Source organism: Ruegeria sp. YKSF57 (genome assembly GCF_059612585.1).
This window is the reverse complement of the sequence record NZ_JBXWQW010000032.1, coordinates 1-55,424: the sequence shown is the minus strand read 5'-3', so window position 1 is coordinate 55,424 and position 55,424 is coordinate 1. Positions and strand designations below refer to the sequence as shown.

The window sequence follows — 55,424 nt, the reverse complement described above, 5'->3', positions numbered from 1 at the left end:
GTTCAGCCACTTGGCCAGATCCAGATCCGCACAGCGTTTCGAGCAGAAAGGGCGGTAGGTTGTCGTCGTCTCGTCACCACAGATCGGACAGCTCATTTCAGCACCTCCGCCAAGGGAATTCTCCCGCGTTTGCGCTGCAACTCGAAATGGCCCAGCGGGGTCCATCCAGCCAGAATCGTTTCCTCGCTGTCTTGCCTGAAGGCCGCGCGCAAGGCGGCCTCGAACCCGCGCCGGTCCTTCTTCGGCATGGGCGCGAGGTCCAGCGTGATCTGACCGCCCAGGCCGCGCACCCGCAGCGCGCGTGGCAGGATCTTGGCGCATGCGAAATTGGCCTTCTGACCTGCCGCCAGGGACGTGTCAGACCCGGTATTCACATCCACGGCGACCAGCGCGCGGGTTGGCTGGATAAACAGTTGCCCACCACCTGCAAGCGGCTCGGCAATCGCTCGGGCCGTATCCAGCGCATCCAGCACGCCATGAACCTCGAACCCGCCAGGTTGCGTCACCACCTCGGCCGTTTCGGTCCAATCGCGCCAGGCAAGGGTATGCGGGCCGTCGCCTTCGGCAAGGATCTCAGGCGCATCCCCCTGGTCGCTCAATACCTTGTCCGCCAATTCCGCCATGGCGGCGATATCCTCGGCGATTGCTTCCGCTTCGGCTCCGTCGCAGCACGACCGCAGGATCAGCCCGTACGCGCTGTCGCCCATGTGTTCATGGGCAATTTCCAGCAACCTGTCGCGCAGGTCCTCGTCGCGGATGTTGCGCGAGATGTTGAAACCCGGCGCATCCGGCGTGACGATGGCATAGCGGCTCTTGAACAGCAGCCGGGACGTGACCGGGATCGCCTTGCCCGGCTCGGCATAGCCGGTGACCTGCACCAGCAGTTGCGCACCGGGCGCCAGGCCCTTGACCTGCCGCAAAAAGGCCGGGCCGTCTGGGGTCGACAAAAACATGCCGCCCTGCCCTTTCACGGGCCGGTCCGCGCGGGCGCGATAGATAGTTCCGGGCGCAGGCGCGTCGCCTTCGATCAGGAAATCATCCAGCCTGCCATCCACCATCAGCGCCGCCGCCTCGCGGTCGTCTATGTGGTCCAGAATGATTGTGCGGCCTTTCATGACACTTCCTGATACAGCGGCAAACCTGCCGCCTGCAACAAACCCGACGTCTCCGCCAACGGCAGGCCGACGATACCGGTGAACGACCCGCTTATCCACGGGATGAAGGCACCCGCAGGTCCCTGAATGGCATAGGCACCGGCCTTGCCCTCCCAGTCGCCGCAGGCGAGATAGGCATTGATTTCCACATCCGACAGCCGCTTGACCTTGACCTGGCTGACCACCTCCCGCGCCCAAAGGTCATCGCCGCGCCGCACGGCGACGGCGGTGATCACTTGGTGGCGACGGCCCGACAGGGCATAAAGAAACTTGGCGGCCTCGGCCGCATCCAACGGCTTGCCCAGAATGCGGCGCCCCAGCGCTACGGTGGTGTCGGCGCACAAGACAACGTCGCTGTCCCCGGCCTGCACCGCCTGCACCTTTTCCCGGGCGATCCGGGCGCAATAAGGCCGCGGCAACTCGCCTTTATGGGGCGTTTCGTCAATGTCTGGAGGGGATATCTTGTCGGGCCGCACGCCAAGCTGAGCCAGCAGGTCCAGCCGTCGCGGACTGCCCGATCCCAGGATGAACGCCATAAGGCTGGCGTTACTTGAAACGATAGTTGATCCGACCCTTGGTCAGATCGTAAGGGGTCATCTCGACCTGCACCTTGTCGCCGGCCAGAACGCGGATGCGGTTCTTGCGCATCTTGCCTGCCGTATGTGCGATGATCTCATGGCCGTTTTCCAGCTCGACCCGAAACGTCGCATTCGGCAGGAGTTCCTTCACGACACCGGGAAATTCGAGCGTATCTTCCTTGGCCATGTTCTCTCCTTAAATACGTTGCACCCGCAGAATCTACGGGACGTGCGCCTAAATGAGCGCATTTTCCCCTTAATTCAAGGGCCGAATTGCCTAGATGCCACAGTTTGTGACGGATAAGACGCGGGGTTCCTGCTCGGCCCAGTGGGCCCGGTTCAGCACCCGACCATCTGCACGCACATGGGCAATCGCCCCAAGGTCCACCTCGGCATAGGTCCAGCCGGGCTGGTTCAGCCCGCCCTCGGCCAGAACACCCGTTTCGGGGAACCCAATATCCGGCGGACCAAAGATGCCGCCCGTCCCGGTGTTCATATCCACCGCCTCGGACCAGTCGTTGCAGCCGACCAGAGAAGCCATGACCGTAACGCATTGATTTTCCAGTGCCCGGGCCATCGCGCCGATGCGGACACGCCAATAGCCCGACAGCGCCTCGGTGCAGGATGGCACCAGGATCAGATCGGCCTCGGCCAGTGCCCTGCCCAAAAGCGGGAATTCGCTGTCATAACAGATCAGAACACCGATCTTGCCCAGCGCGGTATCGAACAGCTTGAGCGGCCCGCCCGCAACAACATTCCAGTGTTCGCGTTCGAACCGGGTCATGATCTGCTTGTCCTGATGGTCTCGCCCACCCGTCGGGGTGTAGAACTCGGCCCGGTTGACGGGCCTGTCAAATCCCGCATTCACCGGGGCCGAAGTCCCAAGAATATGGACCCCGTACTCCCGCGCGAGATTCTGGTGCAGGACAGCCGCGTCCTCCATCCGATCCGAAACTGCATGGATCGATTTCTCCAGATCTCCGGCAACCTCCGGCCCGTCCAGAGTCGAAAGCTCCATCGCGCCATATTCGGGAAACACCAACAGCTTGGCCCCGTTTCCGGCAGCCTCGGCCACCCAACGGTTCAGCTTGTCCTCGTACTGGGCCCAGCTATCGAGCCAATCGAGCGGATAGGCGGCGGTTGCAAGTTTCATATCGGCGTCCCCGGCTGCGAAGGTCGTGCGACCTTATGCGGGGACGCCGCGCCATGTACAGACCCGATTAGCGGGCGGTTGTCGGGTCGATGATGGTCACGACCTCGGTGATCTTGCTGGCCGGGAAACCGCTGAGTTCCGCGTGCTTGTGAATCGCGTCCTCATTTTCGGCCAGATAGATACAGAATGTCTTGTCGCCCGCGACATACGAGTGCTGCCACTGCACCCCCGGTATCTGGTCCAGCGCCTCGTTCGACTTGGCGGACGCTCCGCCCAGTTCGTCGCCGGACATGCCGCCAACCCCCGGCAAATCGCGCTCAATCACATATCTTTTCATGACTTTCCCCCCTTTGGAAAACTCAAAGGTAACACATTTTTGCATATTTGTATGAGCGAATTTGACGACAGGTTTTCCCCCTGAACACAGCTTTGATCTGTCTCCACTATCACTGCCAAATCTGACTGCGACAGGCTTTAGGCATTTTCTGGCTTGGACGGCCCAAAAGTGACCCTACGATTTTCTGGCCCGGCAAGCGGTCACTGAATGTCAAATCCGGCACCGGTTGTTGAATGGTGCGCCACAAGCGTCCAAAGGCGCGCAGCCGGGATCAGAGATCCCGGATCCAGAATTGCAACGGCTTCGACGTTTCTTCCTCTTCGCCCAGATCCTTCCACTGGAATTGGGCAACGGCCCCCGGCAATGGCTCGTACCCCCGCGCGCGCCAGAATGCGTCAAGCGGGCGATAGCTTTCCGGCCGCATCGGGTGATCGGCAGGGCGCTGCACGCTACAAAAGGCGCATTTGGCATAACCCAATTCGCGGGCGTGGGCTTCGCGCAAGTCAAAGAACCTGTGGCCGATCCCCTGCCCCCGGTAATCCGGGATCAACACGGATTCGGCGCAATAAAAGATCTGCCCCATGTCCAGCCCGGTATCGGCAAAGGCTGCGCCGAAATCATCGGCGTGATCGGCCAACGGCATGCCGGTCGAAGCGCCGACCAGCTTGCCTCCGTCAAAGGCGCCAACCACGATGGCGCCCTCGCTTTCGACATAGACCTTCAGGTAATCGCGCTCATAGGCCAGATCGCCGTCGTAGAGATAGGGCCAAGCCCGGAATACCGCGATGCGCAACCGCGCCACATCGTCCAGCGCCGCTTCCAGCGCTGCGCCGGTCAGCGCCCGGACATCCGTGACCTTACCCATTCGAGACCTGTTTCATCCAATCGGCCAGATTGTAGAAAGTGGTGACGCGGGTGATCTTGCCGTCGCGCAGGTCAAAGAACGACCCGGCGGGCAAGCGATAGCTCTGGCCATGCGCCTCAGGCAACCCGTCATCGGTCTCCAGATAGGTGCCATTGACGATGAATTCCGCCGCCGCACGGGTGCCACCATCGGCCTCGAAAATCACCATGTCGGTCAGGTTTTCTTTATAGCAGCGGTTCATATGGGCGCAGAACGCGGCGAACTTTTCCTTGCCCTCGCGAATCTGTCCTTCGTTCACGTGATGGGCCACGTCATCGGACAGGCAGGCAAGCATCCCGTCGACGTCCCCGGCGTTGAAGGCATCGAAATAGCGTTTGACGGTGTCGTTCATGTAATCTCCGTAGGCTCTCCCCAGCGCTCCTTGAGGTGCTGGATGATTTGATCGCGGGTTTGACGATAATGATGTAACTTCTCTTCCCGCGTCTCGCCGAGCCCAGTAGGGTCCATTATTGGCCAATAATCGACATCGAGGTGATAATATCGGGTGAGTTCCAGCGCCCGTCGCTGACTCGCAGGCGACAGCGCGATGACCAGGTCAAAAGACCCCAGATCATCGCCCCATTCCTGCATCTCGTCAAAGGTGCGCGTACGGTGGCGCGACAGTTCGACGTCGATTTCCTGGCAGACCGCGATGCAGAACCCGTCAACATCCATATCACTTTTGACCCCGGCCGACTGCACATAGGTGCCGGTGCCGTAGAACTTCTTCATGATGCCTTCGGCCATTGGTGACCGCACCGCGTTGTGGTCGCAGCAAAACAGCACCGAGTGCGGCAACGGCTTCACGCGTCAGCCCCCAAAATGCAGAACGCAGATCAGGGTGAACAGGCGGCGCGCGGTGTCGGTGTCGATCTCGGCTTTTCCCTCAAGCCGTTCCTGCAACACGCGGCTGCCTTCGTTGTGGATGCCGCGCCGCGCCATGTCGATGGTTTCGATCTGGCTGGGCGGCATCGTTTTCACTGCGTTGAAATAACTTTCGCAGATCTGGAAATAATCTTTCACGACCTGCCGGAACGGGCCAAGCGACAGATGAAACTCGGCGGCTTTCTGGTTGTCTTCGGTTTCGATGTCAAAGACCAGCCGCTTGTCGCGAATGGACAGTTGCAACCGATAGGGACCATCCGGAATGACCCGGTCATCCCGTTGGGGCAGGTCGAAACTGTTTTCCTCAAGCAGGTCGAAAATCGCCACCTTGCGCTCCTGCTCGATCTCCGGCGTCGGCGCGGGAAGGTTGCGATCGTCCAGTTCGATATGGCTTATGTGACTCATACTTTCGGTGCTCGGAAAAAACTGCGTTCCGGCAGGGGTACAACAACGTGCAATTGGGGGCAACTGTGTGTCGCCCCGTTCCCATGGGCCACAGGATACCGCGCGGATCTGTCCTTCGGTCTCAACTGTTCAGACGATCCAGCCGCGCCCGCACCGACAACCCGTGCGCCTCCAGGCTCTCCGAAATCGCCAGCCGCTCTGCTGCCGGGCCGATGGCGCGCAGGGCCTCGGGGGACATCTTGCTGATGGTGCTGCGCTTGAGAAAGTCGATCACCGACAGGCCCGAGGAAAACCGGGCCGAACGCGCGGTCGGCAGCACATGGTTCGGCCCGCCCACATAATCGCCGATCGCTTCGGGCGTGTACTGGCCCAGGAAAATGGCGCCTGCGTGGATGGTCTTTTGGCTCAGCGCGTCCGGATCGGCCACGCACAGTTCCAGATGCTCGGGCGCGATACGATTGGACAGCGCCGCAGCTTCGTCCATGTCGCGCACCGTGATAACCGCTCCGAAATCCCGCCAGCTTGGCCCGGCAATGGCGCGGCGTTCCAATGTCTCAAGGCGTTTTTCCACCGCTTCCGCCACCGCTTGGCCAAAACCCGCATCATCGGTGATCAGGATCGACTGCGCGCTTTCGTCATGTTCGGCCTGGCTCAGCAGGTCCAGCGCGATCCAGTCGGGGTTATTGTCCTTGTCGGCAATCACCAGAATCTCGGACGGTCCCGCGATCATGTCGATGCCGACCTTGCCAAAGACGCGGCGCTTGGCGGCGGCGACAAAGGCGTTGCCAGGGCCGGTGATCTTGTCAACCGGCCTGACCGCATCAGTCCCATAGGCCAGCGCCGCAATCGCCTGCGCCCCACCTATCCGGTAAATCTCGTCCACCCCGGACAGTTGCGCCGCCAACAGAACCAGCGGATTTACCTGCCCATCCGGCGTCGGCACCGCAATCGCCAGCCGTTCCACCCCCGCCACCTTGGCCGGAATCGCATTCATCAGCACCGATGACGGATAGGAGGCCAAACCGCCCGGCACATATAGCCCCGCCGCCGACACTGCCGACCAGCGCCAGCCCAGCGTCGCGCCTGCCGCATCGGTCCATTCCTCATCCTGCGGCATCTGCCGTTCGTGATAGGCCCGGATGCGCTCGGCGGCCAGTTCCAGCGCCTCGCGCTCTTCCGTCGTAACCTGGCCAGTCGCCTGCACAATCTCTTGCGGGGAAAACCGCAGGCTTTCCGGGGTCAGTGCGATACGGTCGAACCGCTCGGTCAGTTCGATCACCGCTGCATCGCCCCGCTCCCGTACATCTGCAATGATCGCGGCAACCACTTCGTCCACATCCGGGCTGTCTTCGCGCTTGGCGGCCAGCAGCGCCGCAAACGCGGTATCGAAATCGGGCGACGTGGTGTCGAGGAATTGGGGCATGGCTGGACCTCCGGGCGTTTTGCAGGGTGCATATCGCCGGGGCGCGGCGGTCTCAAGCCTCAGCCGCGGGGGTGCAGCGATTTGTGCCAGTGCCGCGTGATCAAAGTTGCTTGGTCATCGCCTGACAAGAGGCCGCCGGGCCACATCGCGCCGCCCCGTCCCCACGCCAGCCCCGTGCCTCGTAAAACGCACGGGCCGTGGTGGTGCCGACCAGAAATCCGGTTTGGTGCCCCGCATCCCGCAAGCGATCCTCAAGCCGGTCCAACAACGCGGCGCCGAGCCCCTGCTCCACCGCCGATGGCGCAACATAAAGCAGCAGCACCTCGCCGCCGGGCGATATCGCGCCAACCCCGCCGGGCTGTCCGTTCCACTCCGCCAGCCAGAATTCGGCATCGCCGTCCAGCCATTTTCGAATGTCCTGCGCGGTCTTGCCCGAGGTCCATTCAGTCAGCGCCCTGGGATCGTCGCGGTGATCGGCGCGGCACAGCGGGGTGATCGATTGCACCAGAATGCGGCTGATATCAAAGACATCAAACACCGTGGCCCGCCGCAAGGCGATCCCCGATGCAGTTGGGGACATCGCCTGCGATATGCCGCGTTTGTTCTGCACTATTCGGGGTGGTGCGGGGCCTGCCCCGAGGGGGCGCGATAGGGCCGGGTCACGTCTTTCAGACGGGCGTCGAGCGCCTCGACATTCAACCGTATCGCCCCGTCTCCGGCCAACGTCAGCAGGATCTGCCCCGCCTCGTCTCCGGACGGCTCGAACTCGACCGACAGCAGCGACAGGATCATGTCCTTGTCCGACCGGTCGATCCCCTGGCTTGCCACCGACAATACCGAATCGAACACCAGCAGCGACTGAACCCGCTCGAACGCGCGCCCGCGCCGTTCGGCGGCCTCGCGATCCTCCCAGCGGAACCGGTTCAGCAGTAGGGCAAAGCGTTGTTCCGACGGGCGCCAGGACAGTTCCGTAACAGGAAACACCGCGTCCTGCGTCAGTGTGGCGATCACCTTCAGATCGTCGACATCCTCGGCTCCGAGGTTCAGCGGGGCTTCGCGCCCCTCTTCGAATTTTGCGTCCGTCATTGGCCCTTGATCCGTTCTATCCGCGCGCCGACGCCTTCCAGCTTGCGCACCACATGCTCATATCCGCGATCCAGATGATAGACCCGGCTGACCACGGTTTCTCCCTCGGCGGCCAGACCGGCCAGAATCAACGAGACCGACGCCCGCAGATCGGTCGCCATCACCGGCGCGCCTTTCAACCGTTCGACCCCGGTCACCGTCGCGGTGCCGCCATGCACGTCGATCTGGGCACCCATGCGCATCAGTTCAGGCGCATGCATGAAGCGATTCTCGAAAATCCGCTCCTCCAGAACCGAGGTCCCCTCGGCGGTGCACATCAGCGCCATCATCTGCGCCTGCAGATCGGTCGGAAACCCGGGGAAAGGTTCCGTCACCACGTCAACGGCGTTGACCCTGCCGTTGCGGCGCGCCACCTTGAGGCCCTTCTCGGTCTCTTCCACCGCGATCCCAGCCGCATCCAGTTTTTCGACGAACGAGCCCACAAGCTCGATCCGTCCGCCCAGAAGCTCGACTTCGCCGCCGCAGATTGCGGGTGCCAGCATATAGGTGCCCAGCTCGATCCGGTCGGTGACAACCTGATGCGTGGCGCCATGCAGCCGCTCCACACCCTGAATTTCGATGGTCGACGTGCCCTCACCCTCGATCTGGGCGCCCATCTTGCGCAGGCAACGCACCAGATCGACGATCTCGGGTTCGCGCGCGGCGTTCTTCAGCACCGTAGTGCCCTTCGCCAGCGTGGCCGCCATCACCATGTTCTCGGTCGCGCCCACCGAAGCGAACCGCATCTCATGCACCGCGCCCTTCAACCCGCCCGGCGCGCTGGCGTGCAGATACCCGTCCTTCAACTCGATCTCGGCTCCCAGCGCCTCCAGCGCCTCGACATGCAAATCCATCGGGCGCGCACCGATGGCGCAGCCGCCGGGCAGCGACACAACGGCCTGGCCAAACCGGGCCAGCAACGGCCCCAGCACAAGGTTCGACGCACGCATCTTGCGCACGATATCGTAATCCGCCGTGTGACTGGTCAGATCATGGCTCGACATCGCCAGAACCTGCCCGTCCTGCAACAGCGACACCTCGGCCCCCAGCGATTGCAGCAGCGTCGTCATCGTCTTGATGTCGCTCAGTCGTGGCGCATTGGTCAACGTCAGCGGTTCATCGCTGAGCAGCGTCGCCGGCATCAGCGTGAGACACGCATTCTTGGCCCCTGCAATGGGTATCTGGCCATTCAGCGGGCCATTGCCGGTAACGAGAATCGAATCCATCTGCTCTTATTCCTTTTCCTCACCGGCCTTGTCATCCGCAGTCGCGCGCGCGCGCGCCTGCGCCTTGCGCCTTGCCAGGTTGGCCTTCAGTGCCGCCTTCAGCCTGTCCTCGCGCGCAGATTCGGATTTGCCGTGTTTTTTTGGTGAATTTTCGTCTGACATGACCTTTCTCTACAGGAGGTAAAAAAAACCGTCCAGACACCCTTGCGCCGCGTTTCGTTTGCGTCTAATCACCCGCTCACCGCGCTGCCGTAGCTCAGGGGTAGAGCACTCCCTTGGTAAGGGAGAGGTCGAGAGTTCAAATCTCTCCGGCAGCACCATCCTAACTTATTGAAAACAAACGCCCGCCTCACGGGATTGAAGATGTGCGCGCCCAACTGCGGGACAGATCTGACAGGATTGGCTGGCGGTGATCCAGCAGTTTTTGTGACCCCGCACGATCCAGATCAAGGACCGGCAAGCTCAAACCAGCTATGGACAAGCATCGGGTTTCGCGCAGGCGGCGACGAAACAACCCGATACTCAGTCTGATACAGGAGCAAGGCCATGGCAAAATCGAAGAATACGGATGCAGACCTGGACGCAACCGCGCCCGCGATGACTCTTGGCTTGATGGGTGTCAATCAGACCGCGGCCAAAGCCTGGATGGACATCATGTCCGAAAGCACGCGGTTCGTGACGGATCGCCTGCAACAGGACTTTGAAACGCAAAAGGCTCTGCTGGCCTGCAAGACCCCGGCGGATCTGGTGAAGGTCCAGTCGGAGTTCTTCAAGACCGCGATGGAGCAATATACCGACGAGGCTGCGCGCCTTTTCACGATGATGTCCAAGGCGACGGAAGAAACGATCAAAGACACGCCGTTCCGCCAGTCCCGCGATTATGACGACGTGCCCCTCTGATAGTGGCGACGCCGGATCTTCAGGCGATATCCATTCTGCCGGTCAAAGGCGGTTTGCCACAGGAACTGGCGCAGGGCTAACCGCCCCGAAGCCGTTGCATCAGGTAAACCTCGGCCCCGTCCGGGATCGGCTCGGTCAGGCCACCGGCAATGATCCGACCGTTGATTGCCACCGACACGCCCGCATCGATGGGGCCTTTCAGCGAAGGATAGGCGCGCACCAGTTCGCGCAGCAACTCGCCGGTGTCCGAGGCCTCGACCTCGACCACCTGCTGGCCCCCGGTCAAAGACCGGAGACCAGACCAGAGGTTGACCTCAACCATCGCCCTTGAGCGCCGCCAGAATCCGCGGCGGCGACATGGGCAGGCGGCGCATGCGAACACCCGCTGCGTTCGATACGGCATTCGCGATCGCAGCCAGCGGCGGCACGATTCCGGTTTCCCCCACGCCCCGCACACCGAACGGGTGACCGGGGTTGGGCACCTCGACGATCACCGTGTCGATCATCGGCAGGTCGCTGGCCACCGGGATACGATAATCAAGGAAGATCGAGTTCTGCAGGCGACCGTCCTGGCCATAGATATACTCTTCGTTCAGCGCCCAGCCGATACCTTGCGCCGCGCCGCCCTGATACTGACCTTCGACATAGGTCGGATGGATCGCCTTGCCCGCATCCTGAATGACCGTATAGCGCGTGACACAGGTCTTGCCGGTCTCGGGATCGACCTCGGCATCGACGATATGGGTGCCGAACGATACCCCCGCACCTTCGGGCGTGGCCTCGAAATGGCCCGAGATCGGGCCGCCTGTCGCGCCCATGTCGGCGGTTATTTCGGCCAGCGGCAGCGGATCGAAATCACCAGCATTCGGCCCCGACGGCACAGCACAGCCGTTCTCCCATTTCACCGCATCGACCGGGATACCCCACTTGGCCGCCGCGCGTTCACACAGTTTCTCGACGGCATTGCGCGCCGCCTTGATGGTTGCCAGACCCGAGGCATAGGTCACGCGGCTGCCGTGACTGATGTCATTGTACCCCAGCGTCGCGGTGTCTGCGACCGTCACGCGAACGTTTTCGTAAGGGATGCCCAGCACCTCGGACGCCATCAGCGCCATCGATGCGCGCGACCCGCCAATATCCGGCGTACCCACCATCACCTGCGCCGATCCATCCTCGCTCAGCGCCAGCGACACGCTGGTCTCGCCCCCGTGGTTGAACCAGAACCCGCAGGCGATGCCGCGCCCCTGCCCCGGCTTCAGCGGCGCCGAATAATGCGGATGCGCCTTGGCGGCTTCCAGTGTCTCGACAAGCCCGATGCGGTCGTAGCGCGGGCCATAGCTGGCCTTGGTGCCTTCGTGCGCGGCGTTCTTCAGGCGCACCTCGACCGGGTCCAGACCCAGCTTGTTGCACAGCTCGTCGATCACCGATTCAACCGCAAACGCCCCCATCGGCGCGCCCGGCGCGCGATAGGCCGCCTGTTTCGGGCGGTTGGCCAGCACGTCATAACCCACCTGCCGCACATTGGTCAGGTTGTAAGGCGCAAAGGCGCACATCGCAGTGAATTCGGCCGGCGCACCCGGAAAGGCGCCGCCCTGCAGGCGGAAAATGCCTTGCGCGGCAGTGATGGTGCCGTCCTTCTTCATCCCGATCTTGATGTCCATCGACGCCGACGAGGTCGGCCCGGTGGCCCGGAACACCTCCGACCGGTTCATCACCAGCTTGACCGGACGGTTGGCCTTGCGGCTCAGCGCCAGCGCCACCGGTTCGATGAACACCGTGGTCTTGCCGCCAAAGCCGCCACCGATTTCCGAGGCCGTGACGCGCAATTGCGACGTCTCGATACCCAGCAGTGCGGCACAGTATTTCTGCACGTACCAATGCCCCTGGGTGCAGCACCACAGCTCACCTTTGCCGTCATTGCCCAATGTGGCCAGACAGGCATGCGGCTCGATATAACCTTGGTGTGTCGCTTCGGTTTCGAAATGGTCCTCGACCACCAGATCCGCCTCGGCAAATCCGGCCTCGACATCGCCGTGACCGCTTTCGTGATAGCGCACGACGTTCGGGTGCATCCCCTCTGGCACCGAGTAATCGGCAGCCCCCTCGCGGATCACTGGCGCATCGGATGCCATCGCCTTGTCCACGTCGGTGACGTGGGGCAGCACCTCGTATTCCACCTCGATCAGCTTCAGCGCATCGCGCGCTGCCAGCGCCGAGGTCGCAGCCACCGCCGCCACCGCATGCCCGTCATACAGCGCCCTGTCTCCCGCCATGACGTTTTCCAGCACATTCCAGAACTCGCCCTCAAGCCCCGGCTTGAACTCGGGCTTGTCCGAGAAATCGGCGCGCGTGACCACCGCTTTCACGTCTTTCAGCGCCTCGGCCTTCGACGTGTCGATCTTCACAATCCGCGCATGCGCATGCGGCGAGCGCAGGATGGCGCCATGCAGCATGCCGGGCGCCTGGGCATCCGCCCCGAACTTGGCGCGGCCCGTCACCTTGTCCAGCCCGTCCGGGCGGTCGGGCCGTGTGCCCACAAATCTGAAATCGGTCTTGCGATCGTCAAGCGCCATCACGAAGCCTCCCGCATCTCGGCCGCCGTATCCATCACGGCGCGAATGATCTTGTCATAGCCGGTGCACCGGCACAGGTTCCCCGCCAGCCAGTACCGCGTCTCTTCCTCGGTCGGGTCGGGGTTCTTTTCCAGCAGCGATTTCGCGGCCACCAGAATTCCCGGCGTGCAGACGCCGCATTGCAGGGCGGCATATTCGATGAACTTCTTCTGCAGCGGGTGCAGAACGTCGCCATCGGCGATGCCTTCGACGGTGCCGATCTCCTTGCCTTCGGCCTCGGCCCCCAGCATCAGGCAGGAACAGACCAGCCGGCCATCGACGGTGACCGAACAGGCACCGCAATCGCCGGTGCCGCAACCCTCTTTCGCGCCGGTCAGGTTCAGCTTGTCGCGCAGACAGTCCAGCAGGGTTTCACGCGGGTCGCACAGAAACTCGACCGCATCGCCGTTGACGGTGGTTGATACGTGGATCTTGCTCATGGCTCATTCTCCCTTGGCACGGGCATAGGCGATCTTGGCAGCGCGCTTGGCCAGCACGCCGGCGACCTCGGTGCGGAACGCGATGGTGCCGCGCTTGTCGTCGATCGGATTGCAGGCCGCGGATGCCGCCGCCGCCAGCGCCTCCAGCGCGGCGTCATCCAGCGTGGTGCCGATGATGGCCTTTGCACAGTCCTCGACCAGCAGAACCGTCGGCGCAACCGCGCCCAGCGCAACGCGCGCCTCGGTAACGGTGTCGCCATCGAGCCGCAGGTTCACGCCGACACCGACCACCGCGATATCCATCTCGGTACGCGGAATGAACCGCAGATAGGCATCACCGCCATTTGCCCCCCGCGCCGGGATATGCACGGCCGAAATCACCTCGCCCTTGGCCAGCGACGTCCTGCCCGGACCGGTGGGGACGTCTTCGACCGCAACCTCGCGATCCCCGTTCGGGCCCGTCACCGTCACGGTCACACCGGCCGCCACCATGCCCGGCACGGAATCGGCGGCGGGCGAGGCGTTGCACAGATTGCCGGTCAGCGTCGCGCGCCCCTGCACCTGGGTCGACCCGATCAGATCCATCCCTTCGACCAGCCCGGGCCAGTCCCGCCCAAGCTGCGGATGCTCGCTCATCTCGGCACCCGAGACCGCAACACCCAGCGTCCAGCTGCCGTCATCCTGGCGGGTAATGTCCTGCACCCCCTTGATTTTCTTGATGTCGATCAGCGTATCCGGCGTCACGAAATCCGAACGCAACTGTACCAGCACGTCCGTTCCGCCAGCCAGGAAACGCGTAATGCCCGTCGCATTCACAGCCAGTTCCGAAGCCTCGGCGAAACTGGCGGGGCTGTGATAATCCATGTTTTACCTCGCACCTGTTGATCAGGGTTTCACTTGGTTCGGGGGCGACGTTAGTCCAGCACCCATCCGGCGTCCATGACAGGAACGACGATTTTTTTCGAAGCAAAATGTCGTTTCCAGACCCCCGGGCCAGCGACCCGGGCGTCAAAGGTCGATTTCGATCACCCCGTCCGGTTCTGCGGCGCGGCTCTGGCAAAGGATGATCGCCCCTTCGCGCTGTTTCTTCGACAGCACGAAATCGCGATGCTCCACCTCGCCCGAGATCAGTCCGCATTTGCACACCCCGCAGATCCCGTCGGCGCATTTCACATCCACATGAATGCCCGCCTCGTTCAGAACCTGTGCGGCGTCCTTGTCCTCGGGCACCACGAATTCGCGCCCCGATCGCGCCAGCCGCACCGTAAAGGAGTGATTTTCGTATTCGGGCTGTTCGGGAACCGAGAAATACTCCAGATGCTGCGCCTCTTCGGGGAATCCCTGCCGTTCAGCCGCCGCCATCACGCCATCCATGTACCGATCCGGCCCACAGGTATAGACGTGCCAGCCCGGCTGGTAGCCCGCCAGAACCACATCCAGATCGGCGCGCGTGCCCTTGTCCGAGAAATGCAAGCGCACCCTGTCCGCCCAGGGCATCGCCGCCAGATCGTCCAGATACCCCGCGTCGGCCTGCGTGCCGGCAGAATAATGCAACTCGAACTCCGCGCCCATTGCAAACAGCCGGTGGGCAAAGGCGATCATCGGCGTGATGCCGATGCCACCGCCCATCAGGAATGTCCTGCTCGCGCTTTCATCCAGTTCGAAATGATTGATCGGTTTCGAGATGAAAACCTTGCGCCCCTCGTGAAAGATTCTGTGCATCAGGGCCGATCCGCCCCGCCCGTGATCCTCGCGCAACACGCCGATCTGGTATTTCGACCGGTCAGACGGATCGCCCGACATCGAATACTGGCGCAGGAACTCGGGCGCCACCAGCACGTCCAGATGTGCGCCCGCCGTCCATTCCGGCAACGGCACGCCGTCAATGGGCGAGAATTCGAACTTGGTCACATCCGCCGTCATCTTCTCGACCCGGGTCAGTTCCACCCGCATCACCGGCGCATCGCCCGCGATCCGATAGCGGTGGACAACCGACATATCCCCGGCAGCAACGCGCGCCCTGTGTTCCTCGGCGCTGACCATCGCCTCATAGGCCTCGATCCCGGCCTCGCGATCCATCGGAAACGGATAGGGCCAAGGGTGCGGCGCCAGCGGCGCGGGATAGACGGCCAGCGTCTGATCCTCGTATTTCAGCTCCAGCTCCCTTTGCAGACCGCGCCGGTTCAACGGATGCACCGAAGGGCGATAGGCGCCATCCGCCTGCAACTCGATATCCCACCACCATTTCTTGACATCGTTCAGCCCGCCATTGCCCACGGCATCGTCCAGCTTTGCCAGCGCAGGCGCGGCTGACGGGATATTCATCGCGGCCCAGCGGAACGGTTTTTCCTTGAAGATCCCTTCAAGGTTCCACGGGCAGGTTTTCATGCAGCGCCCGCACATCGCCCCGCCCGGCGTGGTGATCCGATAGGTCGCGCATTTCTGGCTATCCGATTTCCAGATTTCATAGCCATTGAACATCCGCTTTGGTCCCGCGGTAATCGCGCCCGACGGGCACTCGCGGGCACATTTGTTGCAGCTTTCGCAGAAATTCTGCAGGCCGAAATCGATGGGTTTGTCATGGGCCATCGGCATGTCCGTGGTCACGACGCCCGATTTCAGGCGCGGCCCCAGATAGGGGTTCAGGATCACCTCGCCAATGCGGCTGACCTCGCCCAGACCACTCAGCAGCAACAGCGGCGGTTGCAACACCTCGCCATCCATCACCGTATGCGCCTTGGCCTTGTAGCCCAGATTTCGAATCTGCTGCGCGATCACCCCACCCAAAAGCGAGAACCGCAAATAGGCGCGCATCGACTGCGCGACGCTGATCCAGTCGTCGCCGGATGCGCCCTCCATCGTCTCATAACCCTGATCGACAATCATGCTGACGGCCTGATCATGCGGCGGCACGATCTCTTCGCCGGTCGCGTCATGCGAATACCAGGCCCAGTCCGGGCAGCGGCTGAGGCCGACCGCGTCGACGCCCAGAAAATAGCTGGCCGCTTTCAGGTTGGCGGCGTTGCGATTGGCGTCATTTGGTTTGTACGTTTCGGCACAGTCCCCATCCTGAAGCAGTACAAAAGCGCCAAGTGCGCGTCTCTGCGCGAAACTGGGCGCGGATTTGCGCGCATAATGACCGCCCTTGGCCCCGTCCTGAACCGCCTTGCCCATATCCCCGAACTGCGCCCGCGCGAACATATCTGTACGTTTCGGAACCCGCGCCACATGAGCCTCGTCGATGTATGTCGTCGGCTCCTCAACCCGTTTCAACTTCTCGAACGGCTGCGCCCCATCGACATAGCGGCGCCTGGCGTAAGGATCTCTGTTGAAAGCATTTTTTGCAAATCCCTTTCCTAGCCACCAGGCAGGGCCTTGGGTTTGGAACCAAGGTTGTTCGGCCATCGGTCGCAACGGCAGATCATGCGCAATCTCCATTTCGGTCGTCACCGCCGCCAACCCGAACCGGCAGCCCAACCAGGGGGCGACCAACACACCATCCTCGACCGTCACCAACCCGGCGGCAACTGCCAATTTCCCCAGATCGACATCCGAAGACATCACCGAATGCGCCCGCGCATCAAACCCAAGAAGGCGAATGTAATTGGCAATTACTGTAGCATTTTCAGTAGCTAACAGGCAGGCTCGGTGATCCTGTGCATCCAGAATCCACTCAGACCCCGACTCATCCGGGTCCGGATCTCGGTTGTGCTCATACAGGAAAATGATGGCGTGACGGTGGCTGTCGATCGAGGTCGGTTCGGCCTCCATACTGTCCTTCAGGTCGGCCATGATAACGTCAATGCCCGAGGCCAGAGTCTTGGTCTGGCGCGTCCTGAGCGCATGAGCCAATCGGTCGATATCGGGGTTGCGGCGCGGATTGGACAACATCGCTTCAGTCGGCAATGGCCCGCATCCCACCATTGATGCGTCATTGAAATAACCAAATGATTTCAGATGATTGGCTCGTTCAAGCGGATTTTCCGGGATCTCTGCCACCGCCGGATTGACGAAGCCGTCGCGGATCGCATCCAGCATCGCCTGAAACTCTCCCATCGCGTTGACAATGCTTTCTGGCGTCTGCCGACGGTGAAAACTCAACTCCGCCATCTCTGGTATCTGCGCAAGGTCCGGCAGGTCGACCGCCCGCGCAAGCCGTTCAAGCGGATAGTGCCCCATGTGCAAAGGCCGGTTCTTGTCGGAAAAAAAGCGGAATCCCATCGCGTTCTCCTGTCCTGACCGCCCGTCTACTGTGAAATGGACACCAAAACCATTCATGGTTAGTCATATACGGCATGAGCAAATTCGATTTCACTGATCTCGACGGCAAGGTCCTGAGAACCTTTCTGACCATTCTCGAAGAGAATTCTGTGTCCAAGGCAGCCGACCGTCTTGGGGTCACGCAATCGGCCGTCAGCCACACCCTGTCGAAACTGCGAATTGTACTGGGCGATCCGCTCTTTGTACGTTCGGGTCAGGGGCTAACCCCCACCGAACGCGCCATCGCCCTGCAGGAACCGGTACAACAGATTCTCGACGGGATGCACACCCTGACCGAAGGTCGTCCATTCGATCCGCAATCTGAGGAGATGACTTTCCAGATCGCGGCAAACGACCTGCAACGAGACCTGATCTTTCCCCGGCTTTTGAATGCCGCGCGCACCGACGGTGTGCGCCTGCGGCTGCATTTTGTTCCTTCAGGCGTTCCCGATGCCGCCATTTTGCGAAATGACCGCTGCCAATTGATGCTGACGCCGCTTCCGCCCGACGGGCCGGATATCTTTCAGAAGCGGCTGCTGACCAGCCCGCTAATGGTCTATTTCGATGCAAGCCATCGCGCCCCACCTGCGACATGGGAAGAGTATTGCGCCGCCGAACACGTCGAAGTTCGCTTTGCTGACGGGCGCAGCGCCAAGGTGGTCATGCGTGGCGTCGATCAAAGCCAGATCCGCCCTCCGACCGTGACCCTGCCCCATTTCAACGCCATCCCACCTTTTCTGCTCGGTAGCGACCTGATTTCGACTGACACGGCACTGATGAAAATGGGGCCGCTAGCAACACTCGATTGCGCGCCCCTGCCGTTCCGTTGCGAGCCGGTGCAGATCTTCATGGTCTGGCATCAACGTTCAAACGGCGACCCTGCGCACCGATGGTTGCGTGGTCGGATAGAAACGTTGGCATCTCAGTTGCAACCATGATTGCCGCGATAGGATCGGAAACGCTCAGAACCTTGCTTTGACCAGGTGCGTCAGCACCGCGCCGGTTTCGAAAAAGGCGCGGCGCAGACCGGTCCAATTCTCGCGATGCTCTACGACGGCAGGAACCGGCAGCATTTCGGGGTCACCTGACAGCAGGCTTTGGGCGGACATGGCGCCAAACACCGTTCCCGGCCCGATTCCTCGACCGGAATAGCCATGCACGGCCAAGGCGTTCGGTCCGATCTGCGTGATTTTCGGTATATGGTCAGAGGTCATAGCAATGCGCCCGTGCCAGCCAGCGGTCAATGGTTGATCCGCCAGTTGTGGGAATAACTGACCGAGCTTGCGCACGATCCAGTTGCGATGGGCAAAACTGCCCGCATGACCCAGATCACCCATCGCCCCGATCACCAGTCGCCCGACCTGATCCATCCTGAATGAGGTCATGATCAACCCGGTGTCCCAGCATCCTTCACCTCCGGGCAGGATGGTTGCGCGCATCGCCTGTGGCAAAGGCGCGGTCGCATATTGGAAGTAATACACCGGTACATAGGCCGGTGCAGTATGCGTCAAATCACGATGATAGGCATTTGTCGACTGTAGCAGCGCTTTGGCCCGCACCTCTCCGGATGGTGTCGACAGATGCCACATATCCCCTTCATGACGCAGTGATTGCACCGCGCTTTGCGTGAATACCCGAGCCCCCGCCTCGGTTGCCGCCCGCGCCAGCCCGCGAACATAGGCCATCGGCTGAATTGTTCCCGCGCGCGGATCGAACAAGGCACCGTGAAAAGAACCACTTCCTGTTCGCCTGCGGGTTTCCGCCTCCGACAACAGTTGCACAGGCGCCCCGGAGGCGTTCAGTTGTTCGCAGCGTTGCGACAGATTGCGGAGGCCGGACGGGGAATGCGCGCAGTGCAAAGTTCCGTTTCTGACTGGATCACAGTCGATACCGTGCAAATTGATCAACTCGTAGACCCGCGCAGGTGCATCGGCCAACAACGCGATCAGTCGGTTTCCCGCCTCGGTTCCAAGATGGGCACGAATATCATCCGGTGGCAACCAAAGGCCAGCATTGGCCAGTCCGACGTTACGACCCGACCCACCATGGCCGATGTCATGTGCTTCCAGCAGGCAGACCGATGCCCCGACTTGCGCCGCATGAAGCGCTGCGGAACAGCCGGTATAACCTCCGCCGATTACCGCAAGATCGACGGTAATCGTTTCGTTCAACACACGCACGTCAGTCTTTTCTCGGCAGGTTTCCTGCCACAGGCTTTTCTCAGAATCCATCAGCACTTCCAATCTGTTCGGATATCGCAACCGAAACAATTTTCCGGCAGTCAGTCGATGACAAGAGTCCTTTGATCCTCGCGGCCCATCGAGATCAGCATGGGGGTTTCCTCCTGCCGTGCCTGAAAATCCGCTTTGCCCGCCATACCGCGCCAGTTTGCCAGCACCAGCGACTGCGCAACCGCCCCGCCCAGCGTTGCCCCAGGCCCGGTGACGATGAAGAGATCCGGAGCGAATTCGCGCGCTGCCGTCTGCACGGCACGCGTAAAGTCATAAGGTTCGGTCACCTGATGGCCCAGTGTATAGCCCCACAAAGCACTGGTATCGGTCGCCCCCGGCCACCAGATCTTACCCCGCCCGTCGATCAGCGGGCGGTCAGGCTGGCGGAACATACCTGCTGCCAGGCGGTTACGCCCCTCGGCCGCGACCGGCGCTTGCAGACGGGTGTGAAAGGCCGCGTGGTTCGACAGGCGCATCGGAAACCGTTCGTGCACCATCGGAACCGTGGCCTCAAAAGCCGCCAACCCTGCCTCGTTACCTGCCAGCACAAGCATCCCGCCCAGATCAATGGAAAGCGCCAGGTCCTGCCCGCCGACCCTGTCGATGCGTGCGACCTGCGCGAGCAACTCTGCCTTGCGTTCAGGATCGTTTACCCAGTCCTCTCCGGTGAAAGGATAAACCAGTTGCCCGCCTAATAGGCGTTCCTGCATCAAAGTGCCCATGGTGTTGACCACCCGGAACCCGTCATCGGCACTAAGTGCTCCTGCGACAGCCAGAGCAATATACCAACCCATCGAGTTTCCGGTCACAGCCAACACTTCGATATCCCCGGCCAATGCCTTCGCGTCTGCCAGCGAGGCCGCATAAATCAGGGGTGAGGCAACATCACCACGAGAGTATTTGCCCACAGTGTAACGCGCGGCACTATCCAGTGCCGTTACCGCCTCTTGCCCGGCCTCTGCTCGGATGATGTCAAAGCCACGAAACATTTCCATCCGGGCACCGTGGTGACGATGCAAATAGCCAAGCTCGGGCTTGTTGTAAGTACCCCGACCGGGGCAGATCACGACGGCAGTACGGGTCATTTGCGGGCTCCGGTCAGATTCAGGGCAGCAGCAACAATGCCGTCTTTCGACGGCAAGGGCGCAGAATAGGCCGGACCGGTCGCGATGAAACAATCCTCAGCCACGACGCGAGCAGTCGGAACGGAACCGATTTCCTCACTGAAGAATGTCATCAACCCCTCGGACTGGCTGCCTGTGCGGCGGCACTCGTCGACGATCAGGACGTGCTTACAACCCTTTGTCGCCTCGCGCAGCGCGTCGGTCGGCATCGGCGCCAGCCAGCGCATGTCGATGATCCGGGTCTTCACCCCCGCTGCCTGCAATTCGGGCAGAGCTTGTTTCGACAGGAAATGCCCGTTGCCATAGGTCACGACAGCCAGGTCGGTGCCGTCACCATGCACGCCGACCTCGCCCAATCCGATCCGTTGGTCGGGCGAAGGATAGGTGGTCATCCACCCCCCATCCTGTCCTTCGTGCAGGTCGCGCATCGGATAAAGCGCGATGGGTTCCAGGAAAACGACCACCCGCTGCTCTTCCCGCGCTAGCCGTACGCACTCGCGCAGCATCTGTGCCGCATCCGCCCCTGTCGATGGGCAGGCAATGATCACTCCGGGAATATCCCGCAGGACGGCAAGCGAGTTGTCATTGTGGAAATGCCCGCCAAAACCTTTCTGATACCCCAGCCCGGCGATGCGCAGCACCATCGGGTTGGTGAATTGTCCATTCGAGAAGAATGGCAATGTTGCGGCCTCGCCCCGGATCTGGTCCTCGGCATTGTGGAGATAGGCCAGGAACTGGATTTCCGGGATCGGAATGAAGCCGTTGTGCCCCATACCGATGGCCAGCCCCAGAATGGACTGTTCATCCAGCAATGTGTCGATCACCCGATCGGAACCGAACCGCTGTTGCAGCTTCTGTGTGACGCCATAAACGCCACCCTTGCGCCCCACATCTTCGCCCATACAGACGATCTCACCGTGTTCCAGCATCAGGTCCGTCAGCGCCCAGTTGATCAGACGGCTCATCGGCTGCGGATCGCCCAGCGCACGCATGTCGCCACCGAATGCGGCGGCGCGGGCTTCGGCGCTGGGTCCGTTGGTAGGTTTGCAGGCGCGCTTGGGCGGGATCAAACTGGCCACTACCTCGGTCGCATTGGCCAGATGCGGACGGCTGGCGGCCTCCGCAGCGATGCGATCTGTACGGGCGCAGGTCTCTTCATAGATCTTCAGCGCCCGATCGGGCGACAGCGCCCCGGCCTGATCCAGCAGTCGCACCGTGTGCAACAGCGGATCATTGGCCTCGTCCGCCTCGACCTCAGCCTTGCCCAGATAAGTTGTCGGCACATCTGCGCCCGCATGGCCGTAAAGGCGCACGGTCTTGAGATGCAGAAACGCCGGCTTTCGCCGCGAGCGCACATAATTGGCGGCTTCAAGGGCAACCGCATAGGTCTCAAAAATATCGAGCCCGTTGGCCTGAAAATACCTGATCCCCGGTCGATGCTCCATCGACGCCTGAATCCAGCCCTTGGGTGTCCTGGTCGAGATACCGATACCGTTGTCCTCGCACACGAACAATAGCGGCAGCGGAGTCGATTGCACACTGGTCCACCCGGCCGTGTTGATTGCCCCCTGAGCCGTCGAGTGGTTGGCCGAGGCATCGCCGAAAGAACACATGGCAATCCCGTCCTCGGGCAGTTGACGATGTTCCGGGTCATGCCTGCGCGCGGCCCCCAGACTATAGGCGGCACCTACTGCCTTGGGCAGATGGCTGGCGATCGTCGAGGTCTGCGGCGGGATCATCAACGCCTTTGACCCCAGTACCTTGTGCCGCCCGCCAGAGGTCGGATCTTCCTTGGAACAGGCAAAGCTCAGCAGCATGTCCCAAGCGATCTGCTGGCCGGGCACCTGCTCGGCGCGGGCAATTTGAAAGGCCGCATCGCGATAGTGCAGAAAAGCGATATCTGTTGGACGCAGGGCATGAGCCACTGCTGCCATCCCCTCATGACCCGACGAGCCGATGGTATAAAACCCCTGCCCCGACTTCTGCATCGCCCGGCTAGTCCGGTCAAGCGCGCGGCTGAGCACCTGAGACCGGAACAGCGAGACCGCGTCGGTCCCGTTCAGCCCCGGCTGCGGCAGTGCTCCGGCAGGCAGGTCGCGTTCGGCAACACGGGTCAGGAAATTGTCGTGAACGATTTGGGCGCGGTCCATGGCTCGGTCTTTTTTTCAGGTCTTGTTACAGTGCTTCGACAGCGCGGGCGATACGTGCAAGCCCTTCGGTCAGGCTGTCTGTTGCATAGGCGAAAGACAGGCGCAAATGCCCAGGCATCCCGAAGGCGCGCCCCGGCACCAGCGCAACGCCCACCTCGTCCAGAAGATAACTGCAGAACTCATGATCCACAGGCATTTTGACGGGTGTCTTCGGAAAGACATAGAACGCCCCATCCGGTTTGGCACAGGCCAGACCGGCCGCGTTCAGTCCGGAAACCACAAGGTCGCGGCGCGCCTGCATCTCGGCCCGGCGTTCCGTCAGCAACTCTTGTGGCCCTGTGATCGCCTCCAGCGCCGCGGCCTGCGCAATCGAACAAGCACCCGACGTGATTTGCCCCTGCACCGCCACCATCGCCTTGATCAGTGGTGCCGGGCCGATGCCCCAGCCAATGCGCCAGCCGGTCATGGAATAGGCTTTGGACACGCCGTTCACGGTCAACGTGCGGCCAGCCAGCGACGGCACCGCCTGCACGAAAGGAGTGAAGGGAACGTACGAGAGATGCTGATAGATTTCGTCGGAGATCACCCAGACATTGGGATGCCGTTCCAACACCGCGCCCAGCGCCTGCAACTCTCCCTCGGAATAAACCGCGCCGGTCGGGTTCGAAGGGGTATTCAGCAACACCCAGCGGGTGCGCGGGGTTATCGCCGCCTCCAACTGCTCAGGCGTCAACTTAAATCCCTGCTCACCGGGGCAATCCAGAACCACCGGCATCCCGCCCGCCAATTTCACCATATCGGCATAGCTGGTCCAGAAAGGTGCCGTGGTGATAACCTCGTCGCCTGAATCGAGTGTGGCCAGAAACGCACCCGCCAGCACTTGTTTGGCGCCAGTGGAAACAATCACATTGGCGGCCTCGGCTTCAGCTTCTGCGGCGATGGCCGCGCGCAACGAAGGTGTTCCGGCAGTGGCGGGATAACGGGTCTGCCCTTCCAGTGCTGCGCGATGAGCGGCTTCGACCACATGGGCCGGTGTCGGGAAGTCTGGCTCCCCCGTACTCAGCGCAATCACATCAACGCCCTGCGTCCGCAGGCGCGCGGCATGTTCCGAAATCTGAACGATTTCTGACAGTTCGATCCCATCAAGCCGTCCGGCGCGCTGAAACCCTGAAGAATTGTTCTGATAAGTCATGCCAATTCACCTTCGATACTTGCGATTCTTGCCTTTCTCCGCCTATTCAGCGCAAAAATCCAATGATATTCCATTTCAAAGGCATGAGGGAAAGTCATATGATTGCACCACGACGGTTTTTGCCTTCGATCTCTTCGCTTTTGGCCCTGGAAGCCGTGGATCGTTTAGGAAGCGCGTCAGCTGCCGCAGACGAGTTGTCGCTGACACAAAGCGCTATCAGCCGACAGTTGAAAGCCGTAGAGGAACAATTGGGCGTCAACCTGATCCAACGCAATCAAATGCGTCTGCAGCTGACGCCAGCCGCAAGAGAATATGTACAAGCTGCGCGCGGCGCGCTGCATCAACTGGCGCAAGCCTCGCTCAAGCTCAAGGCCAACCCCACCGGTGGCTCGCTGCATCTTTCGATCCTGCCAGCGTTCGGAATGCATTGGTTGGCGCCTCGCCTTCAGGATTTCGCACGGCAGCACCCGGAAGTTTCGGTGAACCTGAACACGCGGCTGAAACCATTCGATTTCGCGGTGGAACCATTTGATGCTGCTATTCATTTCGGGCGTCAGGATTGGGCCGGGGTCAGCTACCTCAGGATCATGCGTGAAGAAGTCCTGCCAGTCTGCGCGCCTCATTTACGGCCCGATGACTCCACCGCCGATTGGCTGATGAATGCACCCTTGCTGCATCTGGATACGCGTCCGGACGCATGGGAGCGCTGGTTCGAAGCTCAGAACACTGCGGCAAGCGGTCTCAAGGGAATGCTGTTCGATCAGTTTTCGACAATGATACAGGCAACAATTCACGGGTTGGGTGTGGCCTTGCTGCCCAGCTATCTGGTGGCTCAGGACATCGAAAATGGCAGGCTGGTCCCTGCCTTCGACGCCCCCCGCGTCAGTCTTGGTGACTATTATCTGGTCTGGCCGCAGAACAAGGCCGCATCGGCACCGTTGAAGTCATTCCGGAACTGGCTTGAAGCTCAACTTCTGCCCTGAAAACACGGCTAAGTGCGGGCAGAAATCCCGCTTCTTTCTGGTGATAAATTCTCCAGGGAGTATGAGGGACAGCGTCCCTCATCCAGAATAAGCCGAGAGCGCTGAAGGCGCTCCGTTAAACAACCTCCGTCGGGACTAGACGTCAATCGACCGGGCGATGAGTTCCTTCATCACCTCGTTGGTTCCGCCATAGATCATTTGCACCCTCGCATCTGCGTAGAGCCGCGCAATGGGATACTCCATCATGAAACCGTAGCCTCCGAAAAGCTGCAGGCATTCGTGCATGATTTCGTTCTGCACCTCGGAGCCCCAGTATTTCACCATCGAGGCAGTGGCGGCATCCAGCTCTCCGCGGTCCAGCTTGGCGATGCAGTCGTTGACGAAACTGCGTAGCACCTCGGCCTTGGTCTTGCATTCGGCCAGCTTGAAACGGGTGTTCTGGAAATCCATGACGCGTTGACCGAAGGCCTTGCGCTCCTGCACGTATTTCACGGTCTCGGCGAGGGCGAAATCGATGGCGCCCAGCGCCATGATGCCGATGGTCAGGCGTTCCCACGGCAGTTGCTTCATCAATTGATAAAAGCCCTGCCCCTCCTCCGGGCCGATCAGGTTGGTCATCGGCACTTTGACATCTTCAAAGAACAGCTCGGCCGTGTCGTTGGCCTTCATCCCCAGCTTCTTGAGATTGCGCCCACGCCGGAACCCACCCGCCCCGTCGGTTTCGACGGCGATCAGCGACACGCCCTTGGCGCCTTGGTTCCTGTCGGTTTTGGCAACTACGATCACCAGGTCGGCGGTCTGGCCATTTGTAATGAAAATTTTGGAGCCGTTGATGCGATAGGAGTTTCCGTCCCTATCGGCTGTGGTACGAACCGCTTGCAAATCAGAGCCTGTGCCCGGTTCGGTCATGGCGATGGCACCCACCATTTCGCCCGAGGCAAGCTTGGGCAGCCATTTCTGTTTCTGATCCTCACTGCCATAGGCGGTGATGTAGTGGGTCACGATCGACTGGATACCATAGCCCCAACCCGCATCCCCGCGTGAGGTCTGTTCATAGATGGTGACAGCATCGAACCCCATACCGCCGCCGACGCCGCCATACTCTTCGGGAATGGCGCCCGCCATCAGGCCGGTAGCGCCCGCTTTCCGCCAGAACTCACGGTCCACTACACCGTTGTCAACCCAGGTTTCGATATTGGGCGCAAGCTCGGCGTCCAGAAACCGCCCCGCCATTTCGGCGAACATGCGGTGTTCGTCAGTGACCCAACTGGCTGTGCTGGTAAACAGAGTCATTCCTGCTCCTCCGATCCGAGTTTTCCGACACGCTATCCGTACGACCGCATCCCGCCAACTGTGGTGACGCCGCGTCTTGAACGTCGCAACGCAACGTCTCTGGCGCTCAGGTCGTATTTCGACGGCGCAGGCCTGGAGGCGGGGGCGTTTCGGGTCCGCCTGCAAAGCACTGTGCGATGCACATCCACTCCTGCGCAACCGCCCCCTCGACGCGAAGGCTGGTGTCCGCGATATTGCGGGTTTGGGTGACGACCTGCGAGAACTCCACCGCCGAGCCGGTTATTCTGTTCTCACTGCTGTCGCCAAATTCCCAAACTGCGCCGGACGGCGCGGTCAGTTCCAAACGCGGCATGACATTTGGCACCTCGTGCCCATGTACTTTATAGGCCCAACCAAAAGTGTTGACCCCAAGGATCACGATATTCCTGATCCTGTCCGTTTCCTGCCGCCGGGCGCCAAGAATGTCGAATACCGCCTGTCCATGCGCCCATGTTTCCATCTGCCGCGCGGTGATCGAAGAGCGGACAGACATATCGGGCCCGACCCATTTCAACCGCTGCTTGGGGTCAAGCTCAGCCCAACGCACACCCATGTCGCGGTAGAGTGTGCGCCACGCAGCGCGCAGCTCCTCTCTTCTCTCGGGGACCATCGCGTTTTCCGTGGCCCGGAACCCCGCTGTCTCGATCCCGGCCAAAGTTTCGGCAACACGGGCCTGAAACGCGTCCTGATCCCGCAAGGATAGATCGGCCATACCGTTCCAGAAATGCAGGTGAACCAGCACATCGTTCAGCGTCCATTCCTTGAACTGGGTAACGATGTCCCATTGATCGCCCGACACATCCGTCAAAACCTTGTCCAGCACCTCGCTTTCTTCCAGAAAATCCCCTGCCTGCTCCATCATTTTTCCTCTTCGATCTCAAACATCAGATCACCGGCGGACACTTGTTGTCCCGCCACAATATGCACCCGAACCACGCAACCATCCTGCGGGGCCAGGATCTGTTGCTGCATTTTCATCGCCTCAAGCACCGCCAGCGTCTGTCCCTTGCGCACTTTCGCGCCCGCACTCACGCTTAGAATTTGCACTAGCCCCGGCATCGGAGCGGTGATACCTCCCCCATCTGATCCCTCCTCTTCGGTATGCCCTGCCCGTTGCAGGCGCAGCGTAAGCCGGTCACCCCCCATCGCCAGCATCACCTCGCCATCGGCGACGTGGGCCACCGCCCGTATCTGGTCGTCGTTAATTCGGGCTACGACCTCGGGGCCGTTACATTCCATTTCCACGTCGAAGGTCTGGCCATCCACCGCAATCCTCCAGCCTCCCGGATTGGAGGTTACAGAAAACTCTACCAGCGCACCGGACAGAAGTGCGGAAAGCTTGCGGGGCGGAATCCGAGTGTTCGACCATCCCAATTGATCCGGCGCAACAAAACCGGCGCGTGCAAGAGCAAGTGCCCGCGCGTCTTCGAGTAGCAGCGCAACGGCCAGGGCGATCTGTCCGGAAGCTTGGGGGGCGGAGTTCTGTGCGACAGTGCTGCCGTTCAAAAAAGCCGTCGTTGCTTTGCCCTGAACGAAATCTGGTTCGCTCAGGATGTCCGTCAGTAATCCCGCATTTGTCACGGTTCCCAATAAGACAGTATCTTGCAAGGCACGGATCAACCTCGCTCTCGCGACCTCACGTGTGGGTCCATGGGCAACGATCTTGGCCAACAGCGGATCGTAGTGAGGAGTGATCGACTGCCCTTGGGCAATCCCGGCATCCACGCGAATCCCGGGTCCACTTGCAGGGCGCCACAGATGAACCGGGCCTGTTGCCGGGAGAAACCCGCTGCCGGGGTCTTCGGCATAGAGACGTGCCTCGATCGCGTGACCGCTCAGGGCCACATCACTCTGACCCATTGCCAGAGGGACACCCTGCGCCACGGTTATTTGCATGGCTACCAGATCAAGGCCGGTGATCATTTCGGTCACCGGATGCTCGACCTGCAGCCGGGTGTTCATTTCGAGAAAATGGAACTCACCCTCGGCATCAAGCAGGAATTCCACTGTACCCGCGCCCAGGTAATCAACAGCGCGCGCGGCTTCGACGGCGGCGGCCCCCATGCGGTCCCTCAGATCCGGTGTCATCACCGGGCATGGGGCCTCTTCGATGATCTTCTGATGCCGCCTCTGAATCGAACAGTCGCGCTCGCCAAGGTGAATAACGTTACCATCGCCGTCGGCAAAAATCTGAAACTCGACGTGGCGCGGAGCGATAATGGCTTTTTCCAAGATCAACTCTTGCGAGCCAAAGGCATTCGCAGCCTCGGATCTGGCCCGCGCCAGAGCATTTTCCAGTTCCACGGGAGCGTTGACCAACCGCATGCCGCGCCCACCACCGCCAGCCGCCGCCTTGATCATCAGTGGATAGCCTATCCCCTCCGCTGCCTTTGCAAACGCAGCGTCGGATTGATCCCCACCTTCGTAGCCGGGCACGCAGGGCACGCCGGCCGCTCTCATCAGGCGCTTGGCCTCGGCCTTGTTGCCCATTGCCCGGATGGCTTCCGGACCGGGGCCGATGAATGTCAACCCAGCCTTGGCCACAGCTTCGGCGAACTCGGCGTTTTCGGAGAGAAACCCGTATCCGGGGTGGATCGCCCCGGCGTTGGCCCGTTTTGCCGCGTCCAGGATTTTTCGCGCACACAAATAGCTGTCTGCAACCGGCCCTTCACCGATCCAGATGGAATGATCGGCCAGTTGCAAATGTGGAGAGGCGGCATCGGCGCTGGTGAATACGGCAACGGTCCGCAAACCCAGATCACGCGCCGTGCGGATCACGCGCGCGGCAATCTCGCCCCGGTTGGCGACAAGTATCGTGTCGAAAACCATGCTCAAAACCTCGCCACGCCATATGCTCCGGGTTTGACCTTGCGCGCGCGTCCTTCCAGGCAGGTTTCCAGACAGAAACCTAGCACGCGGCGGGTGTCGCGCGGGTCAATGACACCATGGTCAAGGCATCGCCCCGAAGTATAGAATGCTCCTGCCTGACGGTCGAAATGCGCGGCAATCAGCGCGCTTTGCTTTTCCATCTGCGCTTCATCCACTTCCTCGCCCTTGCGTCTGGCCCCAGCGCGGGCCACAATTGCCATTGTGGCGGCCGCCTGTTCGCCACCCATGACGCCGGTTGTGGCGTTGGGCCAGGCAAACAGGAAATCGGGCTCGTAAGCAAACCCCGACATTCCATAATTTCCGGCACCGAAACTCGCCCCAATATAGAGTGTGATACGCGGCACATCGACCGAAGTTACCGCCTGTATCATCTTGGCGCCGTGTTTGATCATCCCCGCCTGCTCGTATTCGGTGCCAACCATGTAGCCGGTTGTGTTGTTCAGAAAAATGATTGGAATATCGGACTGGCCGCACAGCTGAATGAATTGCGCGGCCTTGGTTGCACCTGCCGGATCAATCGGACCGTTGTTGCCGATGATACCCACCGAAATGCCGTTGATCGCCGCCTTAAGACAAACGGTCGAGGCACCGTAGCGCGGCTTGAAATCTTGAAAGTCCGACCCGTCGACGATGCGCGCCGCCACCTCGCGCATGTCATAGGAAACGCGGTAATTGATTGGCACTAGCCCGGCGATATCGCCGATGTCGTATTTAGGCTGCGCAATCTCTCGTGCCCGTGGCTGGAGAAGAGATTTGTTCCAGTCCAAGCGGCGCACGACATCGCGCGCGATTTCGATCCCATGTGCGTCGTCCTCGGCCAGATATTCGACCAGACCGCTGGTCTGCGCATGCATTTCAGAGCCGCCAAGATCACGGTCATTGGCCTTTTCACCGGTCGCGGCATGCACCAAAGCTACTCCGGCAAGAGCCGCCATGCCGTTCTTTTTGACGCCAATCACATAATCTGCCAGCCCAGGCATATAGGCCCCGCCCGCAGTCGAAGGACCGTGCAGAACCGCCAGATTGGGCAGACCTGCCGTCGAAAGCCGCGCCAGATTGCGGAACAGCTTGCCGCCATTGGCCCACAGTTCAACCCGGTATTCCATCAGGTTTGCCCCGGCGCTTTCCACCAGATGCACGAAGGGGAGTTTTTGTTTCAACGCGATTTCCTGCGCCGACAAAAAGGCCGCAGCCGTCATCTCGACCATTGCGCCTGCCTTGATGCCGCTGTCATCAACAACGATCATGCATCGCACCCCCGAGACAAAACCGATTCCGGCAATGACCGATGCGCCGGGCACGGATTTTGTCGGATCATCCGTGTCCACCAGATATCCGGCCAGACTGTGCAACTGCAAAAACGGCATGCCCGGATCCAACAGAGCAGCCATCCTGTCTCGCGGGGTCAGTTGGCCGCGCTCGGCCATTCTGTCGCGCCGCTGTTCGGATAGGGCAACGGCGCGGGCTTCGAGCGTGCGCAACTCATCCACCATCGCCAGCATATCTGCCCGATTTCGGGCGAATGTTTCGCTGTCGCGTTCAACCCGGCTGATGAAAGCCATGGCACCCCTCCGTTGACAACGTGCGACCGATCCGGCGTCGCGCGACATTCTTGCAGCTTTGTCGCGGGCCGCGCTTTTCAGATCGCCCGCTGTGTTTTTAGGTTGCCGCCATGCACGCAAGCGGTCAACGGGCGGCGATGGATTGCGACGCCACGGAACATGCCCGCACCCCGGGGAAGAAGATACCTTGACCTGCCTTTCGCCCTTCATGACGCCCGAACGCGAGGCGTATCGCGCCAATCTCGCACGGTTTTTTGACAGCGAAGTCAGACCTTTCGTCGATCAGTGGGAAGCGAAACGGGCAGTCCCGTTGGAGTTGCACCAAAAACTGGGGGCTTTGGGTGTATTTGGTTTCGGCATCCCCGAGGAATTTGGCGGGTTGGGTTTTGACGACGCCTTTATGCGCGCCGACTATACCGAACTTGCGTTTGGCTGTGGCGCGTCGGGCGTGGCGGCCGCTGTTGGCGGGCGCATGATTTCGCTGGGACCGATCGTTCAGTTTGCCAGTGAAGAATTCAAGCAGACAGTGGTCCCGGAGATCGTGGCCGGACGGATGAATTCTTCACTGGCAATCACCGAGCCGGGCGGCGGGTCGGACGTGGCAAACCTGAAAATGAAAGCCGAGCGCACGTCGCATGGCTGGGTGCTGAACGGCGCCAAGGCGTTCATAACAGGTGGCATGGACTCACAGTGGTTCGTCGTGGGTGCCCGAACCGGCGGGTCCGGCCTGACCGGAATCTCGTTGTTCCTGATCGAGGCCGACACACCCGGCTTCTCCCGCACACCTCTGGGAGAAAAGATGGGATGGCACTGCTCAGAGCAGGCTATGCTAAATTTCGACAATTGCCTGGTTCCGGCACCGGCCCTGATCGGACCCGAGAACAAGGGCTTTCTCGCGATAATGAGCAACTTCAACCACGAACGCCTTGCCATGGTTGCGGGCAGCTTGGGGATGATGCGGCTGTGTTACAAATCAGCGCTTGAGTGGGCGAGACAACGTCGGACGTTCGGTAAATACCTGATTGAACATCAGGTGATAGCTCACAAATTCGCCGAGATGTCGGCCCGGATCGATATGATCGAAGCCTATCTTGAGCGGATATGCTGGGGCATTAGTCAAGGCCTGATGCCGGCCGCCGAGATTGCCAAGTCCAAGGTGCAGGCGAGCAAAGCACTGGAATTCGTCACCTCCGAAGCGTTACAGGTTTTCGGCGGGGCCGGGTATATGTCAGGCAACCCGGTCGAACGGGTCTGGCGTGAGGTCAAGGTCATAGGTGGCGGCTCGGAAGAGATCATGCGCGATCTTGCTGTGCGCCAAATGAGGTTGAGTGGCGAATAGCTCGGCCCCCGTCACGTCAGCGCGGCCTTCAACAATACCTCGGCCGCATCTTTGGCATCCATCGCGGGCTGACTGGTGTTCAGCAAAACTGAAGACACGATTGCGCCTTCCTTGAGCAACAAAAGCTGGCTTCCCAACTTTTCCGGATTCCGGGCACCTGCTTGGCGGGCCAGATGCACAATGTGATTCAAAATCAGCCGCTTGTGTTCAGCAGCTTGCGCATGGATCGGGTGATCCTTTTCCTGGTACTCGGCCCCAGCCTTGATGAACATGCAACCGCGATAACCGTCTTCTTCGAACCATTCGGCCAGCGCATCAAAGCCCGCAAGAAGTTGTCCGGCAGGCGTATCCGCCAGTTCCTGAATGCGGCGCAGGAACCAGTTTCGAAAATTCTCGTCCCGAAGTCTCAGTGCGGCAAGGATTAACTCTTCCTTTGTGCGGAAGTGCTTGTACATCGAGGTCTTTGAGACTCCGGTTTCCGTCACAAGCTTGTCCATTCCGGTGGCATGAAATCCATCGCGGTAGAAGACCTGCAGCGCTTTTCGGACCAGTTCATCCCGTTTGTTCGGACGCATGATTCGGCTCCATAGTGTACCGAACAGTACATAGTTCCCGAGGACGCAGAAGGCAAATGCTCTGCCAAAACCCTTAGAAATCTGCATCTTAACCACTTCAGCATTCAGGCACAGACACTTTTTTCCGTTTCACACTTGAAATCATTTACCGATCAGTACACTTTAGAGCTTAAGTTTACCGATCAGTACGCACTCGGAGATAAACCATGCGACGCCGCGCCAGTCTGTTTCCCCCTCAACATCTGCCAGTTCTGCTGGCCCTGGCGATACTCGTCGCCACTCTTGCCTGAAAGCGACCTTTCATATGAACCGCCCTCCTCTTCCGCCCTTCACGCTGGAAACCGCCGCGCAAAAGGTGCGAATGGCCGAAAACGCGTGGAACAGCCGCAACCCGGATATCGTGACGCCAGCTTACACCGACGACAGCCAGTGGCGGAACCGAGCCGAGTTCCTATCCGGTCACGATGTGATCCATTCCTTTCTGGCCCGGAAATGGCATTCGGAACTGGACTATCGTCTGATCAAGGAGCTCTGGGCCTTTTCCGACAACCGTATCGCCGTGCGCTATGCCTATGAATGGCGGAATGACAGCCGGCATTGGTTCCGCTCCTATGGGAACGAGAACTGGGAGTTCGCTCAAGATGGCCGCATGGCACACCGCCACGCATCGCTGAACGATCTACCGATTTCCGAGCAGGATCGCCTGTTCCACTGGCCGCTTGGCCCTCGCCCCGACGATCATCCCGGCTTGTCCGATCTGGGTCTTTGAAAGGAAAGTCATGCCACGCGCCTTTTCCGAACTAACCTTCACACCCACTGTCCGCGCCCAACAGGAGCGGATGGGATCAGCAGAAACTTATGCAAAATTCATCGAAGGTGGCCCGCAGCAGGGTCACCAGATCGGCCCCGCCGAGAAGGCATTCATCGAAGGCCGCGACGGGTTCTATCAGGCGAGCGTATCCGAAACCGGTTGGCCCTATGTCCAGCATCGCGGCGGTCCCGTCGGTTTTTTGAAAGTGCTTGGGCCGACTACAATTGGTTACGCCGATTTTTCCGGCAACAAACAATACATCTCGCGCGGCAATCTGGATGGCAATGACAGGATTGCGATGATCCTGATGGATTACGCCAATCAGCGTCGTCTCAAGATTCTGGGCCGCGTCGAGTTCTCCGAAGGCAAAGCCGCTGCGGCCAGCCTTTTTCCCGAAGGCGCTGATGCGACGGCAGAACGAGCGGTGATCATTCGTGTCGAGGGTTTGGACTGGAATTGCCCTCGTCACATCACACCTCGCTTCACCGAAGAAGAACTACGCCCACATCTCAATGCGCTGGGACAACAACTGGTACAACTTCAGGCCGAAAACCAGCGCCTGAAAGACGAGTTGGCCGACGCTACAAAAGGCTGAGGTCGCTTTCCGGGCGTCGCGCCCATCACCCCAAACCCAAAGGACTGAACCATGAGACGGATTTTTTCAAACACCGCCATGGCGGTGGCCGCTACCGCTTTGCTTGCACTACCTGCGACTGCCGGTCAGACCGGCGCGAATGCGACCGTCTTTAGAACGGAAACAATTGGCGGAATGAAGATTGCTTATCGCGAAGCCGGAGATCCGACGAATCCGACGGTTCTATTGCTGCATGGCTTTCCCACCTCGTCGCACATGTTCCGCAACCTGATTCCCGAACTTTCCGAGAATTATCATGTGATCGCGCCGGACTATCCCGGTTTCGGAGCATCTGACATGCCCGATGCCGCCGAATACGATTACAGTTTTGAAGGCGCTGCACGGATTGTAACCGAATTGTTGAACGCCAAAGGCGTTGACCAGTACTCAGTGTATCTGATGGACTATGGGGCTCCGGTCGGCTTTCGCATGTTCGCGGACGACCCGGAACGGGTGACGGGCTTTATCATTCAGAACGGCAACGCGTACGAAGAGGGGTTGCGCGAGTTCTGGGAACCGATCAAAGCCTATTGGGCAGACCCATCTACGGAAAACGGCGATGCTCTTCGCGCCTTTCTGACAATGGATGCAACCAAATGGCAATTCACTCACGGAACTCAGGATCCCGATGCCATCAGCCCCGACAACTTCTGGCACGTGCAATACCTGCTGGACCGCCCTGGCAATCAGGAAGTGCAGCTTGAGATGTTTCTGGATTACGGCACCAATGTCGGCGAGTACCCGAAATGGCAGGCCCTGTTTCGCGAGCATCAACCGCCCGCGCTTCTGATGTGGGGGAAAAACGACGTGATTTTTCCCGACGAAGGGGCTCATCCCTATAAGCGCGATTTAAAAGACCTAGAGTTCCACATGCTCAACACCGGCCATTTCGCGCTGGAAGAATATGGGACCGAGATCGCAACCGAGATGAAAGATTTTCTCGCCCGTATCAATTGAGGGCACCTGGTTCTCTGGCTTGCCGGAGAGCCGTTTTTAAAGGAGTTAGACCTATGACAACTCATGTCGAACGCATCGCTGCTTTTGCTGATGGTGCCCAAGGCGGCAACCCTGCCGGTGTATTCATCGCCGATGCCCTGCCTCCGGATTCCGAAATGCAGCGAATTGCTGCGGAAGTCGGTTATTCCGAAACTGCTTTTGCAGCCCCTAAGGGAGAAGGTTGGCGGGTTCGCTTTTTCGCTCCGGCAGGGGAGGTCGCATTTTGCGGCCACGCTACGATTGCACTGGGGGCGAACCTGGCGGAACGGTTTGGCGACGGCACCTTTGCGCTGCATCTGAATGACGCACAGATTTCAGTTGAAGGCGCGCGAAGTGAGACGCGGGTACAAGCCGCGCTGATTTCTCCGCCCACCCATAGTCGAGTGGTTGACGTAGAAACCCTGGACTCCGCGTTGGCCTTGTTTGCACTGGATGACGATGATCTGAACCCAACCCTGTCCCCGGCCGTCGCCAATGCGGGCAACGACCACCTGATCCTTGCGCTGAAGGACCGGTCGAAACTTGCACAAATAGACTACGACCTGAACCTAGGTGCAAAATTTATGGAATTGAACGGTTTCACCACGATTAGCCTGCTGTGGCTGGAAACCCCGCGCAGGTTTCACAGCCGTAACGCCTTTGCCGTTGGCGGCGTGCTGGAAGATCCGGCTACAGGCGCGGCGGCGGCGGCGCTGGCAGGTTACCTTAGGGATATCGGCTGGCCACACGGCGGCGCAATTGACATCGTTCAAGGCGAAGACATGGGCGCAAGATCGCTGCTACATGCCGAAATTGGTGAACAACCCGGAGAAGGTATCAGGGTTTCAGGAACCGCTCGCCGGATCTGAGACCGCACTACACAGTGACTGTTTCGGCCTGCAATCTCAGCCAGTTCACAAAGGTTCTGACCGCAGGCCGCAATACCCCGGGGCGGGTTTCGACATAGTAGACACCGAAAAGCTTTTCGGAGAACAACTCAACAATACGGCCCGCATCGATGTCCTCTTGAAAGAACGCACGGCTGCTATATGTGATCCCGTCCCCACGCCGCACCGCATTCATGATCAGGTTTCCCGGCATCTGATGGACCACCAAAGGGCGATCCTGCACTACTCCGTGATAAGTCAGCCACTCTGCAGCCTCGTTGGTGCCAAGTTCCTGCAACCAGGGCAAGTCCATCAGAGATGCCGGATCGGACAAGTCCCGTCCGGCAACCAGTTCCGGCGCGCCGATCAACACCATGTCCGACAATAGCAACGGCTCGACATCGCTGACCGGGCGGCGCTTGTCACGATACCGGATCGCAATATCGACTCCGCCGGGCTTCAGCTCGACCAAATCGGCAGTCGGGTTTAGCATCAATGTGATGTCGGGATTGCTTTGTTGAAACGCGGCCATGCGTGGAAGCAGCCATTCAACGGCAAACGCGGGCGACATGGTGATTTGAACCGGTCTGTTGGCCAGGCTGTCGGTCAGACGCTCGACACCACGCCCGATAGTGGCAAATCCAACCTCCAGATCCCGCGCAAGCGCTATCCCTTCCTCGGTCAGTTCAATCCCACGCCCAACTCTCGTGACCAGTGGCGTTCCCAGCCGGTCCTCCAGCAATCGAACCTGCTGGCTGACAGCAGCGTGGGTGACGTTCAACCGCCCCGCGGCAAGAGAGAAACTACCGGTTTCGGCTACTGCCGAAAAGGCGCGCAATCCATTGAGAGGGGGAAGCTTCAGCCAGTTCATTCGATAGTATTTCTAACAAGTATACAAATTAATTTTGTTGCACGATCCGCCGATTTCCTCAAGTCTCATAGCATACAAGGCGAAGATTTCTTCTAAAGTATGAAAGACATTCTTTACCTTGAGAGGTAAGAAGGGAGGTTGGACATGGCCACCGGCTCAACGCAACACGAAGGCGGATGTTACTGCGGTGCCGTCAGATACCGGATCGAACAGGCGCCCGATTTCTCTGCTCATTGCCATTGCCGTTCGTGCCAAATGGCGCTGGGAGGGGCTTTCGTGACCTGGGCCAAGGTTCCGTCCAGCGAGTTCTCGGTAACCAAGGGGAAAATCAAGTTTTGTGAAAAGACGCCCGGAGTCAGGCGCGGATTTTGCGGCGATTGCGGCACCACCCTGACCTATGCCGCAGGTCACGAGGTCGAAGGCCAGGACTGGAGCGGGGACGCCTGGTTCGCCGCCGTGACGCTGGATGACCCAACCATCGCGACACCAAAGAACCATGTCTTCGTTTCACATAAACAACCGTGGATCACCCTGCCGGCAAACGCACCTGCCTTCGACACATTCTGACCCATCTCAAACCCGCGAAAGGAGAACACGATGTCACAGTCGTTTTCATACGCCTGCAAGGATTATCCCGGCATGGAGGCCTGCCCCGGAAAAGTCGTTGCGGCGACCGAGGACGAGGTCTGGAAATTGATGGAGCTTCACGCGGTGGTCGCACATGGCGAAGACCCTTCGGCCTGGAGCGATGAAGACCGTGCCGAATTGGCGAAACTGATAAAGACAGAGTAACTGGTGAAACCCTCGGGACTCCGCCACTTCGCAGCAGAACGGCTCTACCAGAGTCCTTTCAAGACGGCGATCATCCCATCCAGCGTCGTACCGGGGCGTTGCTTTCCTCAAGCGCTTGGCAGACAACGTCGATCAGTGTCGGTCCATCGTGTGCAACCGCCTCGGCGAGCACCTTTTCCAGATCGGCAGGGTTCTCGACCCGCCAACTTTTGACACCATAGGCCGCTGCGATCGCTGCATGATCGGTTTGGTTGAAATCGACGTTGTAATACCGTGCATCCTTGTCCGCGAACTGGCTGGCCTTGATCCAGCCGAAGTTGGAGTTCGAAAACACGACATATGTGATGGGCGCACGCGCACGGCAGACGGTTTCCAACTCACCGCAAGTGAATCCGAACGACCCGTCGCCCATCAGCGCCACGGTTTTCGAGGTTGGTCGCCCGTACCACGCACCCAACGCCGCCGAAAGCGAATACCCCAACGCACCATGTGCCCGGTTGGTAATGAAATGCCGCCCAGGTTTCGGCAACTGATAGTAGGCCGAGAAATAGGGGCAACTGGTGCCGGGATCGGACACGACGGTGGCGTCCTCTGGCAACACCTTCATCAGTGCGGCGATCACCCGTTCGGGTCGGATCGGCGCCTGAGAAGACTGTGCGAGTTTCTCGAATACTTCAAATTTGCGCTTTTTCTTTTCTGCAATTGCGGCAGCACCGCCAAAAGTTTTGGCCCCCTGGTCGAACCTGTCTAGCACCGCGTTGACTTCGGCCAGCGCAAGCCGCAAATCGCCTACTACGGCGACTTCGGTTCGGTAATTGGCATTCATCACCATCGGGTCGTTGTCGAAATGGACGATCCGGGTGCCGAGTTTTGGCGCCTCCCACCGAGCCGTCGTGGTCGAGCCGGCACGACAGCCCATGAACACGACCAGATCGGCCGCCTCCATCATTTCCCATGTTTCGTCGGTGCCACCATTGGACCCGACGACACCCAAACAATTCGGATGCGTTTCGGCCAATGATCCCTGCCCCGAGATCGAGGTTGCAACCGGTATGTCCAGCCGGGTGGCCAAGCGATCAAGTTCATCCCAAGCCCGCGCAATGACAACACCGCCACCGCAAACGATCAGCGGGTTCTTGGCCGACACAATTGCCTCGACTGCTGCCTGAGCCGCTCCTGGTGCCGGCACCTGAGGATAAGCAGGATAGGTCGCGGTAGCCGCATCGGCCCAGATGTCAGACACATCAACAGGGTCATATTGAACGTCATAAGGCAGCCCGATATGCGCCGCGCCTGACCGCCCGGTGGTCATTGCCCGAAATGCCGCGCGAACCATGCGAGGAATGTGGTCTGCGCGTTTGATCACCGTGTTCCACTTGGTCAGCGGCGCCATCAGCGCCTCCTGGTTCACCTCGGTCAGTGGGTATTTCCCATAAGACGACACCGAGATATCCGTGGTGATGCCGAGCACTGCATAAGAGCTTTCAGACGCCTCGATCAGTCCTGGCAGGATATAGGTCGCCCCGCCACCCGATGGCCCCTCGGCCACACCGACACGCCCGGTCACGCGGGAATAACCATCGGCCATATACATCGCGCTGCGCTCATCACGGGTCAGAACGTGAGTGATGTTGTGATCGAGCCGCAGCATGGCGTCGTAGAACGGCAGCGTGGTGTCGCCGCAAAGGCCAAAGATATGCTGCACGCCTTGCGCCTCAAGCATCCGCATCATCGCCTCGGCGCCGTTCATCTGATTGCTCATTTCACTCCCCTGCAGAATCGTGTTCAAAATTGTATACAGAATTGCATTACATCTTGCACACATGTCAATCCCGTCCTAATCTCGGCGCCAAGAGGAGCGGATATGTCCAAGGCAGAAAGCAATGTTGACCGATTGTACGAAGCGTTGCGGCGCATGGCGGCGGATTTCGCCTTCAAGCCGGATGCCCGCATCAATGAAAGTGCATTGGCCACCCAACTCAACGCCTCGCGTACACCAATCCGCGAAGCCTTGAACCGGCTAGTGGCCGAAGGCTTTCTGACCTTTCATTCAGGACGCGGCTTTTTCTGCCGCTCGCTCTCGCCTGAACTGGTGATGGACCTGTACGAGGCCCGTGTCGCTGTTGAAGTCGAAGCGGTACGCCTGGCCTGCGAGCGCGGAACAGATCATGCGATCACCGCACTGATGCAGGAACTCGAAGACATCGCGCCTGACTATACCCCTGAAGCAGATCCAGAGCAGCTCTTGGCAATGGACGAACGCTTTCACGGTCAGTTGTGCCAACTGTCGGGCAATGCCGAACTGTGCCGGATGCTTGCCAACCTTAATGACCGCATCCGATATCTACGTCTGATCGATCTTCGCAGGCTTCGCGAAACGGCATCAGACAGCAAAACCATGATCTCGGCCCATCGCCGCATTCTGAAGGCTATAGCCACCCGCGACGCGAATGAGGCAACCGTCCAGATGCGCGCCCATATCGAGCGCCGACGCGAAGGCGCAACACAAGCCGTTCGCGACGCTTACGCCCAACTCTATGTCCCTGATTTCTGAGGTCCACATGTCTGTTCATACCGGAGGGAAGACCGTATTTGGCGCCGCAGTCGGCATCCTGATGCTGGAAACCCGCTTTCCGCGCATCCTCGGTGACATGGGCAACGCCGCAACCTGGCCATTTCCTGTGCACTACCGTGTGGTACGCGGCGCGTCGCCCGAGAAAGTCGTGCGCGGGAACCCCAAGGATCTGCTGGATGCTTTTGTCCAAGCAGGCCGCGATCTGGTCGCTACCGGGGCGGATGGCATTACCACGAATTGCGGGTTTCTTGCACTGGTGCAGGACGAACTGCGTGAAGCACTTGGCGTGCCGGTCGCAACGTCGTCGCTGATACAGGTTCCGATGGTGCAGGCTATGTTGCCGCCAACAAGAAAGCCGGTGATCCTGACGATTTCGAAAACGACTTTGACCGATGCCCACCTGAAAGCTGCCGGAGTCCCGCTGGACACACCCATCTATGGCACTGACGGGGGGCGGGCCTTTACACGCGACATCTTGGGCGACGCCCCCCGGATCGACTTCGAGGCCTGCAGGCTTGACCTGCTGGATGCCGTTGACGAGATCATTGCAAACGAACCGGATGCAGGCGCGATCGTGCTGGAATGCACCAACATGGTTCCGTATGCTGCGGATATCCGAAAACGTACGGGTCTTCCGGTCTATTCGGTCTATTCAATGATCGAATGGTTCCAAGCGGGCCTGATGCCGCGCAAATTCGCACTTGAACTGGACGATCCGCGCCACCTTTAACCCGGAAAACGAGTTTTGCCCCATCCTGAACGCCAGACGGGGTTGCCCTTTGGGCCGTGCTTTGCTTTGTCTCGGCAGAGCATCCCCGGCCGCTCCGATTTATGGTCGCGACCGGGCAATCGGGAGGATCACCAGATGGCGAAAATTGCATTCCTTGGCCTCGGCGTCATGGGCTATCCCATGGCCGGGCATCTTCAAGCCGCGGGCCACGATGTCACCGTTTACAATCGCACACAGGCCAAGGCCGAGGCCTGGGTTGAGCAACACCACGGCGCGATGGCGTCGACGCCTGAAGAGGCCGCGCGCGGAGCCGAATTCGTGATGGCCTGCGTCGGCAATGACGACGACCTGCGCATGGTTTGCACGGGTGAGAACGGCGCGTTTCATGGCATGGCCCACGGCTCGGTATTTGTCGATCACACTACCGTATCAGCCAAAGTGACCCGCCAGCTGTACGAGGCAGGTCAGTCCAAAGGGATTGCCTTTGTGGATGCGCCTATTTCGGGTGGTCAGGCCGGGGCAGAAAACGGGGTTTTGTCGATCATGTGCGGTGGGGATCAGGCTGCCTTTGACCAGGCTGAGCCCGTGATGCAGATCTATGCCAGGATTTGCCGCCGCATCGGTGACAGCGGGGCCGGACAAATGACGAAGATGTGCAACCAGATTGCCATTGCCGGGCTAGTTCAAGGCCTGAGCGAGGCATTGCATTTCGCCGAAAAGGCGGGACTGGACGGGCGTGCGGTTGTCGAGGTGATCAGCCAGGGCGCGGCCGGGAGCTGGCAGATGTCAAACCGGTACGAGACGATGCTGGACGACCATTTCGACCACGGTTTCGCGGTTGACTGGATGCGCAAGGATTTGGGCATCTGCCTGAATACCGCCAACGAAACCGGGGCATCGCTTCCGGTCACCGCTTTGGTCGATCAGTTCTATAAGGATGTGCAAAAACTGGGCGGTGGCCGTTGGGATACCTCGTCACTGATCAAGCGCCTGCGCGCGCTGGATTAAGGCATCAGGTTTTGAAGAGAGGACACCGGAACCGATGAGCGGCGATACGGCATTCTGGGCCGAGGCCCTGCACAGGCATTGGGGCATTCAGGCAAAACTGACCCGTCTGGACGGCGAATTTGACCTGAACTTTCTGGCCGAAGGCATGAATGGGCAGGATCATGTTTTGAAAGTGATGCGTCCGGATTGCGATGCCGAATTGGTGGATCTGCAAATTAAAGCATTGGAGCATATCGGTTTTGAAGCGCCCGGCCTGCCCTTTCCGGGCGTCATACCGGCGCTCGACGACAAACGCCTTCCTGAAATCGCGGACAAAGACGGAAAACCGCGGCTTGTCTGGTTGATGGAAAGATTGCCTGGCCGTTGTTATGCGAAATCCGCTCCCAAACCCGAAGATCTGATCCTGAAACTCGGTCGCGTGCTGGGCGCGACGGACCGAGCACTTGCAAGCTTTGATCACGAAGGGCTTCGGCGCGAAGGCTTCAAATGGGATCTCATGCAGGCCGGATGGATTTCCAAACATCTCGACACAATTGGAGATCCGTCCCGACGAGCAATTCTTCTAGAAATATGTAGAGCTTTTGAAGCAGCTTCTTGCAAACTCGCCGATCTGCCGAAACAGGCCATTCACAACGATGCAAACGACTATAACGTTCTGGTCGAAGGCGAGTTGCATGAACGTCGGTCGATTTCGGGGCTGATCGATCTGGGCGACATGTGTGCGGCGCCAAAAGTTTGTGAGGTGGCGATTGCCGGGGCTTATGTGGTGCTGGACCATCCACACCCAGAACGAGCATTGTCTGCATTGGTTCGCGCATATCACGCCGCGAACCGGCTAAGCGCCACCGAAGTCGATCTGATCTGGCCGCTGCTCCGAACCCGGCTGGCGGTTTCGGTGGTGAACTCCTCACTGATGGCCGCTGAAAACCCCGACGATCCATACGTGACGATCAGTCAGGCCCCAGCGTGGCGGTTCCTGGAAAACACGGCCATTAATGGTGGCATGATGCCCGCGCACCTGCGCGTTGCCTGCGGCTTGCCGGTGACGGATGGGGCCGAACGCATTCATGCCTATCTTGAGGAACACCGGGGCGATTTCGCGGAATTGTTCGGACAGGATTTGTCACATGCGCCGATGGGGTCCCTTTCCGTCGAAAATTCGTTTTGGCCACAAAACCCGTTTCACATGCCACTGGAAGAAGCCGCCCGCGTGGGCGAAGAGTTTGGTACGGATATGTGGCTGGGCTATTACAACGAACCCCGGCTGATCTACGCCGATACCGCGTTCCGCAAAGGGCCGTGGAAAGCCAGCGACCGGCGCACGGTGCATTTGGCGGTGGACGTTTTCGCCCCGGCTGGCACGATCCTTTACGCGCCGATGAGCGGGCGCGTCGAAGCGGTTGAAAACCGAGATCATCACCTCGACTACGGCGGAGTGGTAATCCTGCATCACGAAACGCCTCAGGGCGATGCCTTCTATACCCTATACGGCCACCTCGACCCCGAGATTTGCGACCGCTTGAAACCGGGCGATCCGGTGGCTCAGGGTTCAGCCTTTGCCAAGCTCGGCGATGCCAGACAGAATGGCGGCTGGGCGCCGCATGTGCATTTCCAGCTGGCGCTGACCACGGCCGGAATGGAAAACGACTGGCCCGGCGTTGGCGATCCGGACGAGATGGACCTGTGGCACGCGGTTTGCCCGAACCCTGCGGCGCTGCTGAACCTGCCTGATGACAAGGTGTCTTATCGCCCGACCGACAAGGCCCAGGTTCTGGCCGAGCGGCAAGCACATTTCGGTGGCAACCTGTCACTGACCTACGACGATCCTGTCATGCTGGTGCGTGGCTGGAAACACCACTTGTTCGACGAATGGGGACGGCCTTATCTGGACGCCTATAACAATGTCCCCCATGTAGGGCATGCGCATCCCCGCGTTCAGGCGGCCGCGGCGGACCAACTCAGGCGGATGAACGCGAACACCCGCTATCTGCATCCGGCACAGATAGCATTTGCAAAAAAGGTTCTGTCCAAAATGCCGGACCACCTGGAGGTTTGCTTTTTCGTCAATTCCGGCACCGAAGCCAACGAACTGGCCTTGCGGTTGGCGCGCGCGCATACCGGCGCCAAGGGAATGGTAACGCCCAATCACGGTTATCACGGCAACACGACCGGTGCGATTGACATCTCGGCCTACAAGTTCAACAAGCCGGGCGGCGTGGGGCAAGCGGATTGGGTCGAATTGGTCGAAGTCGCGGATGACTATCGCGGATCATTCAAGCGGAACGATCCCGAGCGCGCCAAGAAATTTGCGGATCTCGTCGACCCGGCCATCGCTGCCTTGCAGGAGAAGGGCCATGGCGTAGCGGGGTTCATCGCCGAAACCTTCCCGTCAGTCGGCGGCCAGATCATTCCCCCCAAGGGATACCTTCCCGCTGTCTACCAGAAAATCCGCGCCGCCGGTGGGGTATGTATCGCGGACGAGGTTCAGACCGGTCTTGGCCGGTTGGGTGAGTTCTACTTCGGTTTTGAACATCAAGGAGCGCTGCCAGATATCGTGGTGTTGGGCAAACCCATCGGCAACGGGCACCCGCTGGGTGTTCTGGTCACGACCAAGGCAATTGCCGAAAGCTTTGACAACGGTATCGAGTTCTTTTCGACCTTTGGCGGGTCTACCCTGTCCTGTCTGATCGGCAAAGAGGTTCTGGACATCGTCGATGACGAAGGCTTGCAGGAAAACGCGCGCCTCATGGGCGAGCGCCTGATGACCGGTCTACGCCAGATTGATGCGGACTTCGCTTGTATCGGGGATGTACGGGGAATGGGCCTGTTCCTTGGCGTAGAATTAATCAACCCGGACGGGTCCGAAGGCACCGAGATCTGTAAATACGTCAAGAACCGGATGCGGGACCATCGGATTCTGATCGGCAGCGAAGGGCCAAAAGACAACATCCTGAAAATCCGTCCGCCGCTGACCATCGAGGCCGATGACGTTGACATGATCCTTTGGGCCTTACGCGTCGTTCTGGATGAGGTGGGAACCTTCACCCCGGCCCCTGCGTGCGATCACGGCCAGCATCACGCGGGATGCGGTTGTTGCTGATCAGAACCGGTCATCAATGCAGATGCCTGTTTTGGCAGGACAGGTTTCGGCAACCCTCAAAGTGAGTGTCCGCGACACGCCGCAAGGCCAGCCCGAGTTGTTCAGACAGAGCGACTAGGGCCGGTGCAACATCGGCTCTTACGATCAGCGAAGCGACCATAAGGGCGTCTTCCCTTGCCCCCTCCGAAGCAGCCCCGACCATATGGGCGAAACAGCTTTCGTCCGCCCCGAGACATTCGCATTCAATCTCATGCCGCACCAGCGGACGCCGACCATAATGTGCACAGAGCATACAAATCTGGTCCAGCGTCGCTGCCACCGATTGATCCTTTCCGGTTGAGATGGTCAAATCCGAGTTCTGACCGTCGCTCCTCGCTTGGTCTCGATCGCTCCATCGGCGCAGATACATGACCACCCTCGCTTCGATCGGACCCAAATCGGACAGCCGGCCAACCGCGGCCGCACCTCGCGAGATTTGGTTGCTCATTTCGTCAGGATCAGCTTGCCTGCGCGGGTGATGCGCAAGGTATAAAGCTGGTCTCCCAAGGCAATATGGGCGAGGTTTCCACCTGCGGTCAGATCTTCGGCTTTGTGAGCAGGTAGCACCTGAACAGCATAGCCTTGAGAGGGTGTCGGGTTTTGAACGTTCATCGCGTCATCTCCAGAGTCCGGGTCACGAATGCGTTCCACAAAACCGCTGGCGCGTCCGCGTCGCAGCGGCAATACCAGTAACATTCGCTTCCATTTTCATTGCTGGCTGACCCGAATTCCGGGGTGGCTACTGCTCTTGGGTTAATCTGATTATTTTAGTAAGGTAAGTCAAGCGGGGATTTCCAGTATCGGATCTCATCATGTTATTGTTATTCACGTTATTGAATGTAATTATGCGTTCAGGAGGATCCATCATGCTCATGACCCGCCGAACATTTCTAAAAGCAACCGCGGCCACAACCGCCTTGAGTACCAGACCAACCTGGGCCGCAACGGAAATCAGTCTGGGCCAGGCCCGGATCGTCAGCCTCAGCGACGGCCATCTGACTGTCCCGGCCGAGTTTTTCTTCGACGCCATGCCACAGGATCAATTGGCCCCGATTCTAAAAAAATACGGGTTGACCGGCGATCAGATAAAGCCCCCCTGCAACGTGACGCTGCTCCAAACCGGAAACAGGAATATCCTGTTTGACGTGGGCGCTGGCCCTGGATTTCAGGATGGTGCCGGCAAGCTGCCAGAGGCGCTGCGTGCAATCGACCTAACCCCCGAAGACATCACGGATGTTATCTTCACCCATGGTCATGCCGATCACCTGTGGGGCGCTCTGGATGACTTTGACGAACCATTCTTCATCAACGCACGACACATGATGGGGAAGGCCGAATGGGACTATTGGTGGAACCCGAATACTGTCAATGAAATCGGTGCCGCACGTCAGACCATGGCAGTTGGAGCAAAACGCCGGTTGGATGTGCTTGAAGACCGCATCGAGCTTTTTGATGATGGAGAGGAGATCCTTTCTGGCGTCGCTGCGCGCGCAACCCCTGGCCATACGCTAGGCCATATGTCATTCGAACTGCGCAGTGGGTCTGAATCCCTGATGATCGTTGGCGATGCGCTCATTAACTTTCACGTCGCATTCGAGCGGCCTGATTGGCACTCCGGTTCGGACCACGATCAGGAAATGGCCGCCGCGACACGTGTGCAACTTCTGGACCAGCTGGCCTCGCAGCACACCCGGATCATTGGGTTTCATCTCAGTCATGGCGGCATCGGGCATGTTGATCGAAGCGGCGATGCCTATCATTTTGTTCCGCTGAACTCATAGCCAAAACTAAGACGACATTCTGTTTCCGGTGGATTTTCTGGCGCGGCGCTGTCACTGGTAGGCTCGACAAGACCGGAGATGTCATGACCACATCCATCGTATTCGACCTTGACGGCACCCTGATTGACAGTGCGCCGGATATCGCGGCGGCGGTCAACCAGATGCTTGAGGCAGAGTGCGTTGCGCCACTTGACCTGGCAACGGTAATTGGCTTCACCGGGAACGGCCTGCCTCATCTGGTAAAAATGGTGATCCATCACTGCGCCTTGGATATTGCCTCTCATCCTCGGCTTACACAGGTAACACTGGATCACTACAAAGCCGCGCCAAGCGAAATGACCGTTTTATATCCTGGCGTCAGGGACGCTTTGCAAGCGCTGAAATCCCGTGGACACGCCCTTGGCATCTGCACCAACAAACCTGAAGGCGCGGCCCGGCTGGTTCTGGATGACCTGGGGTTGGCCCCATACTTCGATGTGGTCGTCGGAGGCGATACCCTGAATGTTCGCAAGCCCGACCCAGCCGCCCTTTGGGCGGCATTCGATGCCTTGCCCAACGGCCCGCACCTTTATGTCGGTGACAGCGAAGTGGATGCCGAGACCGCGCTACGCGCCGAAGTGCCGTTCTTTCTATTCACCCAAGGCTATAGCAAACGTCCTGCCGAAGAACTGCCGCATTCTGCGCGCTACGACCACAGCAGCCATTTGCCGGAACTGGTCGAAAGGCACTTGGTCGCCCTCGCAAAATAGTCTCGTCAGACGACAAGTAAGCGCCAGGCCTCGATCAAACCCTGCAGCGTCATGCGCGCCTCATCCGCCAGTGCCGCCGGCGCGCCCTGTGCCGTCAGAGCTTCCACATACAGGCTGGCCAGAGGATCGTCACCGATCACCGCCAGTTGTTGACCCAGCCAGAAAGGGCGCGCGGCGGCCAGTTCAGCCCCGATCAGGGCGCCGAAAATACGGGCGCGGGCCGCCTCGGGCTCCAACCCGTTCATGACACCATCGGCATGAACGCCATAGAGGCGTGCCAAAATGCGTTCGGGTTTGGCAATGGCATCCTCAAGCGCGGCGATGAAAGCTGGCCGATCGAACCCCTCTGTCATCAGCGCCAAAGTCGTGGCCGGGACATGCTTCAGGACCGAAAGCATAGAGCCGGTGAGAAAAGTCTGGAAACTGACAACCTCTCCGGCACTGACATGCACCCATCGACTTTGCTGTCCGGTCAGACACACAACCCCGTCCCAGTCCTTGTTGAGCGCCAGAAATCCCGCCACGCGGGTTTCGTCTCCCGTCATCATGTCTGGCGGCGTGGACTGTCGTATTCCCGGCACCATATGCAGGTTCACCCGGTCGTCGCCCAAAGAAACCGCCCAAGTCCCATCGGAGAAGGGTCTACAGGGAACCGCCGGGCCCAACGGCCCGAGCGCGCCGCAGGTCACCACCGGAACAGTGCCCTGCCCCAACCAAGGAAAGACAAGATCGATCAAGGCGTCTCTGTCAGTTTTTTCGACACCTTGCTGCTCAACCCGGTCCAACACATCCGAACCACGCATGGCCCAGGCCCGCTGGAGGGTCTGGCCCCAATCCACCGCAATCCATTCGGGCACCATCCGGTTTTCTCCGTTCCGATCCAGGTTTGAACCGTTCTAGGCCAGCAAGTCACCCGATGCCATCCCCGGGCTTATTCGGAAACGGTGTTTTCCGTTCCTTCCGCACCGGAAAACACGACCAGAACGCGCGCAATATCCGCGCCCGTATTGGTGCCTTCGTGTGGCGATCCGAATGCTTCGACCAGCGCATCGCCCTGATTGTAGGTTCTGATGCCGGCGTCGCCGTAATCCACCGTCAACTCACCTTCCAGCATGTAGCCCGTCAGAGGCGCCTCATGCCGGTGCAATCCGGTTTTCTGCCCCGGCTGCATGGTGACGATTGCAACCGTGATCTGCGGTGTTCCTTCAGGATATTGCAGAGGCTCCCCCAGAACAGAAGTTTCCGTTTGCAGCAACAGCTGCACCGGCGGATAGGTGTCCTTGGCCCAGACACCAGACGCCGTTGCGCCGATCAGCAAAACAGTGGGCAGTATGGATTTCATGTCGAATCTCCTGTTCGAGCTATGAAGGTCGCCGTGTGAAAGGTGCGACATTGGCTAGGGATAGGATAATGGCAATCCCAGCAACTCGTCGAGTTGCCGCGCAATCCAGCCATGCGGGATGAAATGCCCGCCGGGATGAGTGTCAAGCGTCACCCGCCCCCCGTCGCAATCATTCCACGCCACGCGCGAAAGTTTCAAATACGGCACCACCTGCCAATCACCCTGCGGCGTTGCCTCGTGACACCCGTTGCGTTGCCGCCAAAGGGCTACCGGATAGGTCGTGTCGCCGCCGGGGCCAAAGGGAAAGCTCATCACCGTATCGTCAAGGCCATGCACATGGCGCACCTCGGCTGGCCCTTGCGGGCAGTCCTCGGTCTGGTTCAACGTGCCTGCGATGGCAAGCAGGGCGGCAACGTGATTGCCCGACTGGCAGACATAGCGCCACGCCATGGCCGAGCCAAAGGAATAGCCCGAGACATAGATGCGGTCGAGGTCGATGGGATAGGTCTTGGCCACATCTTCCAGAACCCTGTTGGCAAAGGCCACATCGTCGGTGTCAGAGGTCCAGAAATCCCAGGTCTTGCGCCGCCCGTTGGGCGCAACCAGCAGGACCCCGCGCTTGCGGGTGGCGCTGGCGATACGCTGGTGATTGACCACCACGGTGCCCTGCCGCGCCCAGCCGTGGAAATGCAGCAGCACCGGCAGAGGCGTCTGCCTGTCCCAGCCGTCAGGTTCAAGCACGTGATACGAGCGGTCACCGAGATCACAGGCGGTATCGCCGTGGCATTCGGATTTCCAGGGCCCCATGGCAAAGGCGGGCGTGGTCATCAGCAGGAGAAGGCAGAACAATCGACGGATCATGTGCCCGACCCTAACGCGACAATCCGCCCTGTCACTTAACATATCGGTGTAGTCCGAACGTAGGCCGGGCTTCAGCCCGGCACCCACCCATCGCACATGGCGGGCTGAAGCCCGCCCTACATCAGTTAAAACATCAAACCGGGCCATCGCCAGATCGCGGGATGGCAATCAAACCTTGAGCTGGGCAGTTTATGGTCGTCAATTTTGTGTGTCGTTGAAACTGGGCACCTGCGGAGACAAATCGCCAGCCCGTCCGGGCGGTCTCGCGATGGCGCGGCGGCCTATCGGCCTTTGCGCCGCGCCTACTTTTTGAAGCGATCAATGAGTTTTTTGGTTTTCCGCAACTGCGATTGTTGATCGCGCACGGTTTGGTCCCGTTTTTCCCAGACGCGGTGGTGTGCCAGCATGAAGAGCCCGTGAAATGGCGTCGCAGCAAGCAGAATAAGGATGCTCATCCATCCGGGAAGGAAACTTGCGAACCCGCAAAACACCAAAAACCATCCAAAAAGCAGAGCGAATCCGACCCATCGATGATTGCGCCCGGAAAACGCAAAACACCAGTCGTAATATTTAGAGAGATATACTCCCAGAAAATACACCTACCGACTCAAACCACCATGCAGGTTCGGCATATCCAGCGCCGCGAACCCATAGTGGCGCAGCCAGCGCAGGTCGGAATCAAAGAACGCCCGCAAATCCGGAATACCGTATTTCAGCATCGCCAGACGGTCGATGCCGATGCCAAAGGCAAAACCCTGATAAACCTCAGGGTCGATCCCACCGGCGGCGATCACCTTGGGGTGGACCATGCCGGAACCCAGAATTTCCATCCAGTCGTCGCCCTCGCCGATCTTCAGCTGGCCGTTATTCCACGAACAGCGGATATCGACCTCGGCCGACGGCTCGGTGAACGGGAAGTGCGAGGCACGGAAGCGCAGTTCGACGTCGTCGACCTCGAAGAAGGCTTTGACGAACTCTTCCAACACCCATTTCAGGTTCGCCATCGAGATGTCCTTGTCGATGGCCAACCCCTCGACCTGATGGAACATCGGCGTGTGGGTCTGGTCATAGTCGGCGCGGTACACACCGCCCGGACAGATCACGCGGATCGGCGCACCCTGCAGTTCCATCGACCGGATCTGCACCGGTGAGGTATGGGTGCGCAGCACGTGTGGCGGGCGGTTGTCACCCTCGGCACGGTGCATATAGAACGTGTCCATCTCGGCCCGTGCAGGGTGGTGGCCGGGGATGTTCAAAGCGTCAAAGTTGTGCCAGTCGGTTTCGATCCGGGGCCCTTCAGCGACCGAGAAACCAAGCTCGGCAAAAATCGCGGTCAGTTCCTCACTGGCCTGACTGACCGGGTGCAGCGTGCCCTGACGGCGCGGGCGCGTGGTCAGGGTGACGTCCAGCCATTCGGTACGCAAACGCTCATCCAGTGCAGCATCCGCCAATGCTGCCTTCTTGGCGGCCAGCGCCGAGTTGATTTCGTCCTTCAGCGCGTTCAGCGCTGGGCCTGCGACCTGACGTTCTTCGGGCGTCATCTTGCCCAATTCGCGCATCTTCAGCGCCACTTCGCCCTTTTTGCCCACGGCGGCGACACGGATCGCCTCCAGCGCGGTTTCGTCGCCTGCCTCGGCAATCTGCCCCAGATACTTTACCTTAAGATCGTCCATGACGGTCCCCTGAATTTGGTCCAGAACCTGCTATCGGCCAATGGCGCTGAATGCAAGACAAGCGCGGTATCGCAAGGCACATTCCGGCAAATCGGGCCGGGTTGGCCATAGCTGGCCTGATGCACGAAACCCTCAGTGGTGCGCCATAGTGGACGCGCCAGCCCGACACAGGGTGAAATTTCCACCCGTTTCAGGCAAACTTGCATCCGACAGCTCGAAAGCGACGGTGCTGAAATGCTGGAATACGGAATTGCCATAAAGAACGCGACCGGAGGCGGCGGCGGGTCAAAAGGGTTTGATCTGTCGGGGCTGATGGAGTCTGTCACCTCGGACCCGACGGCACTTGTGATCGGCGGAGCAGTTGCAGCCGCAGTTCTCTGGTTTCTTCTGAGCTGATCCGCTGAACCTTTCCCGGCTCAATAACGAAAAAGGCCACCCCCAAAAAGGAGCGGCCCTATTCACTGTCTCTCAAAAGAGGGTCAGGCAGCCAGAGCAGCCTGTGCCTTGGCGACGATCGCGCCGAACGCTTCCGGTTCGTGCACGGCCAGGTCGGCCAGGACTTTGCGGTCCACTTCGATGCCGGCCAGGTTCAGGCCGTTGATGAAGCGGGAATAGGTCAGAGCCTCGTCATGGCTGCGCACAGCAGCGTTGATCCGCTGGATCCACAGCGCGCGGAAGTTGCGCTTGCGGTTCTTGCGGTCGCGGGTTGCGTACTGGTTGGCCTTGTCGACGGCCTGACGGGCAACCTTGAAGGTGCTCTTGCGGCGGCCATAGTAACCTTTGGCGGCCTTGATGACCTTCTTGTGACGGGCGTGAGTTACGGTTCCACCTTTAACGCGGGACATCTCTCAAATCTCCTCTTAGCGGTCGTAGGGCATGTAGCCCTTGACGATCTTGGCGTCGGGGGCGGACAGGGTGGTGGTGCCACGGGCATTGCGGATGAATTTCTTGTGCCGCTTGATCATGCCATGACGCTTGCCGGCCTGGGCCGTCAGGACCTTACCGGTCGCAGTCACCTTGAAGCGCTTCTTGGCGCTCGACTTGGTCTTCATCTTGGGCATTTCCGTCTCCTTCATTCGGGTTCGGTCTTGACGCGACTCGGCATGCCACATCGGCCGGTCGCGCGGTCAGAGGCGCCGTTTACGCAAGTCCGCGCAAACTGGCAAGGGGTTTCGCGCATTTTCAGGCGCGAAAACTCCGAAAACGCGCTTAGCCCGGATCGGTATTATAGATCAAGCGTTCATCGCAGGGGGCAACGCGCAGGATGTTGGTCGTACCGGGGACGTTGAATGGCACACCCGCCGTTACTACGATCTGATCGGTTTCCGTTGCGAAACCGCCAGCGCGGGCGGCACGGGCCGCGTTGACGACGGCACTCTTGAACCGCTCCAACTCGGGCGTCATCACGCAGTTGCAGCCCCAGCTCAGGCACAGGCGCCGCGCGGTTCCGACCAACGAAGTCATGGCGATGATCGGCACGCCGGGACGCTCGCGCGCGGTCAGCAACGCTGTTGTGCCGCTTTGAGTGAAACAGCAGATCGCCTTGATATCGGTCTTTTCCGCAATCTCGCGCGCGGCGGCGACAATGCCGTCGGCGATGGTCGTGCCCTTGGCGCTGCGGGAGGCATTGATGATCTGCGAATAGGTCGGATCGGCCTCGACTTCGATCGCTACCTTGTTCATCGTCTGAACCGCCTCAATCGGATAGCTTCCGGCCGCCGATTCCGCACTGAGCATGATGGCGTCGGTCCCTTCGTAAATCGCGGTTGCCACATCGGAGACCTCCGCTCGGGTCGGCATCGGGCTTTCGATCATGCTTTCGAGCATCTGGGTCGCCACGATCACCGGTTTGGCCGCAGCCCTGCATTTTCGCACCAGGCGCTTCTGAATCGGCGGCACCGCCGACACCGGCAACTCCACCCCCAAATCACCGCGCGCCACCATGATCCCATCCGAGGCATCCAGGATTTCGTCAAACGCCTCGACCGCCGCAGGTTTTTCGATCTTTGACAGTATGGCGGCGCGACCGTCAGCAAGTGCGCGGGCCTCGAAGACATCCTTGGAGCGCTGAACAAAGCTCAACGCCAGCCAATCCACCCCCAACTGACAGGCGAATTCCAGATCAGCCCGGTCTTTTTCAGACAGCGCCGCAAGTGGCAGCACTACGTCCGGCACGTTCACGCCCTTGCGATTCGAGATTGTGCCCCCGGTTTCAATCGTACAATCGGCAAATTCGCGGCCACAACGGTCCACAACCAGTCGAATCTTACCATCGTTGACCAACAGATGCGCGCCGGGTTCCAAAGCCTCAAAAATTTCTGGATGCGGCAGGCAAACCCGGGTTGCGTCCCCTGCTGCCTGGTCCAGATCCAGCCGGAATGTGGCGCCTTCCTCCAATTCTACCACATCCTTGGCGAACACGCCCACACGCAGTTTCGGCCCTTGCAGGTCAGCCAAAATCGCAATCGGGCTGTCCAGATCCTTTTCCACCTGCCGGATGATCCGGTGTTTTTCGCGAATCTCGTCATGGGTTCCATGGCTCATGTTCAGCCGGAATACGTCGGCGCCTGCCTCGTGCAGCGCGCGGATCATCTCGTAAGTGTCGGACGCCGGACCCAGCGTCGCCACGATTTTTACATTTCTCAGGCGTCGCATCGACCTTGCTCTCCTTAATTCGGCTTTCTGTTATCGCAAACAGTGATCGGCTCGCTTATCGCGCAATTCCCTTTCTCAGGCAACTGCCCTACACCTGCGACAAACAAGATGACAGGCTGATGACATACACCCCTTTTTTCATACATGGCGAGGACCGCCCGTCCCGCTGGCTGATTACCTGCGATCATGCAACCAACATGGTTCCTCCCGCCATCAACGGCGGCGATCTGGGGCTGCCGCGTGAGGATATGGAGCGCCATATCGCCTATGATGTGGGTGCCTATGAGGTGTCGAAACACTTGGGTGAAATCCTGAACGCACCGGTGATCGCCGCCAACTTTTCTCGCCTTGTAATCGATCCAAACCGGGGCGAGGACGATCCGACCTTGCTGATGAAACTCTATGACGGCTCGATCATCCCCGGCAACCGCCACGCCGATGCCGAAGAACGAGAAAAACGGTTGGACCTTTGCTATCGCCCCTACCACGACGCGCTTGGGCGGATGGCGGCACTGCCACATGCGGTCATTGTGTCGATGCATTCCTTTACCCGGCAACTGCGGGGCCGGGACCCGCGCCCTTGGCATATCGGCGTTCTGCATACCGAGGATGAGAGGTTTTCTCGCCCCCTGATCAATCACCTGCAGGCAGAGCCAGACCTGTGTATCGGTATCAACGAGCCCTATACCGGGATCTTGTCGGGAGACGCGATTGACAAGCACTGCACCGCACACAATCGCCCTAACGCACTGATCGAGATCAGGAATGATCTGATTGCCGATCACGCAGGACAACGCGCTTGGGCCGAAAGGCTGGCCCCCATTCTCGAAGGGGCGCTTCACGACAGCGGTGTGTGAGCCTCTCGCGCTAGTCGAACTGGACGATTACCGCTTCAAAATCTTCTTCGCCCATTACGCAGGTGTGGTGGCCCTTGCCGTGACGATCCTCCATGTGCCAGACGTCTCCGGGGCCAATGTCGCGTGTTTCGCCATCACTCGCTGCGACCCGGACTGTTCCGGCCAGACAGATCAGCTTTTGCCGCACCGGACTGACGTGGACCGGCTCATCCCAGCCCGCCCGGAGTCTTAGAAACAACATCTGTCGCGCACGTTCTGGGGCAGATATTTCAATGCTTTTGGCTGGCGGAGCAAAAGCCTTCTCC

Annotated in this window: 59 protein-coding genes and 1 tRNA gene; 19 read left to right on the top strand and 41 right to left on the bottom strand. The window is 59.8% G+C overall.

The genetic code is table 11. From position 1 onward, the window contains the following. The 15 genes from yacG to AC2FLX_RS14595 all read right to left on the bottom strand — a co-directional run. On the bottom strand, window positions 1-96 hold a 96-nt coding region (yacG, locus tag AC2FLX_RS14665; protein WP_496875455.1), incomplete at its 3' end, for a DNA gyrase inhibitor YacG. Continuing rightward, a complete protein-coding gene (locus tag AC2FLX_RS14660) occupies window positions 93-1,115 on the bottom strand; it encodes a ribonuclease E/G (protein ID WP_496745342.1) in 1,023 nt (340 codons plus the stop codon). The genes yacG and AC2FLX_RS14660, both read right to left, overlap by 4 nt. Next, window positions 1,112-1,690 carry a Maf family protein gene (locus AC2FLX_RS14655; RefSeq protein WP_496810827.1) on the bottom strand — a complete coding sequence of 193 codons (579 nt, stop codon included), beginning with the start codon at window positions 1,688-1,690 and terminating at the stop codon, window positions 1,112-1,114. Before AC2FLX_RS14655 ends, AC2FLX_RS14660 begins: the two co-directional genes overlap by 4 nt. A 10-nt stretch (window positions 1,691-1,700) precedes the next feature. After that, window positions 1,701-1,919 carry a translation initiation factor IF-1 gene (infA, locus tag AC2FLX_RS14650; RefSeq protein WP_005978431.1) on the bottom strand — a complete coding sequence of 73 codons (219 nt, stop codon included), beginning with the start codon at window positions 1,917-1,919 and terminating at the stop codon, window positions 1,701-1,703. A gap of 90 nt (window positions 1,920-2,009) precedes the next feature. Then, entirely contained in the window at window positions 2,010-2,885 is an 876-nt protein-coding gene (locus AC2FLX_RS14645; RefSeq protein ID WP_480751575.1) for a carbon-nitrogen hydrolase family protein, read from the bottom strand. A gap of 67 nt (window positions 2,886-2,952) precedes the next feature. Next, complete coding sequence (locus AC2FLX_RS14640) at window positions 2,953-3,222, bottom strand: DUF4242 domain-containing protein (protein WP_480751573.1); 270 nt, start codon at window positions 3,220-3,222, stop codon at window positions 2,953-2,955. A 271-nt stretch (window positions 3,223-3,493) separates the two neighbouring features. Further along, window positions 3,494-4,087 (bottom strand): GNAT family N-acetyltransferase, encoded by a 594-nt coding sequence (locus AC2FLX_RS14635; RefSeq protein WP_496810828.1) that lies wholly within the window; start codon window positions 4,085-4,087, stop codon window positions 3,494-3,496. Next, complete coding sequence (locus tag AC2FLX_RS14630; RefSeq protein ID WP_480751571.1) at window positions 4,080-4,478, bottom strand: ketosteroid isomerase-related protein; 399 nt, start codon at window positions 4,476-4,478, stop codon at window positions 4,080-4,082. Before AC2FLX_RS14630 ends, AC2FLX_RS14635 begins: the two co-directional genes overlap by 8 nt. After that, the gene (locus tag AC2FLX_RS14625) at window positions 4,475-4,933 is read right to left on the bottom strand and encodes an arsenate-mycothiol transferase ArsC (RefSeq protein ID WP_496745337.1); all 459 of its coding nucleotides are present in this window, start codon (window positions 4,931-4,933) and stop codon (window positions 4,475-4,477) included. The genes AC2FLX_RS14630 and AC2FLX_RS14625 overlap by 4 nt, the downstream gene beginning before the upstream one ends. Window positions 4,934-4,936: 3 nt before the next feature. Continuing rightward, complete coding sequence (locus AC2FLX_RS14620; RefSeq protein WP_480751568.1) at window positions 4,937-5,416, bottom strand: UPF0262 family protein; 480 nt, start codon at window positions 5,414-5,416, stop codon at window positions 4,937-4,939. Window positions 5,417-5,537: 121 nt separating this feature from the next. After that, window positions 5,538-6,839, bottom strand: a complete 1,302-nt coding sequence (gene hisD / locus AC2FLX_RS14615) for a histidinol dehydrogenase (protein ID WP_496810829.1) — start codon at window positions 6,837-6,839, stop codon at window positions 5,538-5,540. Between the two features lie 100 nt (window positions 6,840-6,939). Next, window positions 6,940-7,419, bottom strand: coding sequence for a GNAT family N-acetyltransferase (locus tag AC2FLX_RS14610; protein ID WP_496810830.1), 480 nt, complete (start codon window positions 7,417-7,419; stop codon window positions 6,940-6,942). 29 nt (window positions 7,420-7,448) lie between these two features. Further along, window positions 7,449-7,925, bottom strand: a complete 477-nt coding sequence (locus AC2FLX_RS14605; RefSeq protein ID WP_496810831.1) for a DUF2948 family protein — start codon at window positions 7,923-7,925, stop codon at window positions 7,449-7,451. Further along, window positions 7,922-9,190 (bottom strand): UDP-N-acetylglucosamine 1-carboxyvinyltransferase, encoded by a 1,269-nt coding sequence (gene murA / locus AC2FLX_RS14600; RefSeq protein ID WP_480751562.1) that lies wholly within the window; start codon window positions 9,188-9,190, stop codon window positions 7,922-7,924. Before murA ends, AC2FLX_RS14605 begins: the two co-directional genes overlap by 4 nt. Window positions 9,191-9,196: 6 nt before the next feature. Next, window positions 9,197-9,352 carry a hypothetical protein gene (locus tag AC2FLX_RS14595; RefSeq protein WP_496807822.1) on the bottom strand — a complete coding sequence of 52 codons (156 nt, stop codon included), beginning with the start codon at window positions 9,350-9,352 and terminating at the stop codon, window positions 9,197-9,199. 83 nt (window positions 9,353-9,435) lie between these two features. On the opposite strand from AC2FLX_RS14595, the gene AC2FLX_RS14590 reads away from it, so the two are divergent. Together AC2FLX_RS14590 and AC2FLX_RS14585 are read left to right on the top strand one after the other, a co-directional pair. Beyond that, window positions 9,436-9,510: transfer RNA gene (locus AC2FLX_RS14590), tRNA-Thr, on the top strand. 226 nt (window positions 9,511-9,736) lie between these two features. Next, window positions 9,737-10,090 (top strand): phasin family protein, encoded by a 354-nt coding sequence (locus AC2FLX_RS14585; RefSeq protein WP_480751559.1) that lies wholly within the window; start codon window positions 9,737-9,739, stop codon window positions 10,088-10,090. Window positions 10,091-10,166: 76 nt separating this feature from the next. Here the strand turns inward: AC2FLX_RS14585 and AC2FLX_RS14580 are convergent, their stop codons facing one another. The 5 genes from AC2FLX_RS14580 to AC2FLX_RS14560 form a co-directional block, all read right to left on the bottom strand. Then, a complete protein-coding gene (locus tag AC2FLX_RS14580; protein ID WP_480751558.1) occupies window positions 10,167-10,412 on the bottom strand; it encodes a MoaD/ThiS family protein in 246 nt (81 codons plus the stop codon). After that, entirely contained in the window at window positions 10,405-12,663 is a 2,259-nt protein-coding gene (locus AC2FLX_RS14575) for a xanthine dehydrogenase family protein molybdopterin-binding subunit (RefSeq protein ID WP_496745328.1), read from the bottom strand. The genes AC2FLX_RS14580 and AC2FLX_RS14575 overlap by 8 nt, the downstream gene beginning before the upstream one ends. Continuing rightward, a complete protein-coding gene (locus AC2FLX_RS14570; RefSeq protein ID WP_480751554.1) occupies window positions 12,663-13,142 on the bottom strand; it encodes a (2Fe-2S)-binding protein in 480 nt (159 codons plus the stop codon). Before AC2FLX_RS14570 ends, AC2FLX_RS14575 begins: the two co-directional genes overlap by 1 nt. A 3-nt stretch (window positions 13,143-13,145) precedes the next feature. Further along, window positions 13,146-14,006 (bottom strand): FAD binding domain-containing protein, encoded by an 861-nt coding sequence (locus tag AC2FLX_RS14565; RefSeq protein WP_480751553.1) that lies wholly within the window; start codon window positions 14,004-14,006, stop codon window positions 13,146-13,148. A gap of 144 nt (window positions 14,007-14,150) precedes the next feature. Next, the gene (locus AC2FLX_RS14560; protein WP_496810832.1) at window positions 14,151-17,363 is read right to left on the bottom strand and encodes a reductive dehalogenase; all 3,213 of its coding nucleotides are present in this window, start codon (window positions 17,361-17,363) and stop codon (window positions 14,151-14,153) included. A gap of 74 nt (window positions 17,364-17,437) precedes the next feature. On the opposite strand from AC2FLX_RS14560, the gene AC2FLX_RS14555 reads away from it, so the two are divergent. Beyond that, window positions 17,438-18,340, top strand: coding sequence for a LysR family transcriptional regulator (locus AC2FLX_RS14555; RefSeq protein ID WP_496810833.1), 903 nt, complete (start codon window positions 17,438-17,440; stop codon window positions 18,338-18,340). A 24-nt stretch (window positions 18,341-18,364) separates the two neighbouring features. Here AC2FLX_RS14555 and AC2FLX_RS14550 read toward each other — a convergent pair whose 3' ends face one another. The 4 genes from AC2FLX_RS14550 to AC2FLX_RS14535 are packed head-to-tail and all read right to left on the bottom strand — an operon-like array spanning window position 18,365 to window position 24,099. Next, window positions 18,365-19,633, bottom strand: a complete 1,269-nt coding sequence (locus AC2FLX_RS14550) for an NAD(P)/FAD-dependent oxidoreductase (protein ID WP_496810834.1) — start codon at window positions 19,631-19,633, stop codon at window positions 18,365-18,367. 50 nt (window positions 19,634-19,683) lie between these two features. Then, window positions 19,684-20,718 (bottom strand): ACP S-malonyltransferase, encoded by a 1,035-nt coding sequence (locus AC2FLX_RS14545; RefSeq protein ID WP_496810835.1) that lies wholly within the window; start codon window positions 20,716-20,718, stop codon window positions 19,684-19,686. Beyond that, complete coding sequence (locus AC2FLX_RS14540; protein WP_496810836.1) at window positions 20,715-22,907, bottom strand: dehydrogenase E1 component subunit alpha/beta; 2,193 nt, start codon at window positions 22,905-22,907, stop codon at window positions 20,715-20,717. The genes AC2FLX_RS14545 and AC2FLX_RS14540 overlap by 4 nt, the downstream gene beginning before the upstream one ends. 25 nt (window positions 22,908-22,932) lie before the next feature. Then, a complete protein-coding gene (locus AC2FLX_RS14535) occupies window positions 22,933-24,099 on the bottom strand; it encodes a pyridoxal phosphate-dependent aminotransferase (RefSeq protein ID WP_480751545.1) in 1,167 nt (388 codons plus the stop codon). A 98-nt stretch (window positions 24,100-24,197) separates the two neighbouring features. On the opposite strand from AC2FLX_RS14535, the gene AC2FLX_RS14530 reads away from it, so the two are divergent. Further along, on the top strand, window positions 24,198-25,082 hold the full coding sequence (locus AC2FLX_RS14530) for a LysR substrate-binding domain-containing protein (RefSeq protein ID WP_496810837.1): 885 nt from the start codon (window positions 24,198-24,200) through the stop codon (window positions 25,080-25,082). 135 nt (window positions 25,083-25,217) lie between these two features. On the opposite strand, the gene AC2FLX_RS14525 is transcribed toward AC2FLX_RS14530, so the two are convergent. The 4 genes from AC2FLX_RS14525 to AC2FLX_RS14510 all read right to left on the bottom strand — a co-directional run bounded on the left by AC2FLX_RS14525 (window position 25,218) and on the right by AC2FLX_RS14510 (window position 30,865). Then, window positions 25,218-26,375 (bottom strand): acyl-CoA dehydrogenase family protein, encoded by a 1,158-nt coding sequence (locus AC2FLX_RS14525; protein ID WP_480751542.1) that lies wholly within the window; start codon window positions 26,373-26,375, stop codon window positions 25,218-25,220. A 106-nt stretch (window positions 26,376-26,481) separates the two neighbouring features. Beyond that, a complete protein-coding gene (locus tag AC2FLX_RS14520; protein ID WP_480751540.1) occupies window positions 26,482-27,276 on the bottom strand; it encodes a TIGR03084 family metal-binding protein in 795 nt (264 codons plus the stop codon). After that, complete coding sequence (locus AC2FLX_RS14515) at window positions 27,273-29,243, bottom strand: acetyl/propionyl/methylcrotonyl-CoA carboxylase subunit alpha (protein WP_496810838.1); 1,971 nt, start codon at window positions 29,241-29,243, stop codon at window positions 27,273-27,275. The genes AC2FLX_RS14520 and AC2FLX_RS14515 overlap by 4 nt, the downstream gene beginning before the upstream one ends. 2 nt (window positions 29,244-29,245) lie before the next feature. Beyond that, a complete protein-coding gene (locus tag AC2FLX_RS14510; protein WP_496810839.1) occupies window positions 29,246-30,865 on the bottom strand; it encodes an acyl-CoA carboxylase subunit beta in 1,620 nt (539 codons plus the stop codon). Between the two features lie 187 nt (window positions 30,866-31,052). Between AC2FLX_RS14510 and AC2FLX_RS14505 the strand changes: the two genes are divergently transcribed. Then, window positions 31,053-32,204 carry an acyl-CoA dehydrogenase family protein gene (locus tag AC2FLX_RS14505; protein WP_496810840.1) on the top strand — a complete coding sequence of 384 codons (1,152 nt, stop codon included), beginning with the start codon at window positions 31,053-31,055 and terminating at the stop codon, window positions 32,202-32,204. 11 nt (window positions 32,205-32,215) lie between these two features. Here the strand turns inward: AC2FLX_RS14505 and AC2FLX_RS14500 are convergent, their stop codons facing one another. Beyond that, window positions 32,216-32,779 (bottom strand): TetR/AcrR family transcriptional regulator, encoded by a 564-nt coding sequence (locus tag AC2FLX_RS14500; RefSeq protein ID WP_480751534.1) that lies wholly within the window; start codon window positions 32,777-32,779, stop codon window positions 32,216-32,218. A gap of 304 nt (window positions 32,780-33,083) precedes the next feature. Here AC2FLX_RS14500 and AC2FLX_RS14495 point away from each other — a divergent pair, with 304 nt between their 5' ends. The 4 genes from AC2FLX_RS14495 to AC2FLX_RS14480 are packed head-to-tail and all read left to right on the top strand — an operon-like array spanning window position 33,084 to window position 36,068. Continuing rightward, window positions 33,084-33,548, top strand: a complete 465-nt coding sequence (locus tag AC2FLX_RS14495; protein ID WP_496875454.1) for a nuclear transport factor 2 family protein — start codon at window positions 33,084-33,086, stop codon at window positions 33,546-33,548. A gap of 10 nt (window positions 33,549-33,558) precedes the next feature. After that, the gene (locus AC2FLX_RS14490; RefSeq protein ID WP_496811482.1) at window positions 33,559-34,185 is read left to right on the top strand and encodes a pyridoxamine 5'-phosphate oxidase family protein; all 627 of its coding nucleotides are present in this window, start codon (window positions 33,559-33,561) and stop codon (window positions 34,183-34,185) included. Between the two features lie 51 nt (window positions 34,186-34,236). Continuing rightward, window positions 34,237-35,181 (top strand): alpha/beta fold hydrolase, encoded by a 945-nt coding sequence (locus AC2FLX_RS14485; protein ID WP_496811483.1) that lies wholly within the window; start codon window positions 34,237-34,239, stop codon window positions 35,179-35,181. A gap of 53 nt (window positions 35,182-35,234) precedes the next feature. After that, window positions 35,235-36,068 (top strand): PhzF family phenazine biosynthesis protein, encoded by an 834-nt coding sequence (locus tag AC2FLX_RS14480; protein ID WP_496811484.1) that lies wholly within the window; start codon window positions 35,235-35,237, stop codon window positions 36,066-36,068. Between the two features lie 7 nt (window positions 36,069-36,075). Here the strand turns inward: AC2FLX_RS14480 and AC2FLX_RS14475 are convergent, their stop codons facing one another. Next, on the bottom strand, window positions 36,076-36,957 hold the full coding sequence (locus AC2FLX_RS14475) for a LysR family transcriptional regulator (protein ID WP_496807814.1): 882 nt from the start codon (window positions 36,955-36,957) through the stop codon (window positions 36,076-36,078). A 144-nt stretch (window positions 36,958-37,101) separates the two neighbouring features. Between AC2FLX_RS14475 and AC2FLX_RS14470 the strand changes: the two genes are divergently transcribed. Together AC2FLX_RS14470 and AC2FLX_RS14465 are read left to right on the top strand one after the other, a co-directional pair. Further along, on the top strand, window positions 37,102-37,524 hold the full coding sequence (locus AC2FLX_RS14470) for a GFA family protein (protein ID WP_496745302.1): 423 nt from the start codon (window positions 37,102-37,104) through the stop codon (window positions 37,522-37,524). A gap of 30 nt (window positions 37,525-37,554) precedes the next feature. Beyond that, complete coding sequence (locus tag AC2FLX_RS14465; protein ID WP_480751523.1) at window positions 37,555-37,749, top strand: DUF1059 domain-containing protein; 195 nt, start codon at window positions 37,555-37,557, stop codon at window positions 37,747-37,749. 70 nt (window positions 37,750-37,819) lie between these two features. On the opposite strand, the gene AC2FLX_RS14460 is transcribed toward AC2FLX_RS14465, so the two are convergent. Then, on the bottom strand, window positions 37,820-39,511 hold the full coding sequence (locus AC2FLX_RS14460) for a thiamine pyrophosphate-binding protein (RefSeq protein ID WP_496875453.1): 1,692 nt from the start codon (window positions 39,509-39,511) through the stop codon (window positions 37,820-37,822). Between the two features lie 102 nt (window positions 39,512-39,613). On the opposite strand from AC2FLX_RS14460, the gene AC2FLX_RS14455 reads away from it, so the two are divergent. From AC2FLX_RS14455 to AC2FLX_RS14440, 4 genes are all read left to right on the top strand, one after another. Further along, on the top strand, window positions 39,614-40,303 hold the full coding sequence (locus tag AC2FLX_RS14455) for a GntR family transcriptional regulator (RefSeq protein ID WP_480751520.1): 690 nt from the start codon (window positions 39,614-39,616) through the stop codon (window positions 40,301-40,303). Window positions 40,304-40,310: 7 nt separating this feature from the next. Continuing rightward, window positions 40,311-41,054, top strand: a complete 744-nt coding sequence (locus tag AC2FLX_RS14450) for an aspartate/glutamate racemase family protein (RefSeq protein ID WP_496811447.1) — start codon at window positions 40,311-40,313, stop codon at window positions 41,052-41,054. Between the two features lie 135 nt (window positions 41,055-41,189). Continuing rightward, a complete protein-coding gene (locus AC2FLX_RS14445; RefSeq protein ID WP_496811448.1) occupies window positions 41,190-42,062 on the top strand; it encodes an NAD(P)-dependent oxidoreductase in 873 nt (290 codons plus the stop codon). 34 nt (window positions 42,063-42,096) lie between these two features. After that, window positions 42,097-45,162 carry an aminotransferase class III-fold pyridoxal phosphate-dependent enzyme gene (locus AC2FLX_RS14440; protein WP_496811449.1) on the top strand — a complete coding sequence of 1,022 codons (3,066 nt, stop codon included), beginning with the start codon at window positions 42,097-42,099 and terminating at the stop codon, window positions 45,160-45,162. A 483-nt stretch (window positions 45,163-45,645) separates the two neighbouring features. Here AC2FLX_RS14440 and hemP read toward each other — a convergent pair whose 3' ends face one another. Further along, window positions 45,646-45,813: a hemin uptake protein HemP gene (hemP, locus tag AC2FLX_RS14435; protein WP_480751512.1), complete on the bottom strand. Its 168-nt coding sequence runs from the start codon at window positions 45,811-45,813 to the stop codon at window positions 45,646-45,648. A gap of 260 nt (window positions 45,814-46,073) precedes the next feature. On the opposite strand from hemP, the gene AC2FLX_RS14430 reads away from it, so the two are divergent. After that, window positions 46,074-46,982, top strand: a complete 909-nt coding sequence (locus AC2FLX_RS14430; protein WP_496875452.1) for an MBL fold metallo-hydrolase — start codon at window positions 46,074-46,076, stop codon at window positions 46,980-46,982. Window positions 46,983-47,065: 83 nt separating this feature from the next. Further along, a complete protein-coding gene (gene gph / locus AC2FLX_RS14425; protein ID WP_496811457.1) occupies window positions 47,066-47,731 on the top strand; it encodes a phosphoglycolate phosphatase in 666 nt (221 codons plus the stop codon). Window positions 47,732-47,736: 5 nt separating this feature from the next. On the opposite strand, the gene AC2FLX_RS14420 is transcribed toward gph, so the two are convergent. The 5 genes from AC2FLX_RS14420 to pheS all read right to left on the bottom strand — a co-directional run bounded on the left by AC2FLX_RS14420 (window position 47,737) and on the right by pheS (window position 51,607). Next, window positions 47,737-48,591: a 2-dehydro-3-deoxygalactonokinase gene (locus AC2FLX_RS14420; RefSeq protein ID WP_480751508.1), complete on the bottom strand. Its 855-nt coding sequence runs from the start codon at window positions 48,589-48,591 to the stop codon at window positions 47,737-47,739. 71 nt (window positions 48,592-48,662) lie between these two features. After that, window positions 48,663-49,073 (bottom strand): cupin domain-containing protein, encoded by a 411-nt coding sequence (locus tag AC2FLX_RS14415; protein WP_480751506.1) that lies wholly within the window; start codon window positions 49,071-49,073, stop codon window positions 48,663-48,665. 54 nt (window positions 49,074-49,127) lie between these two features. Beyond that, a complete protein-coding gene (locus AC2FLX_RS14410; protein WP_496811458.1) occupies window positions 49,128-49,934 on the bottom strand; it encodes a CE1 family esterase in 807 nt (268 codons plus the stop codon). Between the two features lie 302 nt (window positions 49,935-50,236). Beyond that, a complete protein-coding gene (locus tag AC2FLX_RS14405; RefSeq protein ID WP_496748503.1) occupies window positions 50,237-50,533 on the bottom strand; it encodes a hypothetical protein in 297 nt (98 codons plus the stop codon). Next, window positions 50,534-51,607, bottom strand: a complete 1,074-nt coding sequence (gene pheS, locus AC2FLX_RS14400) for a phenylalanine--tRNA ligase subunit alpha (RefSeq protein ID WP_496811459.1) — start codon at window positions 51,605-51,607, stop codon at window positions 50,534-50,536. 234 nt (window positions 51,608-51,841) lie between these two features. On the opposite strand from pheS, the gene AC2FLX_RS14395 reads away from it, so the two are divergent. Beyond that, window positions 51,842-52,003, top strand: coding sequence for a hypothetical protein (locus tag AC2FLX_RS14395; RefSeq protein WP_480751500.1), 162 nt, complete (start codon window positions 51,842-51,844; stop codon window positions 52,001-52,003). 83 nt (window positions 52,004-52,086) lie between these two features. On the opposite strand, the gene rplT is transcribed toward AC2FLX_RS14395, so the two are convergent. The 3 genes from rplT to pyk form a co-directional block, all read right to left on the bottom strand. Then, window positions 52,087-52,452: a 50S ribosomal protein L20 gene (rplT, locus tag AC2FLX_RS14390; RefSeq protein WP_008756009.1), complete on the bottom strand. Its 366-nt coding sequence runs from the start codon at window positions 52,450-52,452 to the stop codon at window positions 52,087-52,089. A 15-nt stretch (window positions 52,453-52,467) separates the two neighbouring features. Further along, the gene (rpmI, locus tag AC2FLX_RS14385) at window positions 52,468-52,668 is read right to left on the bottom strand and encodes a 50S ribosomal protein L35 (RefSeq protein ID WP_480751499.1); all 201 of its coding nucleotides are present in this window, start codon (window positions 52,666-52,668) and stop codon (window positions 52,468-52,470) included. A gap of 148 nt (window positions 52,669-52,816) precedes the next feature. Next, the gene (gene pyk, locus AC2FLX_RS14380; protein ID WP_496807807.1) at window positions 52,817-54,262 is read right to left on the bottom strand and encodes a pyruvate kinase; all 1,446 of its coding nucleotides are present in this window, start codon (window positions 54,260-54,262) and stop codon (window positions 52,817-52,819) included. Between the two features lie 119 nt (window positions 54,263-54,381). On the opposite strand from pyk, the gene AC2FLX_RS14375 reads away from it, so the two are divergent. Continuing rightward, window positions 54,382-55,119: an N-formylglutamate amidohydrolase gene (locus AC2FLX_RS14375; RefSeq protein WP_496811247.1), complete on the top strand. Its 738-nt coding sequence runs from the start codon at window positions 54,382-54,384 to the stop codon at window positions 55,117-55,119. A gap of 10 nt (window positions 55,120-55,129) precedes the next feature. Here AC2FLX_RS14375 and AC2FLX_RS14370 read toward each other — a convergent pair. Further along, window positions 55,130-55,424: cupin domain-containing protein (locus AC2FLX_RS14370; protein WP_496875451.1), on the bottom strand; the 295-nt coding region annotated here is incomplete at its 5' end.

Coding starts and splice junctions, on each gene's coding strand:
- AC2FLX_RS14585 (WP_480751559.1), top strand. CDS start 9,737: ATGGCAAAATCGAAGAATACGGATGCAGACCTGGACGCAACCGCGCCC.
- AC2FLX_RS14485 (WP_496811483.1), top strand. CDS start 34,237: ATGAGACGGATTTTTTCAAACACCGCCATGGCGGTGGCCGCTACCGCT.
- AC2FLX_RS14450 (WP_496811447.1), top strand. CDS start 40,311: ATGTCTGTTCATACCGGAGGGAAGACCGTATTTGGCGCCGCAGTCGGC.
- AC2FLX_RS14570 (WP_480751554.1), bottom strand. CDS start 13,142: ATGAGCAAGATCCACGTATCAACCACCGTCAACGGCGATGCGGTCGAG.
- pheS (WP_496811459.1), bottom strand. CDS start 51,607: ATGGACGATCTTAAGGTAAAGTATCTGGGGCAGATTGCCGAGGCAGGC.
- AC2FLX_RS14595 (WP_496807822.1), bottom strand. CDS start 9,352: ATGTCAGACGAAAATTCACCAAAAAAACACGGCAAATCCGAATCTGCG.
- AC2FLX_RS14420 (WP_480751508.1), bottom strand. CDS start 48,591: ATGGTGCCCGAATGGATTGCGGTGGATTGGGGCCAGACCCTCCAGCGG.
- pyk (WP_496807807.1), bottom strand. CDS start 54,262: ATGCGACGCCTGAGAAATGTAAAAATCGTGGCGACGCTGGGTCCGGCG.
- AC2FLX_RS14640 (WP_480751573.1), bottom strand. CDS start 3,222: ATGAAAAGATATGTGATTGAGCGCGATTTGCCGGGGGTTGGCGGCATG.
- AC2FLX_RS14580 (WP_480751558.1), bottom strand. CDS start 10,412: ATGGTTGAGGTCAACCTCTGGTCTGGTCTCCGGTCTTTGACCGGGGGC.
- AC2FLX_RS14630 (WP_480751571.1), bottom strand. CDS start 4,478: ATGAACGACACCGTCAAACGCTATTTCGATGCCTTCAACGCCGGGGAC.
- AC2FLX_RS14525 (WP_480751542.1), bottom strand. CDS start 26,375: ATGACTCTGTTTACCAGCACAGCCAGTTGGGTCACTGACGAACACCGC.
- hemP (WP_480751512.1), bottom strand. CDS start 45,813: ATGAACGTTCAAAACCCGACACCCTCTCAAGGCTATGCTGTTCAGGTG.
- AC2FLX_RS14480 (WP_496811484.1), top strand. CDS start 35,235: ATGACAACTCATGTCGAACGCATCGCTGCTTTTGCTGATGGTGCCCAA.
- AC2FLX_RS14535 (WP_480751545.1), bottom strand. CDS start 24,099: ATGACTTATCAGAACAATTCTTCAGGGTTTCAGCGCGCCGGACGGCTT.
- murA (WP_480751562.1), bottom strand. CDS start 9,190: ATGGATTCGATTCTCGTTACCGGCAATGGCCCGCTGAATGGCCAGATA.
- AC2FLX_RS14575 (WP_496745328.1), bottom strand. CDS start 12,663: ATGGCGCTTGACGATCGCAAGACCGATTTCAGATTTGTGGGCACACGG.
- AC2FLX_RS14460 (WP_496875453.1), bottom strand. CDS start 39,511: ATGAGCAATCAGATGAACGGCGCCGAGGCGATGATGCGGATGCTTGAG.
- AC2FLX_RS14660 (WP_496745342.1), bottom strand. CDS start 1,115: ATGAAAGGCCGCACAATCATTCTGGACCACATAGACGACCGCGAGGCG.
- AC2FLX_RS14510 (WP_496810839.1), bottom strand. CDS start 30,865: ATGGCTTTCATCAGCCGGGTTGAACGCGACAGCGAAACATTCGCCCGA.
- AC2FLX_RS14475 (WP_496807814.1), bottom strand. CDS start 36,957: ATGAACTGGCTGAAGCTTCCCCCTCTCAATGGATTGCGCGCCTTTTCG.
- AC2FLX_RS14550 (WP_496810834.1), bottom strand. CDS start 19,633: ATGGATTCTGAGAAAAGCCTGTGGCAGGAAACCTGCCGAGAAAAGACT.
- AC2FLX_RS14490 (WP_496811482.1), top strand. CDS start 33,559: ATGCCACGCGCCTTTTCCGAACTAACCTTCACACCCACTGTCCGCGCC.
- AC2FLX_RS14655 (WP_496810827.1), bottom strand. CDS start 1,690: ATGGCGTTCATCCTGGGATCGGGCAGTCCGCGACGGCTGGACCTGCTG.
- rpmI (WP_480751499.1), bottom strand. CDS start 52,668: ATGCCCAAGATGAAGACCAAGTCGAGCGCCAAGAAGCGCTTCAAGGTG.
- infA (WP_005978431.1), bottom strand. CDS start 1,919: ATGGCCAAGGAAGATACGCTCGAATTTCCCGGTGTCGTGAAGGAACTC.
- AC2FLX_RS14455 (WP_480751520.1), top strand. CDS start 39,614: ATGTCCAAGGCAGAAAGCAATGTTGACCGATTGTACGAAGCGTTGCGG.
- AC2FLX_RS14610 (WP_496810830.1), bottom strand. CDS start 7,419: ATGTCCCCAACTGCATCGGGGATCGCCTTGCGGCGGGCCACGGTGTTT.
- AC2FLX_RS14410 (WP_496811458.1), bottom strand. CDS start 49,934: ATGATCCGTCGATTGTTCTGCCTTCTCCTGCTGATGACCACGCCCGCC.
- AC2FLX_RS14395 (WP_480751500.1), top strand. CDS start 51,842: ATGCTGGAATACGGAATTGCCATAAAGAACGCGACCGGAGGCGGCGGC.
- AC2FLX_RS14520 (WP_480751540.1), bottom strand. CDS start 27,276: ATGATGGAGCAGGCAGGGGATTTTCTGGAAGAAAGCGAGGTGCTGGAC.
- AC2FLX_RS14430 (WP_496875452.1), top strand. CDS start 46,074: ATGACCCGCCGAACATTTCTAAAAGCAACCGCGGCCACAACCGCCTTG.
- AC2FLX_RS14565 (WP_480751553.1), bottom strand. CDS start 14,006: ATGGATTATCACAGCCCCGCCAGTTTCGCCGAGGCTTCGGAACTGGCT.
- rplT (WP_008756009.1), bottom strand. CDS start 52,452: ATGTCCCGCGTTAAAGGTGGAACCGTAACTCACGCCCGTCACAAGAAG.
- AC2FLX_RS14495 (WP_496875454.1), top strand. CDS start 33,084: ATGAACCGCCCTCCTCTTCCGCCCTTCACGCTGGAAACCGCCGCGCAA.
- AC2FLX_RS14645 (WP_480751575.1), bottom strand. CDS start 2,885: ATGAAACTTGCAACCGCCGCCTATCCGCTCGATTGGCTCGATAGCTGG.
- hisD (WP_496810829.1), bottom strand. CDS start 6,839: ATGCCCCAATTCCTCGACACCACGTCGCCCGATTTCGATACCGCGTTT.
- AC2FLX_RS14445 (WP_496811448.1), top strand. CDS start 41,190: ATGGCGAAAATTGCATTCCTTGGCCTCGGCGTCATGGGCTATCCCATG.
- AC2FLX_RS14375 (WP_496811247.1), top strand. CDS start 54,382: ATGACATACACCCCTTTTTTCATACATGGCGAGGACCGCCCGTCCCGC.
- AC2FLX_RS14440 (WP_496811449.1), top strand. CDS start 42,097: ATGAGCGGCGATACGGCATTCTGGGCCGAGGCCCTGCACAGGCATTGG.
- AC2FLX_RS14635 (WP_496810828.1), bottom strand. CDS start 4,087: ATGGGTAAGGTCACGGATGTCCGGGCGCTGACCGGCGCAGCGCTGGAA.
- AC2FLX_RS14555 (WP_496810833.1), top strand. CDS start 17,438: ATGAGCAAATTCGATTTCACTGATCTCGACGGCAAGGTCCTGAGAACC.
- gph (WP_496811457.1), top strand. CDS start 47,066: ATGACCACATCCATCGTATTCGACCTTGACGGCACCCTGATTGACAGT.
- AC2FLX_RS14540 (WP_496810836.1), bottom strand. CDS start 22,907: ATGGACCGCGCCCAAATCGTTCACGACAATTTCCTGACCCGTGTTGCC.
- AC2FLX_RS14605 (WP_496810831.1), bottom strand. CDS start 7,925: ATGACGGACGCAAAATTCGAAGAGGGGCGCGAAGCCCCGCTGAACCTC.
- AC2FLX_RS14515 (WP_496810838.1), bottom strand. CDS start 29,243: ATGGTTTTCGACACGATACTTGTCGCCAACCGGGGCGAGATTGCCGCG.
- AC2FLX_RS14560 (WP_496810832.1), bottom strand. CDS start 17,363: ATGGGATTCCGCTTTTTTTCCGACAAGAACCGGCCTTTGCACATGGGG.
- AC2FLX_RS14470 (WP_496745302.1), top strand. CDS start 37,102: ATGGCCACCGGCTCAACGCAACACGAAGGCGGATGTTACTGCGGTGCC.
- AC2FLX_RS14465 (WP_480751523.1), top strand. CDS start 37,555: ATGTCACAGTCGTTTTCATACGCCTGCAAGGATTATCCCGGCATGGAG.
- AC2FLX_RS14500 (WP_480751534.1), bottom strand. CDS start 32,779: ATGCGTCCGAACAAACGGGATGAACTGGTCCGAAAAGCGCTGCAGGTC.
- AC2FLX_RS14620 (WP_480751568.1), bottom strand. CDS start 5,416: ATGAGTCACATAAGCCATATCGAACTGGACGATCGCAACCTTCCCGCG.
- AC2FLX_RS14530 (WP_496810837.1), top strand. CDS start 24,198: ATGATTGCACCACGACGGTTTTTGCCTTCGATCTCTTCGCTTTTGGCC.
- AC2FLX_RS14415 (WP_480751506.1), bottom strand. CDS start 49,073: ATGAAATCCATACTGCCCACTGTTTTGCTGATCGGCGCAACGGCGTCT.
- AC2FLX_RS14545 (WP_496810835.1), bottom strand. CDS start 20,718: ATGACCCGTACTGCCGTCGTGATCTGCCCCGGTCGGGGTACTTACAAC.